Raw genomic sequence first — 57,671 nt, forward strand, 5'->3', positions numbered from 1 at the left:
TGGTGAGGGCGGGTCGACCACGGCAGACCTGCGTGAGCGCCTGGTCGGCATGCAGCGCGGCAGCCAGGCCCCGCTGGTGGATGGCTGGATCCGCCGGGTGATCTAAACCCAGTCCGATCAGGCGGGCATCCGGCTGCGGGTGCCCGCCTTCGGCTTTTCCGGGGCGGCCTGGCCCGGCAGACGCTGGGCCACGGACCGCGCCACCTCCTCCGCATGGATCAGCACCTGAGGCAGGCCCATCAGCTCGCCGAAGGTGGCGCGGGCAAGGGGGCCGGCCACCCACAACGTCTCATCCGGCACGCCGCGCACGTCGATGACGCGGCTCTGCTCATCCACGGCGATGCCCAGGCCCAGCGCGTCGGGATGAAGGCGTCCGGTCGACACCAGGGGGGCCAGGGCGGGAACGGCATCGATCAGATGGTCGTGTGCCGGCCCGGTGGCCACCACCACCGCGTCCACCGTGCGGGTCAGGGCGGGGCCGCCCCGGCGGGGACGCAGGGTGACATGCACGCCAGCGGCATCGGCCCGGATGTCGGCCAGGTTGGCCGCCAGGATTTCAAGCTGCCCCCGCGCTTCCAGCTCATGGATGGTCGCCTCCGGCTGCGGGGCGATGCGGTAGCGGTGCGCGTCCCAGAAGGGGCGCAGGTGACGCAGCATTTTGCGCTTCTGGTCCAGGGGTAGGGCCTGCCAGATGGCGCGGGCGTCCCGGCGCACGGCGTCCAGCACCGTCTGCCACGGCCGGCCCTCCACATCCGCAGCTTTCACCGTGGCGCGGATGCGGCGCAGCAGGGCCAGGGCCGTCACCTCCGGCCGGGTGGCGAAGTCACCCACCAGCTCGCTCGCGTCCAGGGCATGTCCCCGGGGCGTCAGGCCACGACGGGAGAAGACGGTGATTGGCCCCTTGTGCCCCCCGGCCTCCAGCGTGGCCAGGATGTCGGCCATGGTGAGGCCCGAGCCCACCACCAGCACCCGGGCGTTGGTGTCCAGCCCCTCCAGCGCGCCGGGCGCCCAGGGGTTCGCGATCAGGCGCGGGTCGTCGCCCAGCGCCGCTACGAGGTTCCGGGGCGGGGCCGGCGGCGGGTGGCTGGTGGCGATGATCACCACATCGGCCACCAGACGGCCGCCGTTTTCCAGCGCCACGGCATAGCCGAAGGACTGGCCCGGCGGCGCATCACGGGGGATGGGGGTGATGGATGTCGCCCGCTGCTGCACATGACGGATGTGGGCGGGCCCGTCGGAGGCCGCCTGTTCCCGCACCAGCCCGTCGAGATAGCGCCCGAACTCCAGCCGGCTGGAGAAGATGTGCCCGCCCTTGACCAGGGCCTGCGGGTCCGTGGCCAGCACGCCGGAGCGGCGCAGCCAGCGGTCGAAATGGCCCATGTCGGCGGAAAAAGCGCTCATGCGCGCGGCTGGCACGTTGATGCGGTGCTGCGGATCGGGGGTGGAATAGGCGACACCGCCCCCCAGCAGCGGACGCGGCTCCACGATATCGATGTCCACCGGCACCGGCGTGCCCCGGGCCAAGTGCAAGGCGGCCACGGCCCCGCTGAAGCCGCCGCCCAGGATGACGACGCGGGGGGCGGTTCTTTGGTGCGCATCACCCAGGGACATGGGGAACCCGATCAAGTGATACCGGTGCAGCGATGCCGTCTATAGGGCGGCGGCGGTCAGGCTGTCGGGTGCCAGAGTGTCAGGGGCAAGCGATTGGTTCAAGGCGGCACGTAGTTGCCTTTTGTGAACTTCAAAAGTGATCGTTGCGCGTCCAGGGGCACTCTCTTTTAGACGGCGTTGAGGATGCGGCGTTCCAGTTCCGCCAGCCGGGGGGCGCCGGTGGCGCGGGCGCCGCGCGGGATGTCGACGGCGATGTCCTCGGCCACGCGCCCGTCGCGCAGCACCAGCACGCGATCGGCCAGGGCCACGGCCTCGGCCACGTCGTGGGTGATGAGGATGGCGGTGAAGCCGTGCTGGCCCCAAATCCGGGTCAGCAGGCGGTGCATGTCCGCCCGGGTCAGGGCGTCCAGGGCGCCGAAGGGTTCGTCCAGCAGCAGGATGCCGGGCTCCGTCACCAGGGCGCGGGCCAGGGCCACGCGCTGCTTCTGCCCGCCGGACAGGACGTAGGGCCAGTCGCCCGCGCGATCCGCCAGGCCCACCTCGGCCAGCAGCGCCTGGGCGCGTGCCTTCCAGCCGGGCCCCCGGGCGATGCCGACATTGCTCAGCACCCGCTGCCAGGGCAGCAGGCGGGCGTCCTGGAACAGCAGGCGCACGTCGGGCTGCAGGCCCCGGCGGGCCGTGCCGTCGATGCGGATGGTGCCACTGGTTGGGCCGTCCAGCCCGGCGATGAGGCGCATCAGCGTGGTCTTGCCACCGCCCGAGCGGCCGACGACGGCGACGAACTGCCCAGCCGGGATTACCAGGTCCAGGCCCTTCAGCACGCCCACGTCGCCGAAGGCCTTGGTGACGCCGTCGAAGGCCAGTTCCAAGCCCTTGCCGGTAACGGTAGTCTGGTCCTGAACCTCGGGCTGAACCTGGGGTGGGGGCGCCGCGCGCAGGGGGACCATCATGCCGCCTCCAGCCCGGTATGGAAGGACGGGTTCCACTCCAGCGCCCTGCGCTCCAGCCAGCGCGACGCGATGTCGGCCAGCTTTCCCAGCAGGGCGTAGACGATGATGCCCAGGAGCACCATGTCGGTCTGCAGGAACTCCCGCGCGTTCATGGTCATGTAGCCGATGCCGGAGGAGGCGGAGATGGTCTCCGCCACGATCAGGGTCAGCCACATGATGCCCAGGGCGTAGCGCAGGCCCACCAGGATGGCGGGCAAGGCGCCCGGCAGGATGACGCGCAGATAAAGGGCCACGGGCCTCAGGCCATAGACCCGCCCCATCTCCACCAGGCCCCGGTCCACCGAGCGGATGCCGTGGAAGGTGTTGAGGTACATGGGGAACAGAACGCCCACGGCCACCAGGAAGACCTTCGCCTCCTCCCCGATGCCGAACCACAGGATGACCATGGGGATGATGGCCAGGTGCGGCACGTTGCGCAGCATCTGCAAGGAACTGTCCAGGATGTCCTCGGCCAGGGGCAGGGCGCCGTTGATCAGGCCCAGGGCGAAGCCCAGGCCGCCGCCGATGGCCAGGCCCAGCACGGCGCGTTCGGCACTGATGCCGACGTGGTGGGGCAGGCTGCCGTCCTTCAACGTGGTCCAGAAAGCGACGGCGATGTCGCTGGGCGCCGGCAGCACGCGGGCCGACAGCCATCCCGCCTTGGCCGCCACCTCCCACACCGCCAGCAGGGCGATGGGCAGCAGCCAGGGGACCAGCCCCCGGCGCAGCGCGGTAGCCCTGGTCATGATGCCGACGCCTGGCGCAGGGCGGCGGTATCCTTGGGCGCCGGGGGCAGGGTGTTGGCGATGCGCTCGCCGAACGGGCCATGGTTGGTGGCCTCGCCCTTGTCCCGGCCATTGCCGGGCGCCAGCGGCAGCAGGGGGAAGACCAGTTCGGCGAAGCGGTAGGCTTCCTCCAGGTGCGGGTAGCCCGACAGGATGAAGCTGTCGATGCCGACGGCCATGTATTCCTTCATGCGCTGCGCCACCGTCTCCGGATCGCCCACCAGGGCGGTGCCGGCGCCGCCGCGCACCAGGCCCACGCCGGCCCACAGGTTGGGGCTGACCTCCAGCTTGTCGCGCCGGCCGCCGTGCAGCGCCTGCATGCGGGCCTGACCCACGCTGTCCATGCGGGCGAAGGTCTTCTGGGCCTGGGCGATGGTGGCGTCATCCACGTGCTGGATCAGCTCATCGGCGGCACGCCAGGCAGCCTCGTTGGTTTCGCGCACGATGACATGCAGGCGGATGCCGAAGGTCACCTTGCGGCCCTTGGCGGCTGCGGCGGCGCGGACGACGGCCACCTTCTCCGCCACCTGCGCCGGTGGCTCGCCCCAGGTCAGGTATTTGTCGACCGTCTCCGCCGCCACGTCGATGCCGGCGGTCGATGATCCGCCGAAATACAGGGGCGGGTAGGGCCGCTGCAGGGAGGGGAAGAACAGTCGCCCATCCTCGATGCGGATGTGCTTGCCTTCATAATGCACCGTCTCGCCGGCGATCAGGCGGGTCCAGACCGACAAGAATTCCCGCGTCACCTCATAGCGCTCTGTATGCGACAGGAAGATGCCGTCGCCGGCGTTCTCCACCGGGTCGCCGCCGGTTACCACATTGATCAGCAGCCGGCCGTTGGACACCCGGTCCAGTGTGGCCGCCATACGGGCCGAAACGGTGGGCGACTGCAAGCCGGGCCGTACCGCTACCAGATAGCGCAAGCGTTCCGTCAGCGGGGCCAGGGCGGAGGCGATGACCCAGCTGTCCTCGCAACTGCGCCCGGTGGGCAGCAGCACGCCGTAGTAGCCCAGGCTGTCGGCCGCCTGTGCGATCTGCTTCAGGTAATCGAAGCTGACGGCGCGGGCGCCGTGGGTGGTGCCCAGATAGCGGCCGTCGCCATGGGTGGGGATGAACCAGAAGACGTTCGCTTCCGTCACCGGTTCGGCAGGGTGAAGGGGGGTGTCGCTCATGATTTCGATCCGGGAATGGCGTCGGAGACGCGGATGGGCTTGGGGATCAGCCCCAGCTGGTGGAAGGTGTCGGCGATCTTCTGCTGGGCAGCGACCACCTCGGGCGTAATGGGCTGCACGCCGTAGCCCATGCGGGCCAGCGCCGTTTCCAGCACCGGCGCCGGGATGCCCACCTGCGGGCTCAGGCGCTGGGCCACGGCCTTCTGGTCGCCCCTGGACTGGGCGTCGATGTCCTTCAGTGCCGCCAGGATGGTCTGAACCACCTGGGGCCGCGTCTCGTTGAAGCCGCGTTCGGCCAGGTAGAACTGGTGGTTGGCCACCAGATTGCTGCCGTCGGGGCGCACGCCGTCCAACAGCACCCTGGCCTGGGTGGCGGCGGCCGCGGCGGCGTAGTAGGGGTCCCAGATGACCCAGGCATCGACGCTGCCCTGCTCGAACGCCGCGCGGGCGTCGGCCGGCGCCAAGTAGGTGGGCTGGATGTCGCTGTATGCCAGGCCCGCTTCCTCCAGCGCCTTCACCAGCAGGTAGTGGACGTTGGAGCCCTTGTTCAGCGCCACCTTCTTGCCCTTCAGGTCGGCCACGCTTTTCAGCGGGCTATCCTTGGGTACCAGGATGGCCTCGCCCTTGGGTGCCGGCGGTTCCACGCCGACATAGACTAGGGGGGCGCCCGCGGCCTGGGCGAAGATGGGGGGCGCTTCGCCGGTGATGCCGAAGTCCAGCGCGCCGACGTTCAGCGCCTCCAGCAACTGCGGGCCGCCGGGGAATTCCCGCCATTCCACAGCGACGCCTTGGGCTTTCAGCTGTTCGTCCAGCTTGCCGCTTTCCTTCAGCAGAAGCAGGGTTCCGTATTTCTGATAGCCGATGCGCACCGGCTTTTCCGCTGCGGATGCCGCGCCAATACCCAGGGTCAAGGCCGCAGCCAGGGCCAGGCGGCAAAGGGCGGAATAGGCTTTACCCATCATGGTCTCCCGCAAATCAACACTATGGGATATGTTATTTATCAATCGGTGCGCGTTATTCTACGATCTAAGTTGAGGCTAAATTAACGATCTGTTGAGAGTCAATCTATATAATTGACAACAAAATTATGTTAAATAAGGAGGCTATGCGCTGCGGCGGCTTGACAGGACGGCGGCGGGATGATCACCATCCGCCCATGGTCACGACGCTGCCCCTCTGCTGCACGTATTACGCGCCCTCCTGATAGGAGCGGCGTTGTTCGACCATGTTGAAACGATGCCGCCGCCAAGGCGGCAGTCGTTTTCCAGAAAGCGGTCTCCCTCTTGGTGGCGGTCCACCAGACCAGGAACCGCTTCATGGATACCCAGGATTTTTCCCCACAGACACCACGCTCCACCGCCCTGCAGGTGCTTGGCGCGCGCGGCTACATTCACCAGTGCACCAACCTGGATGGGCTGGACGCGGCCTTCGCGGCCGGTGTGGTGCCGGTCTACATCGGCTTCGACGCCACGGCCGACAGCCTGCACGTGGGGCATCTGCTGCCCATCATGACGCTGCGCCGCCTGCAACGGGCGGGGCACAAGCCCATCGTGCTGATCGGCGGCGGCACCACCAGGGTGGGTGACCCCAGCTTTCGCGCCACGGAACGTCCGCTGCTGACCGACGACCAGATCGCCGCCAACATCCAGGGCATCCGCCGGGTTTTCGAACGTTTCCTGACCTTCGGGTCGGGGCCCATCGATGCCGTCATGGTCAACAACGCCGATTGGCTGGACCGCCTGGGTTACATCGACCTGTTGCGCGACATCGGCCGCCATTTCTCCGTCAACCGCATGCTGTCCTTCGACAGCGTGAAGGCGCGGCTGGAGCGGCAGGACCCCATGAGCTTCCTGGAATTCAACTACATGATCCTCCAGGCCTTCGATTTCCTGGAACTGCACCGCCGCGCCGGCTGCCTGGCGCAGATGGGCGGGTCGGACCAATGGGGCAATATCGTCAACGGCATCGACCTGGTGCGCCGGCTTGAGGGGCGGGAGGTCTTCGGCCTGACCACCCCGCTGCTGACCACCGCGTCCGGTGCCAAGATGGGCAAGACCGCCGGCGGTGCCGTCTGGCTGAACGCCGACCGGCTGCCGCCCTACGGCTACTGGCAGTTCTGGCGCAACACGGAGGATGCCGACGTCGGCCGCTTCCTGCGCCTGTTCACCGATCTGCCGCTGGAGCGCATCGCGGAACTGGAGGCGCTGCCGGGGGCGGAGATCAACCAGGCCAAGGAGGTGCTGGCCAACGCCGCGACCGCCCTGGCCCACGGGCCCGAGGCAGCCCAGGCCGCCAATGAGACCGCCCGCCGGGCCTTCACCGGCACCAACGCCGAGGGCCTGCCGGCGGTGGCGCTGACGGTGGAGGAGGTGCCGGACGGCGCCCTGGTGGTCGACCTGCTGGTGCGCGGCGGCCTGGCGGCCTCGAAAGGGGAGGCGCGGCGCCTGATCGCCGGGGGCGGCGTGCGGGTCGATGGGGTGGCAGTGGCGGACCTGGATGCCCGCATCGTGGCGCGGGCCCTGCCGGTGCGCCTGTCGGCGGGGCGCAAGCGCCACGTCCTAGTGCGCGGTGCCTAGGGTGCAAAACGGTGAGTGCCCAGGCGATCCCTTGCGCCCACCGTTGCCCTTAGGCACAGTTCACCCGGGTAAGCACAGGGGCGTTGGGGGCGTCATGGGCAAGCGGGCGGTCATCACCTTTCTGGCGGTCGTGTTGGGAAGCGGCGGGGCGGTGGCCGCAGAGGCGCCCGTGCCCGGTCTCACGCCGGCGGACTGCCAGGCGCCCACCTCAGCCTCCTTCCAGGCGCTGTGCGCCGATCCCGGCCTGCACCAGTTGATCGACAGTGTTCAGGATGTGCCCTATGTCCGCCTGGGCCGTGCCTGGACGGTGGACGAGGCGATGTTCCAGCGCTGCGATGCCACGCTGGACGCCCGCGCCTGCCTGGAACGGGAATACCGGATGAAGATCAAGGCGGTGCAGGCGGAATCGGCCAAGCGCGCCATGGCCTACGCCCCCGATGGCAGCAAGGCCGACGCCAAGATGCTGCTGGCCCGCATCGCCGGCATCTACCGTCACCCGGTCAAGACCGCCGACAGCATCCACGGGGCGGAGGACGTGCTGCAGGTGACGCCGGTGGCGGATGGCGCCGCCTACCTGGACATGCGCCTGTCCTTTTATAACGGGCAGAGTTGCACCCTGACCGGCATCGCGGAATACAAAAAGATCGGCAGCTTCGTCTTCCAGGATCCGGCGCCCACACAGCGCTGCCTGCTGACCATGACCCTTAGCGGGGATGAGGTGGGCTTTAGCGATCCCACCGGCGCCTGCGCCAAGTTCTGTGGGGAGCATGCCAGCCTGACGGCGGAAACCTTTGTGCTGAAGCAGAAAAAGAAGCTCCGCACCCTACCGGCCGCGCAGCAATCTCCGGCGTACCAGGAAGCCATGCAAGCCTACCAGGCGCGCCACGCCACGGCCAAGGCCACCCCCTGACGGCCAGTCCCCGCATAAAACTTGCCGTCACCCGCCCGGCGAGCGGGATAACGCAAAAACATTCCGCCGCCGGCCGGTATTATTTCCCCTGAGAACAGGGCGCCTGCGACAGGGGGACGATGATGACCGGCAAAGCCACCGGACGTAAAGTGGGGGGCCTGATGGCCGCGCTGATGCTGGCCGCATCCATGTCGGCATTCGCGGACGCGCCGGCCGTGACCCATCACACCACCACGCTGAACGGCCATAAGCTGGCCTACACCGCGACGGTGGAAGGGACGGACGTGAATGACGCCGCGGGCAAGCCGGGCGCGCACCTGGTGAGCTTCGCCTACACCGTGGAAGCCAAGGACGCGGCCAAACGGCCGGTGACCTTCGTCTTCAACGGCGGGCCCATCACCGCCTCCCTCTGGCTGCACCTGGGTGTCATGGGGCCGAAACGCGTGGCCGTGCCGGATGACCTGAAGGCTGATCCCTCCACCTTCACGCTGGTGGACAACCCCTATTCGCCGCTGGACGCCACCGACCTGGTGTTCATCGACCCGGCCTCCACCGGTTTCAGCCGAGTGGCCGAGGGCGTCGATCCCAAGAGCTATTTCTCGGTGAAGGCGGACGGGCAGGAGGTCACGGCCTTCATTCAGGCTTGGCTGGCGCAGCATCACCGCGACGTGTCCGCCGTTTACCTGCTGGGTGAAAGCTACGGCACCATGCGTGCGGCCGAGGTGGCCGGCCAACTGGCCGAGCTGCCCAAGCCCATCCCGCTGGCTGGCGTGCTGCTGATGGGCCAGGCGGTCAACATCATCGAATACGTGCAACGGCCGCAGAACATCATGAGTTACGTGGTGTCGCTGCCCACCCTGGCGGCCATTGCCTGGTACCACCAGAAGGTGGACCGCCACGGCCTGTCGCTGGAAGCTTTCGTGGATGAGGCGCGGCGCTACGCCCAGAGCGATTACATGCCCGCCTTGTACCAGGGCGGCGAATTGCCGGCGGCGGACCGCGACCGCGTGGCCCAGCGCCTGCAGGATCTGACCGGCATTCCCGCCGCCTATTACCGCGACCACGCCCTGCGCATCAGCAAGGAGCAGTACCGGGGCGAATTGCTGAAGGATCAGGGCTTGCTGCTGGGTCGCGCCGACGCGCGCTATGCCGCCCCCATCACCGGCAAGGGCATCGGGCCCGATCCGTTCGCCGCGGCCGTCATGCCGGCATTCTCCCGCCTGTTCAAGGACTACCTCCACACCGACCTGAAGGTCGACCGCGCCGAACCCTATGTGGAGATAGCGGAGGTCCAGGGGCTGGACGACTGGGGATGGGGCTTCGCCTCGCCTTTCGCCAACTGGGCCTACAGCGACCGGCTGCTGAAGGCCATGAAGGCCAGTCCCAAGATGCGGCTGTTGATCGGCAACGGCTATTACGACACCCAGACCACGGTGGGGGCGGCGGAGTTGCTGGCCCGCCAGGGCGGCTGGCCCGAGGGCAGCGTGCGGCTGACCTTCTATGAGGGCGGGCACATGGCCTACACGGATGAGGGGGCCGCCCGCAAGTTCGGTGCCGACATCCGCGCCTTCGTCCATCCAGCACCCTGACGCCGGCAATCCCGGAAATCGCACGCCCGCAGGTGCCGCCTGCGGGCGTTTGTTTTTCGGCCTTGCGACAGGTCCTGGCTTATCGCGCGCATTCAGGGAAAATCTATTCCTCCATCCAGGATCAAGGGCATTGGAAATGCCGTCTTATGACAGCCGAGGGGTGTTCGGTTCCGCCTGATGGTCCTTCGCCCACCTGCGCGGAATGCGCTGCCGACCGGTCCCGGCAGAAAATTTCTGCAGCGCTCACTTGGGGAATAAAATTTTCTGCCCACCCGCTTCGGCATACGCAATTTGGAAAGAAAACCCCAGGCGCGGCGGTATCATAAATTATCTTTTTCGACCCCGCCGAATAACAAAATCCCACAAGGATTGGTGGCGGTAGAGGGCGCTCATAAGAACAGGGGGTAGTAATATGCAGGGCACTCGTGGAATCCGGGCGTTACTCGCCACGACTATTCTTACAACTTTTTCTTTCTGGTCGCTGCCGAGTTTCGCCGATGGTGCCGCGGCCGACGACAGCTTGGATGAGCTGCAAGAGATCGTCGTCACGGCGCAGAAGAAGACCGAACGCCTGATGGACGTGCCGGCCTCCATCGCCGTCGTTTCCAGCCAGTCGCTGCTGCAAGCCAACAACACCCAGCTGCGCGACTTCTACACCCAGGTGCCGGGCCTGAACGTCACGTCCAGCGGCAACGGCCGCACCACCATCGCCATCCGTGGCATCACCACGGGTGCCGGCAATAACCCCACCGTGGGCCTGACCATCGATGACGTTCCCATCGGCTCCGCCACCAGCGGCGGCCTGGGTGACGCGGTGGTGCCGGAAATCGATCCGTCCAGCCTGCAGCAAATCGAAGTGCTGCGCGGGCCCCAGGGCAGCCTGTATGGCGCCAGCTCCATGGGCGGCCTGATCCGCTACGTGACGGCGGCGCCCAGCCTGACCGAGACCTTCGGCCAAGTGGCCGTGTCCGGTTCCAGCGTCGCCCATGGCGGCGAGGGCGGCGGCGGCCGCGCCTACATCAACGTGCCCATCGTCGAGGACAAGCTGGGCCTGCGGGTCAGCGCCTTCGCCCGCATGGACCCGGGCTACATGACCAACGCCAACAGCGGCCAGACGGAAATCAACGTCAACCGCACGGAAGGCGGCCGCGCCAGCCTGCTATGGCAGATCACGCCCAGCGTCAGCTACCAGGCATCCGCCACCTACCAGCACATGACGGCCGGCGGCTCGGCCAACGAGTACGTCTCGGTGGATCGCGTGCCCACCTATGGCGACTATACCCAGGCGCCCATCGCCGGCCTGAACACCGGCTATCTCGACATGGGCATCTACAACGGCAACCTGAAGGCCGACCTGGGCTTCGCCAACCTGGTGGCCGTCACCTCCTATAGCCACACGGTGTTCAACGGCCCGCAGGACACCACCGGCACCTTCGGCCGCTATCTGGGCTTCTTCTTCCCGTCTTCGGCCCTGCCGGGCCTGGGCACCGGCATCTACAACTATTACCAGACGAACAAGCTCAGCCAGGAAATCCGCCTGGAATCCCAGCCGGGCGGCATGATCGATTGGATGGTCGGCGGCTTCGCCACCAATGAGGACAACCTGAACCGCCAGAACGTCTACGTCGCCAACAAGGCCAACGGCGAAAACGTTGGCTTCCCAGACCTCTACACCGTCTTCGGACCGTCGCATTACCGGGAGTATGCCGGCTTCGGTTCCGCCACCTATCACTTCGATGACAAGCTGGATTTCACCTTCGGCGGCCGCTTCAGCCGGCAGTTCCAAGAAAGCTACCAGGATGTCGGCGGCGTGCTGCAGGGTGACAACGAAATCACCGACATCCATTCCGGCACCAGCGTCTTCACCTATTCGCTGGGCCCGCAGTACCACATCAACAAGGACATGATGGTCTATGGCCGCGTGTCCACGGGCTTCCGTCCGGGCGGTCCCAATGCCGCCCCAGGTGAGCCCGCCGCCTACAACTCCGACACCACCACCAACTACGAGGTGGGCTTCAAGGGCGTCGTGGTTGATCGCCTGCTGACGGTGGACGCCGCCCTGTTCGACATCGAGTGGGATGACATCCAGCTGCAGGCGGCGTCGCCCACCGGCTTCTCCTACGTGCAGAACGGCGGCACGGCCCGGTCGCGCGGTGGCGAGTTGACGCTGACCCTGACGCCCTCGGAAGGGCTGAGCGTCGTGGCCAACCTGGGCTACACCGACGCGACGCTGACCGAAAACATCAAGACCTCGGGCCTGTACGGCCTGAAGGGCCAGCGCCTGCCGTACTCCGCCAAGTTCAGCGGCAGCCTGTCCGCGGACCAGAAGTTCCGCATCATCGACGGCTTCAACGGCTTCGTCGGCGCCACCGTGTCCTACATCGGCGACCGCTACAGCGTGTTCCCGACCAAGTCCACAGGCCAGCGTTTCTTCATGCCGTCCTACACCACCGTGGACCTGCGCGCCGGCGTCACCCACGACGACTGGAACCTGTCCGTTTACGCCAAGAACCTGGGCAACGAGATCGCCTTCGTCTCCGGCGGCCCGCTGGATACCATCACCCGCACGGGCATCTACTCGGCGGCCATCATCCAGCCGCGCACCTTCGGCATGACCATCAGCAAAGACTTCTGATGGCCAAGCCTTGATGGACGCGTGAGTGACGGGGCCGGTCCGGCAGCACCGGGTCGGCCCCCTGTTTTCTGGGGTCGGTAGAAGCAGGCGGGGGCGCGGGCAATGCGGTATTTCAAGACGAGTGGCTTGGCGGCCCTGCTGGCGCTGTCCGCCGCACCGGCGGCCTTGGCGGCAGCGCCCCAGCTGGCCGTGACGTTGAAGCCGGCGGCGGCGGACGGGGCGGGGCCCAATGGGGAAGGAATCGTGCCTTTTGTCGATGTCACGGTTGAGATCCCGGACGTGGCGGTGGAGGCGGGGGCGCCGCTGCTGCGCCTGCCGCTGGTGGCCAATAACGTCAAGAGTGTCGCCGACACGCTGACGAACCTGACGGCCAGCGACGCCGCCGGTTCCGTAGCACTGACGGCCAAGGACGATGCCGACAGGCCGGCCATGGCCTACCGCCACTGGACGGCGGCGCGGGTGGTCAAGGGCGCGCTGACGGTCCGTTATCGCGCCCCGATCACCACCCTGGCCAACCCGCGCGGCGCCGCCCCGCCGCTGGAACTGCGCACCGACGGCGGCGGCTTTTCCGGTGCGGCCGAGACCTTTTTGATCCTGCCGGAGGCGGATGCCAAGTATGGCCTGGCGCTGCGTTGGGACCTGTCGGCGGCCGGCCCAGGCGCCGCCGGCGTTTCCAACTTCGGCACGGGTGACGTGACCTCCAGCGGTCCCTTGAGTGCGGACGACCTTGGCGCCACCTATGTCATGGGTGGGGCCATCCACCGCTATCCCGAGGTTCCACCCAAGCAAGGCTTCTTCTCCGCCTGGCAAGGCAGCCCGCCCTTCGACGGCACGGAACTGATGCGGTGGACGGAATCGCTGTATCATCATTACCTGGGCTATTTCGAGGCGGTGGGCATGCCGCCCTACGGCGTTTTCCTGCGGCCCAACCTGGTGAACGCCGGCGGCGGTGTGGAACTGAACGGCGCCTTCATCGGCACCTTCGACCAGAAGACCGACGTGAAGGACTTCAAGTTCACCCTGGCGCACGAAATGGTTCACACCTTCGTGCGGTCGCTGGACGCTTCAAAGGCGGACGGGCCGCAGGGCCTGACCTCATCCTGGTTCAGCGAGGGCATCGCGGTCTATTACCAGAACCGCCTGCCGCTGCGCGCCGGCATGATCACGGGTGATGAGTTCCTGAAGGATCTCAACACCACCGCCGCCCGCTACTACACCAACGCCCTGAATGGAACGCCCAACAGCGCCATCCCGGACCGCTTCTGGGCCGACACCCGCATCCGTGTGCTGCCCTACGACCGGGGCGCCCTCTACTTCGCCCTGGTGGATGGCGAGGTGCGCAAGGCCAGCCAAGGCAAGCGCTCCCTGGATGATCTGATCCTGGCCATGCTGGACCGCCGCCGCCACGGCCGACCCATGGACCACGCCGCCTGGGTGGCGATCATCACCAAGGAGTTGGGCCCGCGCGGCAAGGTGGAACTGGACGCCATGCTGAACGGCGCCCTGGTCCTGCCGGACGACGATGCCTTCGGCCCCTGCTTCACCCGCACCACGGCCCCCTTGCGCCGCTATCAGCTGGGCTTCGATCCTGAGGTGTTGATCCAGCCCAAACGCATCGTGCACGGCCTGATCCCCGGCTCGGCCGCGGCGGACGCCGGCCTGCGCGAGGGGGATGAGATCGTGAAGCCCGTGCCGCAGGACATGATCCAGGGAAACCAGCAGGCCACGCTGACCCTGCAGATACGCCGCGACGGCCAGGTCTTCCCCATCACCTACCTGCCCCGGGGCGAAACGGTGCAAGCCTATCAATGGGCCCGGCGCCTGGACGCGCCGGCCAATTGCCGATAGGGCGGGAACCGGTGCGGTCAGCTTATGCGCGACTCCGGCGGGATGCCGCATAAACCGACCGCCACCACCCTGCCGGACCCGGGCATACGCAAAAAAGCACCCGCCAAGTCGAATAGAATTTAGGCATTGCCGGCTTCGGTGGCCCTTCGCGCCCGAACGCCTCGTCCGAATAGGAAGTACGCCTTGAAATCTGCCGGTAAATCCGTCGGTCCCGCGTCCAACGTCCCGTCCGGGACCTCGTCCGGCGGCGACTTCTTCGCGGCCACCCAATATTCCGACTGGGTGCGGGGGTCCATACGCGCGCTCGCCGGCCGGCCCAACGCCATCGCCCTGTACGACAGCACCATCAGCGAACCTTCGGATCTGCTGGCGGGACTGGTGGCCAAGTCGCTGGTCACCGTGGATGACGACGGCGCGCCACGGCTCAGCAACCGCTACGTCAGTGTCTTCGCCAACGGCAACCGCTTCCTGGTCGACGCGCTGTGCGCGCGCTATGACGAGACGCCGGAGCGGTTGCAGACCGTCACCGGCGTCACCGGCGCCCTGCAACTGATCCTGCGCGCCCTGGTGAAGCCGGGCGAACGGGTGCTGATCGAAAACCCGGGGTTCAAGCTTCTCACCAACCTGGCCTTGGAGGCGGGCGCCGCAGTGGATGAGCTGGACCGGCCGGCGCCGCATTTCGGCATCGACCCGGCCCAGGTGGCGGCCAGGCTGACGCCCGATACCCGCCTGGTCATCCTGACCAACCCGCACAACCCCACCGGCGTGTTCCTGGACCACGCCACCCTGAAGGCCGTGGCGCAGGCGGCGGCCACCGTCGGCGCGCTGCTGGTGGTGGATGAGGTCTACGGCGATTTCGCCCGGCGCCCCTCGGCCGGGCTGGCGGCCAGGCTGGCGCCCAACATCATCAGCTTGGCCAGCCTGACCAAGGTGTTCGGCCTGTTCGCGCTCAAGTGCGGCTGGATGGTGGCGGCACCCGAGGTGCTGGGCCGCATCCGTGCCGGCCAGCCGGAGGGGGATGTCGGCCTGTCCAAGCTGTCGCACGCCGTGGCTGCCCATGTGATGGAGAATGCCGACACCTTCGACCGGCACTGGCAGGCGGTCATGACCGCCACCACGCCGGTGCTGCACCGCCACGCCGCCGCCATGCGGGACGAGGGCTTGATCGAGGGCGCGGTGCCGGCGGCCGGTTGCCTTTATTTCCCGCGCATCGTCGGGGTGGCGGACACACTGGCGCTGACCCGTCACCTGTGGAATCAGGTCGATCTGCTGGTGGCGCCCGGCGAGTATTTCGGCCTGGCCGGCCATGTCCGTCTGGGCTACGCCGGTGATGCCGAGACATTGGACCGGGGATTGAGCCGGTTGCACGCCGGCCTGCGGGCCTGGCGGGATCGCTGAGGGAAACGCGGCAACGGGGGAGTGGGGCATGCGGGCGGCAATACGGAACGGCATCAGCGCGGTGGCCCTGGCCTTGGCGGGCTGCGCGGCCCATGACCCGGCGATGGCACCCCCTTCCGGAGTCGCCCAGCAGATTACCCTGGCGGGCAAGCCACTGCGCTACGTGGCCGAGGCCGCGACCCTGGACCTGACCGATGCGCAGGGTGTGGTGCGGGGCCACATCTTCTACGTCGCCTATCGTGTTCCCGGGCAAGGTGGGCGGCCGGTCACCTTCCTGTGGAACGGCGGGCCTGGTGCCAATTCCACGTTGCTGCATTTCGAGGCCTTCGGGCCGAAGCGGCTGGAGGGCGGCGCCCTGGTGGACAACGCCCAGACCCTGCTGGCCGACAGCGACCTGGTGTTCGTCGATCCCGTGGGCACGGGCTTCAGCCGCCCGGCGACGGCGCAGGATGGGTCGCGTTTTTTCAGCACTCTGGGCGACCAGTCCTCCATCACCGACTTCGTGCAGGTCTGGACCCAGCGCCATGCCGATGCCCGCACACCGGTCTACCTCATCGGTGAAAGCTTCGGCGTCTGGCGCGCCGCCGGCGTGGCGGAGGCACTGGAGAAGCGCGGCCGGCCGGTGGCGGGCGTCGTCCTCATCTCCGGCGGCATTCCCGTGGGGCCGGTGCTGCCCAAGGAGCTGGTGACCGCGCTGAGGCTGCCAGGCCGTGCCGCCGCCGCCCAGGTGCACGGCCGGTTGCCGGCCAGCTTGGCGGGAACCAGCCCATCGGCCACGGCTGAGGCCACCCGCGTCTGGGCGGAACAGGTTTACGCCCCGGCCCTGGCCCATCTGGGCGATCTCAGCGCCCAGCAAAAGGCCGCCCTGGTCCAGGATGTGGCCCACCATATGGGCGTGGACCCGTCCCTGGTTGACAGGACCAGCCTGGTGGTCTCGTCCCGCCAGTTCCTGAACAATCTTCTGCCCGGCCGTCGGCTGGATACCTTCGACATGCGTATCAGCACGACGGCGGGACAGGCGGAGGCGGCGGAGCCGGGTGGCCCGGTCATGGTGCGTTACCTGCGCGAGACCCTGGGCTACCACACCGATCTGCCCTATCTGGGGCTGGAGAAGGACACCGACCCGGCGGCCAAGCCGGTGGGCGAGCAGTGGGACTACAATTCCGGGGATACCTCACCGGCCGCCTTCGCCGCCGCCATCGCTGCCGCGCGCGCGGGTGAGGGGCCGCCCGGTGCGGAACCCTGGATCCGCAGGGCCATGGAGATGGACGGCAAGCTGCGCGTCTTTGCCGCCGCCGGGCTGTACGACAGCCTGAACAGCTGCGCCGCCAACGAGATTCTGAAGGCCAAGCTGGAGCCGGGCCTGTCCGCCCGGCTGTCGGTGAACTGCTACGGCGGCGGGCACATGATGTACCGCGACGCCGAGGCGCGGGTGCGCCTGAGCGCCGACCTCGGCCGCTTCATCACCCGCCAGCCCTGACTGGGCCCGGTGGGTAATTTTATTCACTGGAACTGGCGTGGTTTCAGCGGCACGGCGGTGGTGTGCTTGGCCTCCGACAGGGTCACGATGGAGCGGATGTCCTGCACGCCTGGCAGCTTCATCAGGCTGCTGAAAATGAACTGCTGATACCATTTGACGTCCGGCGCCACGACCTTCATCAGGATGTCCATCTCCCCGAATACGGTATAGCATTCAAGGATCTCTGGAATGTTCTCCACGCCCCGGAAAAAGGTCTGGCGTTCCTCGTCCGACAGCCGGGCCATCTTCACCTGGGCGAAGATCTGCATGTGGAAGCCCAGCTTCTCCCGGTCGACGATGACCACCTGGCCCTTGATATAGCCCTCGCCCTGCAGGCGCTGGATGCGGCGCCAGCAGGGGGATTGGGAAATCCCCACCTTTTCAGCCAGTTCCGCCGTGGTTAGTGACGCGTCTTTCTGCATCAGCGTCAGGATTTTCATGTCTATGGCGTCGAGTTCCGCAGCCGGCATATCCTATGTGATCCCCCTGTTCATTCTGGTATCGCCCATGGGGTCTTCCGCCCCTGTCCGGCATAAATCTACCTTCTTCGGGCAGCCCTCGATAGTGCCGGTTTCAGGGAACGACGGGCCGGCGGCGGTCATGAAAAAGGGCCGGGAAAGACCCGGCCCCCATGTGTCGACCCAGCCGGTCAAAGATGGCAGGCCCTGTCCTCCACCCCCGGCACGCGTTCCCAATGCCAGCTAGTCACGGCCTGGCCGCGTGGCAGATAGGTGAAGCTCTGCTCCTTGCCGTCGCGCTTGACGGTGATCTCCATCTGCTTGGCCGGGTCGTCCATCAGCGCCTGCTTGGGACTGGACCTCACGATCAGGTCGCCTTCCTTCACGCCGGCCTGGGCGGCCGGACTGTCGGCGCGCAGATCGGCCACCACACCCAGGCGCATCTCGTCATAGCCCAGGTCGAAGGGTCGCTCCGCCGCCTTCACGGCGCGGTAGCAGGGGGTGAAGCCGGTGGGGGCGGGCTCGATCAGCTTACCGGCCACCATGTCCTCGTACTCCTGCCGCGCGGGTTCGCCCAACTCGCGCACCACCATCGCCACCCATTGCTCCAGGCCCACCTTCTCGCCTTCGCGCTGGCGCTCCAGCACCTCCAGCACCAAGTCGTCCAGGCTGCGCGTGCCGCTGGATTTGGCGCGGATTTCGGCGTCGACGCGGGCCAGGTACATGAAGCCCCGGCCGTAGGGCACGCGTTGGGCGCGGGCGTCGCTCCAGAACTTGGCACCGGCCTGGGTGTTGGTCAGGGCCACGTAGGGGTTGGTGTAGTAGCCGGAGGCATGGTCGTTGACCACGCGCAGGAACTTGGCCTGGTCGATCACGCCGGCGCGCAGCGCCAGCACGACGGAATAATATTCGGCCATGCCCTCGGTGTACCAGGCGGTGGCGGCATGCTCTCCGCCATCCAGCCTGGGCCAGTTGTGGGTCATCTCATGCGCCAGCAGCATCTGGGTGTCGCTGGCGGCGGTGGTGCCGTCCACGCCATAGCCAAACATGAAGGACTTGGCCAGGGCCGTGCCCCCGCCGGCCGGGTAGGGATTGGCGCGGATGAAGACGCGGTAGGGCGCGCCGTCAGCCTTGAAGAAATGGGCCATGTAGCCGTAGAGGCGCTGGATGCCCGTGGCCAGGTCGTTCACGTCGAACGGCGGCTGGGTCAGCCAGTACAGGCCGAAATTGCCCTTCCCCTCCGCCGGCACGCTCTTCACCGAGCCGGTGGCGTAGAAGGAGAAGGCCAGCAGTTCCGCCGGGGCGACCGTGGATTGGTCGCCTTCGCCCAAGCTCCATATCCCCCGGGCGCCCTTGGGCATGCCTGACAGGTCCCACTTCAGGCTGATGCGGTAGGGCTGCTCCCCCGCCGGCAGGGCCAGGAAGTAGACGCCCGCACCCATCAGGCCGTCTGCCTGCTGACGCAGATCGAACAGCGGGCCGTTGCGCGTGGCGACGCTGACGGCGCGGGGCGGGGTGCCATACCGCACCACCACGTCGCCCACCGTGGCCCGGCCCGCGTCATAGTGGCGGTAGCTGCCGGTGGGCGTCGGCGCCTCATCCGCCATGGTCAGCGGCAGGGGGCCCTTGTCGTCTCGCGCCACGATGGCGCTGGCGTCATAGCCCGCCGTGGGGGTGGAGACGATGGTGGTGGGCATGCGCAGCAAGGGCTGGCCGGCGGCCACGCCGGGATGCGCGATGCGCAGTTCCACGTCCATGCGATCGGCCACGCCGCCGCTGGCGTGCGGACGCAGCACGACGTCCAGGGGGGCTGGCGCCTCGGCGGCGGCGGCGCTAAATGTCAGCATGGAGGTGGCCAGCAGGCCCAAGGTCAGTTTTCTCATGGATGGTCCCCACCTGTTCTGTCCGGCCGTTTCCAGCCGCTCATACACCCCCGCGTTCCCGCATGATGGCGGACGGCGGCAGGTTTATGTTTTCCCAGTGCCGGCCCCGCGCTGGGTCCCGGGCATAGGCTATGCATCGCGGGGATGCTTATTGGAATGTGCGCGGTTTCAGCGGGATGGCCGTGGTGCTCTTGGCCTCCGACAGGGTGACGATGGAACGGATGTCCTCCACCCCCGGCAGCTTCATCAGGGTGTTGAAGATGAACTCCTGGTACCACTTCACGTCCGGCGCCACGATCTTCAGCAGGGCGTCCATTTCACCGAAAACGGTGTAGCACTCCAGCACCTCGGGGATGTTCTGGATGCCCCGGAAAAAGGTCTCGCGCTCCTCCTCCGACAGCCGGGCGATCTTCACCTGGGCGAAGATGTGCATGTCGAAGCCCAGTTTCTGCCGATCGACCAGCACCACCTGGGACTTGATGTAGCCCTCATCATGCAGGCGCTGCACGCGGCGCCAGCAAGGGGATTGCGAGATGCCCACCCGCTCCGCCAGCTCCGCCGTGGTCAGCGAGGCGTCGCGCTGCATATGGGTCAGGATTTTCATGTCGATGGCGTCGAGTTCCGCGTTCGCCATGGCCTCAATCCTTCTTCAGCAGAGGCCAGGCGGCGGCCAGGTCCTGGACCACATGGCCCAGCGACTTGTAGAGCGTGACCTGCTCCGCCGACTGGCGGCCCTCGGCGTGGCCCGCCAGCACCTCCCCGATCTCCGCCACCACGTGAGCGTCGCCGATCAGGCCGGCGGCCTTGGCCCGCAGGAATTCCGCCCCCTGGCGCAGCACATGCTCCCGGCAATCGGCGATGAAACGGGACCGGATGACCAGGTCGTGGTCCACCTCCACCGGGCCGGCGATGCTGGAGCCCACGACGTTCACGTGCGCCCCCGGCGCCACCCAGGCGCCGTGCAGGATGGGTTCCCTCGCGGCCGTCACGGTGCAGACGATGTCGGCGTCCACCACCGCCTCCTGCGCGCTGGCGGCGGCGCGGACGGGCAGGCCCAGTTCCTCCGCCAGCCGCGCGGCGAAGGCGGCGGCGCGGCCGGGGGAACGGCCCCAGACGGTGACGCGGTTCAGGCGGCGCACCCGGGCGATGGCATGGGCATGGGTCAGGGCCTGCTCGCCATAGCCCAGCAGGGCCAGGGTCTTGGCCTCGGGCCGGGCCAGGGCGTCGGTGGCCACGGCGCTGGCCGCCGCCGTGCGGATGGCCGTGACCTCCCCGCCGTCGACCACGCCCACAGGCTTGCCGCTGTCACGGTCGAACAGGACGATGACGCCCTGGTGCGAGGGCAGGCCCTTGTCGAAATTGTCCGGGAACACGGCCACCAGCTTGGCGCCGAAGGGCCCGCCGCCAAAGGGCCCACCGTTGAGCGCGCCGGGCATGACGCCGAACATATGGCCGTGGTCCAGGGGCAGCACGCCGCGTGGCAGCTGCTGCGTCTCCCCCTTGGACAGCGCCGTCATGGCTTGGCGTACGATGGGAATGCAGGTGTCATAGTCCAGGCTGTCGGCCACGGCATGTCCGTCGACGATGGGCAGGGGCGACGTGGCGGGATGGCGGGCGTTTTCATACAGCCAGGCCGTGGCGGCCACATCCTGCACGGCATGGCCCAGGGACTTGTAAACGGTGATCTGCGCCGCCGACTGCCGGCCTGGCGCCCGGCCCGCCAGCACCTCCCCGATCTCCGCCGCGATGTGGTCGTCACCGAGGGTGCCGGCCGCCTTGGCGCGCAGGAACTCCCCGCCATGGACCAGCACATGCTCCCGGTGGTCGACGATGAAGCGGCTGGCCGCCACCAGGTCGGTGTCGATCTCCGCCTGGGCCGGGCCGCTGGAGCCAACGACGTTCACATGGGTGCCGGGGGCGATCCAGTCGCCGCGCAGGATGGGATCGGCGGCGGCGGTGATGGTGCAGACGATGGCGGCACCGGCCACGGCCCGCTGCACGCTGTCATGGGCTTGGGTGTCGATGCCGGTGGCGGCCTGCACCTGGGCGGCGAAGGCCTGGGTCTTGGCGGGATCGCGGCCCCAGACGCGAATGTGGCGCACAGTGCGCACGCCGGCCAGTGCCAGGGCATGGGCCAGGGCCTGGCGCCCGGTGCCCACCAGGGCCAGGGTGTCGGCATCCGGCCGGGCCAGGGCTTCGGTGGCGACGGCGCTGGCCGCGGCGGTGCGGATGGCCGTGACCTCGGCCGCATCGGCCAGGCAGACGGGGCGGCCGCTGGCGCCGTCAAACAGCACCACCAGCCCCTCGTGCGCCTTGCGGCCCTGGCCATCGTTATAAACGCTGACCAGCTTGGCGCCGAAATAGCCGGGCCGGTCCGCACCGACGAAGGCCGCCGGCATGATGGCGAAGGTGCGGCCGGCGCCCAGGCTGATGAAGCTGCGCAGCTGCTGGCGCACCCGTCCGGTGCTCAAGTCCACCATGGCCTGGCGGACGGCGGAAATGGCCGCCCCATGACCCAGGCCCGCACGGACGGCGGCGGCATCGAAAACGGCAAGGCCGGACGGCGCGAAACCCATGGGTGTCTTCCCTGTCATCCTGTTCCCGAACCACCTTAGGGCAGGGGATGGGGTTTTTCTTTCCGGAGTTCCCGGCAAAGCCACCATCCATCCGGTAGAATTTCCACCATTCCGACCAGCGTGGGCAGGTTTTATGCATGGATGCCGCCAAAGCGGGTGAGAAGCACCGCCGCGCCATCCTCAACGGGGTGGAATGATAATTCCGGGAATGGCCCCTCAGGGCACGTCCATGCGCGGTCGATCCGACGAACGGATAAAATTTCCCGGGCGCCGCCCAAATGCCTGCAACTTCGCCAAAAATGCCCCCGGGGTTTCCGCTAGCATGGTTTCAGCCAGGGAGCCTCTTGGCCAACGGGCGCCTTTTCCAAACCCACGAGTACACGGATGAGAATGACGCGCAGGGACGTGATGCTGGCCGCCGGCACTCTCACCATGGCCGAAGTCGTGCCGGCCGCCGTAGGCGCCCAGACGGCCCCGGCCGTTGCGCCCAAGCCGACCCTGCCTACGCACTTTCCGGACAAGGCGTCCTTTTTCCCCCACGACCTGGTTTATCTCGACAGCGGGTCCCAGCACCCCGTCAGCACGGGCGCCAAGGCCGCCGTCGACACCTATCTGTCCAAGCGCATGCTGGACCCGGCGGCGGCGCGCTATGATCTGCCCGACGACGGCGTGCGGGAGAAATTTGCCCGTCTGGTGAATGCCGATGCCGACGACATCGCCTATGTGCAGAGCACCACGGCGGGGGAGCAGATGGTGCTGCGCGGCCTGGGGCTTCCCAAATCGGGTGGCCACATCATCACCGACACGCTGCACTTCTTCGGGTCCCTGCCGCTGTATGAGGAGATGCAGCGCCATGGGGTGGAGGTCACCTGGGTGGAGCCCAAGGAGGGCCGCATCCTGCTCTCCGACCTGACGCAGGCCATCCGCAAGGACACCAAGCTGGTGGCCCTGTCGCTGGTCTCCACCATCAACGGCTTCGAGCATGATTTGAAGGCGGTGTGCGACCTGGCGCATGCGAACGGCGCCCTGGTCTACGCCGACATCATCCATGCCGCCGGCTGCGTGCCCGTCGATTTGAAGGGCAGCGGTGTCGATTTCGCCGCCTGCGCCAGCTACAAGTGGCTGATGGGCGATTTCGGTCTGGGCTTCGTCTATGGGGCCAAGGCCGCCCGCGCCCAGCTGGCACGCACCGAGTACGGCTATTACGGCATGAGCGCGTTCAAGCCGCATATCTATCCCTTTGACCCGCCGGGCGGGATGATCGCCGACTATGCCTACGCCGACACGGCGGAGGGCACCTTCGCCCACGGAACCCACGCCCATATGGTGATCGCGCAGCTGGACCATTCCCTGGATTACATCCTGGGCGTGGGCGTGCCGGCCATCCAGGCGCATGCCCAGGACCTGATCGGCCGGCTGAAGCGGGAATTGCCAAAGCTGGGCTACAGCCTGATGACCCCGCCCGAGGCCACCACGCCCCTGGTCACCTGCGCCTATGAGAACGCGCGGGAGAAGCTGGGGCCCAAGCTGGCGGCGGCCAAGATCAAGATGACGGTCAGCGCCAACCGCTTCCGCGTCACCCCTTCGGTGTTCAACGACCACACCGATATCGACCGGCTGCTCGCCGCACTCGGTCATGCCTAAGGTCGTGCGTTCAGGTTGTCTGTTAAAAAGAGAGTTTTGGCAGTTGGGTTCATTCAGAAAAATGCCGGGCAGGGTGGGGCGGTGACAAACCGTCCCACGCGCCGGAACGGGGACATGTTTCCATGCGCATCATCAGTTTGGCTTTGCTGGGCTGTCTGCTGGCCGGCCCGGCCCTGGCCCTGACGGCCGCCCCGCCCGGCGGCCCGGATGAGGGGGGCGGCGCCACCAATGGCACCATCGCGGCACCGCCGGCCGGCGTGCAATTCTATCGCCCGGAAACGACCAGGGTGCCCTATTCCCAAGTCGTGCGCGTGGGCGACATCCTCTACGTTTCCGGCCAGCTGGGTGTGAACCAGGACGGCAAGGTGGTGGGCGACATGGGCGTCCAGGCCAAGGCGGCCATGGACAACATCAGCGCCGCCCTGGGCCGCGTGGGCAGCGGCATGGGCGCCGTCTTCAAATGCACTGTCATGCTGACCGACATGACGCAGTGGGCGGCCTTCAATCAGGTCTATGTCAGCTATTTCAAACCGGATCGGCTGCCGGCCCGCAGCGCCATGGGCGTCGGCGCCCTGCCGCTGGGCGCGGGTGTCGAAGTCGAGTGCTGGGCCTACGCGCCCAAATAACGCCAGCGGCTCGTGCCGCTGTAGGCCCTGACTGGGGCCGCCAGAGTTTTGCGGGGAGCATCAGCGGACTGCAAAACGAGGAAGCCAAGGGCGCGGATGCGCCCGTCCGGCGACTGAGGGAACAAATAATGGGGATACTATGATGGGCAAACGGGCGCGCGGCCTGGTTCTAAGCCTGATGATGACGGCCGCCGCGGGGACGGCGCTCGCTCAAGGTGCGCCGGTGCCCGAGATCGCGGGCCCCATCCTGGGGCCGGTGACCACGCCGCACAGCATCACGCTGAGTGGCAAGACCGTGCGCTACACCGCCACCTTCGCGGAGACGGTGTTGAAGGACGCGGCCGGCAAGCCCTTGGCCTCGATCTCTGCCACGTCCTATGTGGCGAGCCCGATGGTGAAGACCCGGCCGGTGCTGTTCGTCTTCAACGGCGGGCCCGGCGCCTCATCCTCCCCCTTGCATTTCGGCGCCTTCGGGCCGCGCAGCATCGTGAAGGGGGCGGACGGCAACCGCGTGCTGGCCGACAACCCGAACAGCCTGCTGGCCGATGCCGACCTGGTGTTCATCGACCCTGTAAGTACCGGCTTCAGCCGGGTGCTGCCCGGCGGCGACGGCCATCCCTACTGGAACGCCGATGGTGATGCGCAGGCGGTGCTGGGCCTGATCCGGGATTGGCTGCGCGACCAGGGGCGCACCGGTTCCCCCGTCTACATCGCCGGTGAGAGCTATGGCGGCTTTCGCCTTGCCACCATGATGAAGTTCGTGGGCGACCTGCCCATCGCTGGCCTGATCCTCATCTCCCCTGCGTTGGACTTCACGGCGGTGGCGGAAAACCCCGGCAACGACCTGCCGCACATCTTCGAACTGCCGGCCATGGCGGTGACGGCCTGGAAGCATGGCCGCGCCAACATCGACGCGCAGACACCGGACCAGGTGTTCCAGGTGGCCGCCGACTATGCCGAGGGCCCCTACGCCCTGGCCCTACTGAAGGGCGGCCGGCTACCGGCGGCGGAGCGCGACGCCGTGGCCGCCCGCCTGGGCGACCTGATCGGCCTGCCGGCCAAGACCATCGCCGACGCCAACCTGCGCATCGGCACGCAGAAGTTCCTGGAGACGCTGCTGGCCGACCAGGGCCTGGTGGTAGGCCGCCTGGACGGCCGCGTCACCGGGCCGGCGCCCAAGGACGCGCCCGCCGACCGTCCGGCCGCCGCCAAGGATCCGGCGCTAGGGCTGGGGCGCACCAACGTCATCACCTCCAGCGTCGCCACCGATTATTTCAAGCATGAGCTGAACGTGCCGGTGGACCGCGACTATGTGTCCCTGACCCTGGACGTGAACTTTGGCTGGAACTTCCAGCCGGCCAGGCGCGAGGACGGGTTCTACCTCAATGCCGCACCCGATATCGCGCCGGTGATGAAAGCGCAGGCCAGGACCCGCCTGCTGCTGGTCGGCGGCTATTACGACATGACCGTGCCGCTGCTTTCCGCCCGCTATGCCATCGACCGGGCCGGCATTCCTCTTGACCGCGTGACCGTTGCCGCCTTCGATGCGGGCCACAGCCCCTTCGACGGGGAGGCGGGGCAGGTTCGGATGCAGGAGATGATGCATGGCTTCTTGGTGGGGCGCTGATCGCGGGTTTGTTGGGGCAACGGCGATCGGCCTGGTGCTGGCGGTGTCTGGGGTGGCCGGGGGCGCGCAGGCTGCCAGTTCGCACCAGTATACCGGCCTCAGCCTGTCGGGCGACGGCAAGCGCCTGGTGGCGGTCGAGGCCGACAAGGACGAGGGGGCGGGCAGCGCCGGCCATGGCACCGTGGTGGTGCGCGGCACGGATGGCGCTGTCGCCCTGACGCTGGATCCGTGCGCCGCCTGCCGCTATGCCGGGCCCGCTTGGTCACCGGACAACAAGGTCCTGGCCTTCGTCGGCACCTCCGGCGGGCAGGCCATCCTCTATCTGGCAGAGGGCGGGACGGTGCGTCCGCTGACCGCCGTCCAGGGTCTGGCCAGCACGCCGCGCTGGTCGCCCGACGGCACGGAAATCGCCCTGCTGGTGACGGAGAACGCCAAAAAGGAGGCGGGTGCCACCCATGCCGGTGCCCGCCAGGTGGGGGAGCAGGGCGAGGGCGACGACGTCCAGCGCATCGCCATCGTCACCGTTGCCAGCGGTGCCGTGCGCCTAGTCAGCCCGGACAAGACCTACGTCTATGACTATGACTGGATGCCGGACGGCAAGAGCTTCGTCGCCACCGCCGCTGAGGGCAACGGCGACAACAACTGGTGGATCGCCAGCCTGCGCGCCTTCGGCCGCGATGGATCGGCCCGGATTATCGCCAGCCCCCAAACCCAAGTCGCTTTCCCCCGCGTGTCGCCCGACGGCAAGACCGTGGCCTTCATCGGCGGGCTGATGAGCGATTTCGGCTCCTTCGGTGGCGACGTCTACACCGTGCCCGTCAAGGGCGGGGTGCCCAAGGACGTGACCGCCGGCTATGCCGGCACGCTGACCTCGCTCGCGTGGCGGGGCAACCGCTTGGTGGCCGGCGTCACCCTGGGCGGGGAGACGGGCAGCGCCGTGGTCGATCCCGCCAAGGGCACTGTGACGGAGGTCAAGACCGCCGCCGCCACCCGCACCGCCGGCGACGGCCGCGTGGCGCTGGACCACGCCGGCACCCACGCCGCCTGGGTGGCGGAGGGCTTCGATTTCGGCCCCCGCATCGAGTATGGGCGCCTGGGCGACCTGGCGGCCATAACCCACGACAACGATGGTCTGGCGCCGCTGGTCACTGTCACCAGCCTGAGCTGGAAGAACGACGGCATGACTGTCCAGGGCTGGCTGGTGACACCCAGGGCGCCGGTGGCCAATGACGCCAAGCGGCCCATGGTGGTGAACATCCACGGCGGCCCCTCGGCCGCGCACACGCCGCGCTTCGTCTGGGGCGACATCATGGCCGCCTTCGCCAAGGCGGGCTATGCCGTGTTCCTGCCCAACCCGCGCGGCAGCTTCGGCCAGGGGGAGGCGTTCACCCGCGCCAACATCCGCGACTTCGGCGGCGGCGACCTGCGCGACATCATGGCCGGCATCGACGCGGCGGAGGCGCAAGCGCCCATCGATGACAACCGCCTGATGATCTTCGGCCGCAGCTATGGCGGCTTCATGAGCATGTGGGCCATCACCCAGACCCAGCGCTTCAAGGCTGCCGCCATCGGCGCCGGGCTGTCGGACTGGTATTCCTACTACGGCCAGAACGGCATCGACCGCTGGATGATCCCCTTCTTCGGCAAGTCGGCGTACGAGGATCCGGAGATTTACGACCGGCTGTCGCCCATCCGCTACATCCGCAATGTGAAGACGCCCACCCTGCTGCATGTGGGGGAACGCGACATCGAAACCCCGGTGATGCAGACGCGCGAGTATTGGCACGCCCTGCGCGCCATGGGCGTGGAGACCAGCTTCATCGTCTACGCCGATGAGGGCCACGTCATGCAGAAGGCGGAAAACATCGAGGATTTGAACCGCCGCATCATCGCCTGGTTCGACCGGCACATCGGCGGCGCCGGTACGCCCGGTGGCGCCGAGCACTAAGGGGCGCGCGGGTGCCGGCGGTGCCGGCACCCTTATGCCGGCACCAGGGCCCAGGCGGCATAGTTTATGCGACGCTGCAGTGGTTCTCCCCATATCGGCATAATCTATCCCCCCAGCCCGCGATAGGCTTTCCCCAATACAGGGATCCTGGCCCGGCCGTGCCATCGGTGCGCCGGACAGGCTGGGCCGGCAACCGGCCTGATGGGAAGAAGCAGGAGCACCGGGCATGAACACGCGCGTTTCCCCCCGCCATCTGGCGACCATCCTCTGGCTGACCGGCACGACCGCGCTGGCCCTGACCGCCGGGACGGCGCAGGCCGCCGCCGTCACCGAAAAGCTGGTCATCGTTCAGAATGGGGAGAACATCGGCACCGTCACCGGCACGACCGACGGCGCGTCGGTCAGCGTTGACTATTACGTCGACGACAACGGCCGGGGCCCGAAGCACAAGGAAAATCTCACCATCGGTGCCGGCGGCATTCCCACCAGCTGGACGGTGGGCGGCACCTCGCTGATGGGGGGCAGCGTCAACGAAAGCTTCAAGTGGGAAGGCGGCCAGGCTAGCTGGACCAGCCAGGCGGACAAGGGGGCGGTGCCGGTGGCCAAGGCGCCGCTGTACGTCGTCAACGACGACAGTCCCTGGGCCCTGGGCGTCTATGCCCGCGCCCTGTTGAAGGCGCCGGGCAACAGCCTGCCGCTGCTGCCTGCCGGCACCATGCGCCTGGTGAAGGTCAAGGCCACCACGCTGGGTGCTGGCAAGGACGCCGTGCCCCTGACGCTCTATCGCATTGAGGGCGTGAACCTGCAGCCGGACTATGTGCTGCTGGACAAGGCGGGCCGCCTGTTTGCCACCTTCGGCGGCCACTACCTGACCATCCGTCAGGGGCATGAGAAAGAGGCGCACGCCATCCAGGCCCTGGGCGCGGAGGCGGAGCGCACGCTGGCACGGGACCGGCAGAAGGCGCTGGCCCATCGCTACACCCAACCGGTTCGCATCCGGAACGTTCATGTGTTCGATCCGCGCACCGGCACGCTGGGCGGCCTGTCCACCGTCATCGTGCTGCGCGACCGCATCACCGCCGTCATGCCGTCGGACCAGGACCCATCTGGTGGGGATGGACCCCAACCTGACGACCAGGTGATCGTGGACGGGCAGGGCGGCACGCTGATGCCGGGCCTGCACGACATGCATTCCCACACCACGCTTGATTCCGGGCTGTTCTACCTGGCGGCCGGCATCACCGAGACGCGGGACATGGGCAACGACAACGCCTTCCTCCAAGACCTGATGCCCCGCATCGAGGCGGGGGAATTGGCGGGGCCGCGCATCACGCCCAATGGTTTCCTGGAAGGCCGCAGCCCCTATTCCGCCCGCTTCGGCATCATTCCGGAAACGGTGGCCGACGCGGTCAAGGCCGTGGACTGGTATGCCGACCGCGGATATTTCCAGATCAAGATCTACAATTCCATGACGCCGGACTGGGTGCGTCCCATTGCGGACGAGGCGCACAAGCGCGGCATGACCGTCACCGGCCACGTGCCGGCCTTCGACACGCCCGACCGCTGCATCAGGGATGGCTACAGCGAGATCACCCACATCAACCAGCTGATGCTGGGCTGGCTGCTGAAGCCGGAAGAGGATACCCGCACGCCCCTGCGCCTGACCGCCATGGCGCGCGCCGCCGATCTGGATCTGAACTCTGCGCCCGTGCAGGCGACGGTGAAGCTGATGGTGGATGGGCACATCGCCCACGACCCTACTGCCGTCATCCTGGAACGCCTGATGCTGAGCCGCGCCGGTGTGACCCCGCCGGGCGATGTCGACTACCTCGACAACATGCCCATCGGCTATCAGCGCTATCGCAAGCGCACCTTCGTGCCGCTGAAGTCGCCTGCCGACGACCAGGCCTACGTGAAAGCGTTTGGTAAAGTGCTGGAGACGCTGAAGCTGTTGCACGATAAGGGCATACGCCTGCTGCCGGGCACGGACGACGTCACCGGCTTCACCGTGCACCGGGAGATGGAGCTGTACACCATGGCCGGCATCAGCCCGGCGGAGGTGCTGCGGCTGTCCACCCTGTCGCCCGAGGAGTACATGGGCCACAGCGATCTGGGCACCGTGGAGCGCGGCAAGCTGGCCGACCTGGTGCTGATCGCCGGCGACCCCACCCAGGACATACGCGCGGTGAAGAAGCCGCGCCTGGTGATGAAGGGGGGGGCCCTCTACTACCCGAGCGAAATCTACCAGTCGCTGAGCATCAAGCCGTTCGCTGACGCCCCGCCGGTGACAGTGCCCAAGGTGGTGGAGGGGCCCGGTGACAGCCTGGGCGCGCCCGGCCTGTTCGGCGGCGGCCATGACGACGACCTGGGCGACTGAGCAACGACTAAGAATCCTGGGGGCGCATCATGGGTAAATGGAAGACGGCGTTGATGACGGGGGGGGTGCTTGCGGGTCTGATGGCCGGCCAAGCCCCGGGCGCGGAGGCGGGCGGGGGGCCCGCCGCTATCCCTGCGCCGCGCGTGTTCACCTCCGAGCACAGCGGCACCTTTAACGGGCAGAAGCTGCGCTATACGGCGACGGTGGCGGAAACCATCCTGACCAATCCCGCCGGGCAGAAGACGGCCAGCGTTTTCACCACCAGCTACATCCGCACCGACGTGCCCAAGGGCAGCGTGCGGCCCGTGGTGTTCGTCTTCAACGGCGGACCGGGCTCCGCCAGCCTGTGGCTGCACATGGGCTTCGTCGGCCCCAAGCGGGTGGACTTCGCCGACCCGGTGCACCCGCCGACCACGCCGCCCTTCCACACGGTGGACAACCCCGACAGCCCGCTGGACGTGGCCGACATCGTTCTGATCGATCCGCCCGGCACCGGCTACAGCCGCATCCTGCCCGATGGCAAGCCGGAGCAGTTCTACGGCACGGCCCAGGATGCGCAGATGACGGTGGACGTCATCGAGCGCTGGACGCGGGAGCATGACCGCTGGAACGCGCCCAAGTACCTGATGTCGGAAAGCTACGGCACCGTCCGGGCGGCCGTGGTGGCCCGCCTGCTGGCCGGGGGGCCCATGGCCACGGGCACCATGGACGGCATGACCCTGAACGGCATCATCCTGCTGGGACAGTCCATGGACATGTCGGGCACGGCGGGGGATGACGTGCGTGTCCTGACGGCGCTGCCCACCCTGGCGGCGACCGCCTGCTATCACCACCAGGGCCCGGCCGGCTGCACGGCCGAGGGCCAGGTGGGCGCGGCCAAGGCCTTCGCGGCCGACCGTTACCTCAAGGCGCTCTATGCCGGCAACACGCTGCCGGAGGCGGAGCGCGAGGCGGTGACGGCGGAGCTGTCGTCCCTGACTGGCCTGTCGCCCGCGGTCATCAAGGCCAACGACCTGCGCATCAGCACCGGGGTTTTCGCCCGTGAACTGCTGCAGGGCCAGGAGATTGGCGCTTATGATGGCCGCTACACCCTGCCGCTGGCCGGCAGCGCCGAGGACCCGGTGGCCGACGACCCGGCCATGGGCCAGTACGTGCCGGGCTTCGTCGGCGCCTTCAATGACTACATCCGTCATGACCTGGGCGTGACGGTGGCGGAGCCCTACGAAGCCATCTCCTTCCGGACGGTCAACGCCCGCTGGGATTACGGCAAGGCTTCGGGCGCCGAGACCAACCATGCCAAGGATCTCGCCACCGCCATGCGCCGCAATCCGCGCCTGCGGGTCATGGTGGGGGCCGGCTACTATGACCTCGTGACGACCCTGGGCTCCGCCGCCTACACCATCGCCCACGCCGGTATTCCCCAGGACCGCACGGAAACCCATCTCTACCCCTCGGGCCATATGCCCTATATGGGCAATGAGGCACGCACTGCGTTGGCGCGCGACGTGCGGACTTTCCTGAGCCGGTAGTGTTCCCTCAATCGCCGGGCGCCCGCGTCCTACAACGGCACGGCAATGCCGTTGACCGAGCATATTTAGGATTGGTTCATTCCTCATGAGTGACAGCACGGCCGGCCTGAAGCCTGGTGGCTTGAAACAAGGCGTCACCCTGATCGACCTGGTGATGCTGGGGGCGGGCACCGCCATTGGGGCCGCCATCTTCTCCGTGCTCGGCCCCGCCACCCAGGTGGGGGGCGCCGGCATCCTGGTGGCGGCCGGGTTGGCGGCCCTGCCCATGGTGCTGTTCGCCCTGGTCTATGCCTACATGGCCTCGGCCGTGCCGCGCACCGCGGCCTCCTATGAGTGGCAGCGGCAGTTCAGCCACCCGGTCATCGCCTTTTCCATCGTCTGGCTGCGGGTGTTGAGCAACGCCGTGGTCATGATCGTTTTGGGCCGGGTGCTGATGAACTACCTGGGCATGGTGCTGCCCCTGCCGGCGGCGCCGGTCATCCTGGGCCTGTTCACCCTGATCTTCGCCCTCAACTACCTGGGCGTGGCCGTGGCGGCGCGGGCCCAGACGGTGCTGATGATCATGCTGCTGGGCCTGTTCGCCGTACTGGTCGTCAGCGGTGCCCCGCAGATGAAGCCGGAACTGTTCGTGCAGGCGGTGACCGGCGGCTGGACACCCATCCTGGCGGCCCTGCCGCTGATGATCCAGCTGTTCCTGGGCATCGAAACGGCGACCGAGGTGGGGGAGGAAGTCAAGAACGCCAAGGCGGTGGTGCCTTGGGGGATCGCGCTGGGCCTGCTGCTGACCGTGGTCGTCTACGTCGCCGTCTCCTTCACCGCACTCAGCGTCGTAGGGCCCGGGGAACTGGGCCAGGCCAAGGCGCCCCTGCTGATGGTGGCGCAGGCCACGCTGGGCCGCTGGGCCACGCCCCTGATCGTCACGGCGGCGGCGGCGGCGCTGATCAAGTCGATGAACGCCATCTTCCTGGTCTACGCCCGCTTCCTCTATGCCATGGGTGCCAGCGGCGTGCTGCCGGCGCCGCTGGGCCGCATCCACCCCCGCTTCGGCACGCCGCACGTGGCCACCGCCGTGGCTTTCCTCGCGTCGTGCGTCGGCCTGTTCCTGCCGGACAGCCTGCTGTTCCTGCTGCTGTCCATCAACGTGCCGACGATGATGAAATACTTCGGCTCCTGCCTTGCCGCCTACAACGTGGCGGACAAGCACCCGGAAGTGCGGGCCCAGGCCCGGCTGCGCTTCAGCCCGGGCCTGGTGAAGGCGCTGTCGGCCCTGGGCATGGTGGCCGCCCTGGTCATCGCCGCCCTGGGCTTCGGCACCGACTGGCGCCCCTACGCCTTGCTGGCCGTCTGGCTGGCGCTGGGCCTGGCCTATTATGCCCGAACCCGGCGCCAGCGGTTGGCTGCCGCCTAGCCATTCAGCGCCGCATTCTCCTCATCCGTGAACAGCCGCGACCGGGTGAGGAAGCGCAGGCCCTCCGGCCCTTCCAGGGAGAACATGCCGCCCCGGCCGGGCACCACGTCGATGGTCAGGCGGGTGTGCTTCCAATACTCGAACTGGGCTTTGCCCATGTAGAAGGGCTGGCCGCCGATCTCCCCCAGCAGGACGTCGCCGTCGCCGGTCATGAACTCCCCGCGCGGGTAGCACATGGGCGCGCTGCCGTCGCAGCAGCCGCCGGACTGGTGGAACAGCAGGGGGCCGTGGCGGGCCTCCAGCCTCTGGATCAGCGCCAGCGCCTCCGGCGTCGCATCGACCCTCAGCACGGCGGCCCGGACCACCGATTCCGATGGTCCGGATTCCGTGGAGGCCTGGCTGTCCGGCTTTGGCATGGCCAAGCCCGCCATCAGAAGAAGCCCAGGGCGTTGGGGCTGTAGCTGACCAGCTGGTTCTTGGTCTGCTGGTAATGGTCCAGCATCATGGCGTGGTTTTCCCGCCCGATGCCGGATTGCTTGTAGCCGCCGAAGGCCGCGTGCGCCGGGTACAGGTGGTAGCAGTTGGTCCACACCCGGCCCGCCTGGATTTCCCGGCCGAAGCGGTAGGCGCGGTTGATGTCGCGCGTCCACACGCCCGCACCCAGGCCGTACAGCGTGTCGTTGGCGACGTGCAGGGCCTCTTCCTCGTCCTTAAAGGTGGTGACGGCCACGACCGGCCCGAAAATCTCCTCCTGGAAGATGCGCATGCGGTTGTTGCCCTGGAACACCGTGGGCTGGACGTAGAAGCCGCCGGCCAGGTCGCCCGACAGTTCCGCCCGGTTGCCGCCGGCCAGCACCTTGGCGCCTTCCTTTCTGCCGATATCGAGGTAGGAGAGGATCTTCTCCAGCTGCTCGCTGCTGGCCTGGGCGCCGATCATGGTGTCGCCGTCCAGCGGGTTGCCCTGCTTGATGGCCTGCACGCGGGCCAGCGCCTTGTCCATGAAGCGGCCGTACAGGCTTTCCTGGATCAGGGCGCGGGAGGGGCAGGTGCAGACTTCGCCCTGGTTCAGGGCGAACATGACGAAGCCCTCGATGGCCTTGTCCAGGAAGGCGTCGTCCTGGGCCGCCACGTCATCGAAGAAGATGTTGGGCGACTTGCCGCCCAACTCCAGCGTCACCGGGATCAGGTTCTGCGAGGCGTACTGCATGATCAGCCGGCCGGTGGTGGTTTCCCCGGTGAAGGCGATCTTGGCGATGCGGGAACTGCTAGCCAGGGGCTTGCCGGCCTCGACACCGAAGCCGTTGACGACGTTGACCACGCCCTTGGGCAACAGGTCCTGGATCAGTTCCATCAGCACCAGGATGCTGACCGGCGTCTGTTCCGCCGGCTTCAGCACCACGCAGTTGCCGGCGGCCAGGGCCGGGGCCAGCTTCCACGTCGCCATCAGGATGGGGAAGTTCCAGGGGATGATCTGGCCCACCACGCCCAGGGGCTCATGATAATGGTACGCGATGGTGTTGTGGTCGATCTCCGAGATGCCGCCCTCTTGCGCGCGAATGGCGGCGGCGAAATAGCGGAAATGGTCGGCTGCCAGGGGAATGTCGGCGGCGCGCGTCTCGCGGATGGGCTTGCCGTTGTCCCAGGTTTCCACTGTCGCCAGGGTTTCCAGGTTGTCGTCGATGCGCTGGGCGATCTTTTCCAGGATGCGGGCGCGGTCGGCGGCCGAGGTGCGGCCCCAGTCACGTTTGGCGGCGTGCGCCGCGTCCAGCGCGCGCTCGATATCCTCCGCGTTCGACCGTGGTATCTCGCAAATGACCTGGCCTGTGATGGGGGTGGTGTTCTGGAAATAGTCGCCGGACGCCGGCGGCACCCACTCGCCGCCGATGAAATTGCCATAGCGGCTCTTGAACGAGACCGGGCTGCCATACTGTCCGGGAGCGATCTTGGCCATGTAACGTGTCCTCCAGCTTGTTTTGCGCCTCAGGCGGGCGGTTTGCGCTGGCTTTCCAATGGCAAGGGCCGTGCCAACGGCGTCGGCAATTTCAGGAATCCCGCCAGATCAAGCCCTTAATCCATGCCACTTAGGTCGGGTTGCGGGGGCCGCCGATCTGCCCCATGCTTTCCCGCAAAGAGGGGCGCCGGATCTGTCGCAATGCGCGACATGTCCGCGACACCTGTCGCGACTATCGGGAGGATCAGCATGGTGAACGCCCCGCAAAGTCAGGCGGCTGTCCTGGCCATGGCGCGCGAGCAGCTGGGCGAGTTGGCCGGCCTGGAGGGTGCCCCCATCCCGCCCATCATCGCGCGGTCCTGGCGCCGCTGCGCCGACCGCGGTCTGCGCGCCGACCGCCCCGCACGCCAGGATCCGCTGTCGCGCGCCGATCTGGCGGTACTGCGCGAGCGCCACCATACCCTGATGCATCTCGCGACACCCGAGTTGGACACCCTGCACCAGGCCATGCGCGACCTGGGCGGCATGGTGCTGCTGACCAATGACCGGGGCCTGATCCTGGACGCGCGGGGCGACGCCGGTTTCGTCCGCCGCGCCCGCCGCGTTTCCCTCCAACCCGGCGCCGGCTGGGGGGAGGATGACGAGGGCACCAACGCCGTGGGTACCGCCTTGGCGGAACGCGCCCTGGTGCAGGTGCGAGGGGCGGAGCATTACCTGACCGACAACGCCTTTCTCATCTGCACCGCCATGCCGGTGATGGACCCCTATGGCGCGCTGGCCGGTGTCATCGACCTGTCGGGCGACACGCGCGCGGCCCGGTCGGATAGCCAGGGCACCAGCGCCAGAAGCCTGGCCAGCCTGGCGGTGGCCCACCTGGAACATCGCTGGGCGGCGCAAGCGGCGGAGGGGCACGAGCTAGTGGTGCGCCTGCATGCCCATCCCGGCTGGCTGGGCTCGCCGCAGGAAGGCCTGCTGGCGGTGGACGATGGCGTGGTGTGCGCGGCCAACCCGGCGGCGCTGGCCCTTCTGGGCCTGAACGCCGCCGCCATCGGCCGCGTGCGGCTGGAGAGCGTGCTAGATGGCGGCCTGGCGCGGGGCGACCGTATCCTGCGCACTGCCGACAGCGGCCGCCCGCTGCATGCCCGCATCACCACGCCGGGCAAGAGCCGCCCCGCGATACGCCGCCCGGCCCATGCCAAGGACCTGTCCCCGCCGGCGGCCGCCCCGGACGGCATGCTGTGGGATGCCGGCACCCGGCCGCTGCTGGAGCGCGCCATCCGGGCGCTGGACGCGGGTATCCCCGTGCTGTTGCAGGGGGAGACGGGAACGGGCAAGGAGGTGTTCGTGCGCGCGGCCCACGCCGCCTGCGGGCGGGCGCAGGCGCCCCTGGTGGCGGTCAACTGCGCCGCCATTCCGGAAGGCCTGCTGGAATCCGAGTTGTTCGGGTACGAGGATGGCGCCTTCACCGGCGCCCGGCGGGGCGGCCATCGCGGCCAGATCCGCCAGGCCGACGGCGGCATCCTGTTCCTGGATGAGATCGGCGACATGCCGCCGGCCCTGCAGGCCCGCCTGCTGCGCGTGCTGCAGGACGGAGAGGTGACGCCCGTGGGCGGCCGGCCGGTGAAGGTGGATTTCCTGCTGGTCACCGCCACCCATCGCGACCTGGCGGCCTGCGTTGCCGAGGGCACCTTCCGCGCCGACCTCTATTACCGGCTGAAGCACCTGGTTGTGACCCTGCCGCCCCTGCGCGAGCGGTCGTTGGATGGCATCATCGATGCGCTGATGGCCAGCTTCGGCGCAGCAGAGCGGGGCATCCGCTTGGCCCCCGCCGCCCGCGACCGCCTACGCCGCCATGACTGGCCGGGCAACCTACGCGAACTGGCCAACCTGCTGCGCACCTTGGTGGCCCTGTCGCCGCCAGGGACACTGATCACCCCGGCCGAGCTGCCGCCGGATCTGGCGCCCGTGGTACCGACCGGCGCACCAGCGCCCAGCCTGAAAACGCGGGAGGAGGACGCCATCCGCCAAGCCCTGGCCCGGCATCAGGGCAACATCAGCGCCGCCGCCCGGGAACTGGGTGTGCACCGCAGCACCCTGCACCGGCGAATGCGGGCGGAGTGATCCTGGGGTCTATCAGCGGGCGATGACCGCCAGCGCCGCCTCCGCCATGGCGCGGTAGCCGGCATCGGAGGGGTGCAGGTGGTCACCGCAATCGTAGTCGGCCCGGATACGGTCGGGGTGGGCGGGGTCGCGGACGGCGGCATCGAAATCGATCACATCGTCGAACGCGCCGCCGGTGCGGATCCAGGCGTTGATCTTCTGCCGGACCGCCTCCTTTTCCGGGGTGGCGTAGCCGGGGAAGGTGGCGCCCATGGCGGGCGTGAGGGTGGCGCCGTGCACCTTCAGATGCCGCGCCCGCGCCCGGTCGATCAGCTGGCGATAGCCGGCGATGATGTCCTCCGCCGTCACCACGGGGTGGGTGGCGCTGGTCCGCAGGGTCGGCAGGCCGCTCAGGCCCAGATCGTTGATGCCCTCCAGCAGGATGACATCGGTGACGCCCGGGACCGCCAGCGCGTCGCGGTCGAACCGGGCCAGGGCTGAGGGGCCGACCTCGCCGCGCAGGATGCGGTTGCCGCCGATGCCGGCGTTGGCGATGCCGATATCGCGCCGGCCCTTGGCCCGCAGCAAGGCGGCCAGCTGGTCCGGCCAGCCCCGCATCAGCCTGTCCTTGGCGCCGAAGCCGTCGGTGATGGAATCGCCGAAGGCGACGATGGTGCGGCCTTGTGCGCCGGCATGGACCAACAGGGCGGACACGATTTCCCGCGCGTCCTCGGTCCGCGCGCCGTTCAGCGCGACGGCTTCGGTCCGGTCATCGCCGGGCAGGATGTCGGTGTGATGGTTGTTGTCCGCCTGCGGCACCGTCACCGGCTGGGGCAGATGCAGGCTCACCACCAGCACCGCGCCGGCCTCGACCGGCAGGTCCAGCGGATCGCTGACCAGCGGCGCGCCCGCCGGCACGCGGGCCGTGCGGGCGCCATCGAAGGTCAGGGTGCGAAAGGCGCCCGGCGCCACATGCCCTTGGGCATCGGCCACCGCGACCGTGGCGTGGTCGACCAGCAGGTCCTGCGGCAGGGTCTCGGCCGACAGCCGGACGCGCACCTGGTCACCCCCGGCGCTGATCCGCAGAGTATAGCGCACCGTGCCTTGCACCTCCGGCGCCGGCTTCCAGAACGGCAGGGGCAGCTTCTCGATGGGTAGGGAGGGGCTGGACGCCCAGGTGGTTATCCAGCCAGCGGTCTCGTCTTTGGCCCAGGCCACCGAGCACAGGCCCGCGATGACGCCGGCCGCGATCAGCGCGGTCAGAAATAGGGGGTGCCGCATGGATTAGTCCCTCCCGTATCGTTTGTGTTCGCGGCCGGCGCGATCAGCCCCCGACAGCCACGCAACAATTATATTTGATAACCTTTATAACAACACGCGGGATGCGACAACCCCTCATTGCAATCGGTTGCAGCCACTCCGATATCCTATCGATGTCCGCCCGCTTGACCTAACGCCCGTAGCTGATCCCGGATAGGGTGGATGCACTCTTAATATAGGCGGGTTTCAGCACACGAGCCAACCGAGCGTGGCTACTTTAGGGGTATGCTTCAAAATTAAAGTCTCTGCGTCAGAGATTATCGTCCAGATTGATTTAGGGTGACGTCGGAGAACAGGAGGTGAAATATGACCTTTATTGCGGAAATAGATGACAAAATCGAACCGATCATCCGAATGATCGCAGAAGACCGTTGCAAGGGGATAGAAGAGCTTACGGAGCTGGCGGAGTCAGGAGACCGATCAGCAATCGTATTCTTGGGCCTGTATCTATCTGAAGAAAAAGAGACCACCGATATGGCGATGAAGTGGTTACTCCTGGCTGATGGGTTTGGGAACCCCGATGCAGCCTGGAATATAGCCATGATTGCTCGAGAAAATAGCAATTTCGAAGAAATGAAGCGATGGATCGACCGCGCATCCGACCTCGGAGAAGAAGATGCAAAAATAGTAAAGGAAAATGGCTACGAGATGGAATCCCTCCTATCTTTACGACCCCAGCTATAAAGATGGCCCCATAGCATCCCTATACTTAAAAATAACCGAAATTTATCCCTTCCCTTCAAACCCGCAACTGATCCCGGATGGGCAGGCTGCGGATGCGCTTGCCGGTGGCGGCGAACACGGCGTTCAGCAGGGCGGGGGCGATGGGGGGGACGCCGGGTTCGCCCACGCCCCCCAGGGGCGCGTCGTACTTGGCCGCCGGCATCAGGTGGATGCGGATGTCCTTGGGCGCTGCCTCGATGCGAGTGACCTGATAGCTGTCGAAGTTGTTCTGCTGCACCTGGCCGGCCTTGAAGCTGATCTCGCCCAGCGTGGCCAGGCTGACGCCCTGGGTCACCGCCCCCTCCAGCTGCGCCCGCACCCGGTCGGGGTTGATGACGGGGCCGCAATCGAAGGCGATATCGACGCGGGGGATGGTCAGCTTGCCCTGGGCGTCGACATCCACCTGCACGACGGCGGCGGCGTAGCTGGCGAAGCTGCGGTGGGCGGCGATGCCCCGGCCCTGGCCCTTGGGCAGGGGCTTGCCCCAGCCGGCCTCCTTGGCCGCCCGCTCCACCACGCCGCGCAGGCGGCCGGTGTCATAGGCGTAGGCCACCGGGTCCTCGTTGTAGTTCCAGCTGTCCGACAGGTCGGCCGGGTTGATCTGCCGGGCCGGCCCGATCAGTTCCAGCAGGAAATCCTTGGGGTCGCGCCCCGCGGCCTCCGCCAGTTCGGCGACGAAGCTCTGCACCGCGAAGGCGTGCGGGATGTTGGAGACGCTGCGGAACCAGCCGATGCGGGTGTGGCTCTCGGCCTCCGGGTTCTCCACCCGCAGGTTGGGCACGATCCAGGGCGTGTTGACGGCGCCCATGCCCAGTTCCGAGGCGCCCTCATGCTTCACGCCGGCGGTGAAGGTGGCGCCGATGGACGGGGCCACGGTGCGGTGCAGCCAGGCCACCGGCTTACCCTTGGCGTCCAGCCCGCCCTCCAGCCGCTCCACCGACACGGTGTGCAGGAAGCCGTGGTGCAGGTCATCGGTGCGGGTGTAGGTCAGCTTAACCGGCCGGCCATCCATGGCGCGGGACAGCAGGGCCGCCTCCGCGATGTAGTCCGGCTTGGATTTGCGGCCAAAGCCGCCGCCCACCAGGGTCTGGTGGACGGTCACATTCTCCGGCGGGATGCTCAACACCTTGGCCACCGTCTCGCGCGTCGTCTGCGGCGCCTGAGTGCTGCCCCAGATCTCGCACTTGTCGCCCGTCACCTGGGCGGCGGCGGCCGGCGGTTCCATGGGCGCTTGGGCCAGGTGGGGAATGTAGTATTCCGCCGTGACATGCTTAGCCGCCGACTTGAGCGCGCCGTCCACGTCACCCACGTTCCGCACCACCTGGCCGGGGGCGCGGGCCGCCGCCTCCAGCTCCGCCCGGTAGGCGGCGCTGTCATAGCTGGCGTTGGGCCCATCCTCCCAGGTGACCTTCAGCTTCTCCCGCCCCTTGAGCGCGGCCCAGGTGTTTTCCGCCACCACGGCAAGGCCGCCCTTGGGCAGGAAGCCGGAGGGCAGGGGCGCGCTGTTCAGCACCACCACCTTCAGCACGCCCGGCACCTGCAACGCCTCATCCACGTTGTAGTGGCCCAGCTTGCCGCCATGCACCGGCGGGCGGGCGACCACGGCGTACAGCATGTTGTCCCGCCGCACGTCGATGCCGTAGGTGGCACGGCCGGTGGTGATGTCGAAGCCGTCGACCAGGCCGATATCGCCCCGGCCGATATAGCGAAACTTGGCTGGGTCCTTGAACACCAGCGTTTCGCGCGCCGGCACGGGCAGGGCGGCGGCGGCCGTCGCCACCTCGCCGAAGCCCAGGCGCCGGCCGCTGGCGGCATGCACCAGGCTGTGGTGGTCCACCGTCACCTCCGCCACCGGCACGCCCCACTGCGTGGCGGCCGCCTGGGCCAGCATCTGGCGCGCGGCAGCGCCGATACGGCGCAGGGCCTGGAAATGGTGGCGCATGCTGCGCGAGCCGTCGGTGTTCTGGTTGCCGTAGCGCGCCTCGTCACCCAGCGCCTGGTCCACCTTCACCTTCGCCCAGTCGGCGTCCATCTCGTCGGCGATGACCATGGCCCAGCTGGTGCGCACGCCCTGGCCCATCTCCGCCCGGTGGCAGAGGATGGTGAGGGTGCCGTCGGCGGCCACGGCGACGAACAGGCGCGGGTCGTCCTTCACCCCGCCGGGCATGGCTTCGCCGCCATACTTCTTGGGCGCATCCTCCGCCAGGGCGCCGGTGGCGGCCGCAAGGCCGAGCCCGCCGGCCAGGATGAAGGTGCCGGTGCCCAGGCCCATCAGGACGGCGCGGCGGCTGAGGTTGGTGATGCCGTTCATCACTTCGCACTCCCGCTGCTGGCCGTCTTGCGCTGCACTTCGCCGGCCGCGCGCTTGATGGCGGCGCGGATGCGGGGGTAGGTCGCGCAGCGGCAGATGTTGCCGCTCATGGCATCGTCGATGGCTTCGTCGCTGGGGTGGGGCGTGTCCTTCAGCAAGGCCGCCGCCGACATGATCTGCCCGGCCTGGCAATAGCCGCACTGGGCCACGTTCAGTTCCCGCCATGCCACCTGCACCGGGTGCATGCCGTCGGGCGACAGGCCCTCGATGGTGGTGACGGCCACGCCGGACAGGTCGCCCAGCGTCGTCTGGCAACTGCGGATGGGCGCGCCGTCGGCGTGCACGGTGCAGGCGCCGCACAACGCCTCGCCACAGCCGAACTTGGTGCCGGTTAGGCCCTGGACATCGCGCAGATACCACAGCAGGGGCATTTCGGGATCGCCCTCGAAACGCTGCGCCTGCCCGTTCAGCGTGAACGTGATCATGTCAATCGCCCATCCATTGTCGTGCCGGGCCTTCACCGTTGCGGCGGTGAACAGCCGGCGGCCATTCTGCCACCGGCTCCGAAAGAGGGGAACTGGTCTCGAGTGCTGCGGTGGCCCGGGCCAGTGGGCCTATCGGCGAAACCGGAATACGCAACAAGATCAATGTCGTCATCAAGGTTTCCCCCGGGCGGCATACAGCTTCGGCGCGCATGAGTTGGGGCGGCGATCCGGCTAGGGTGTGGCCTCCCGCGGGCCTCCAAGCCCGTCTCCGACAGGGTTTGCCCATGCCGCTCATCTCCCAGTGCACCTTCGCCAATCCCCAAGGCGCCCAGATCCCGGCGGAGCCGGTGCCGACCGCTGCACCACCCCTGGCCCCCATGCAGGGTGACCACGTTTTCGGTGATGTCGTCGGTGTCGTTCGCAACGCCTTGTCTGACATCTTCGGCGGCGGCGCCGTCTGGCCCACCCGCATGGCCAACTACAACGGCATGCTGGCCGAGGTGTGGAACGGCCTGTCGTCCATCGACCTCGGCCATGCCAACACCGGGGCCCCGGTTGTCACCCGGACCGGCCTGCCGGAACAGGACCAGCACGCCCACATGTTCGGCGGCTACGCCAGCCGGCTGCGCTGGCACCTGGCGGAGGTGGTGTGCGCCGGTCACGCCCATGGAGGGGAGGAACGGCGTATCGGCGGCGTTACCACCCGCTGGCGGGGGGAGGTGCTGCATGCCCTGGATGACGTGCTGCGGCATCTGGTGGACGAAACGGCGCTGCTGGCCTACATCCGGGCCCCGAACGCCAGCCGCCAGGCCGCCCCCGGCATCGTCGTCCACCGCGCCATCCCGCTGGACCAGGCGATCACCCTGGCGGGTCAGACCGCCGGCCCGGGCCAGGCGCAGGTGCAGGCCATCCTCAACCGTTATCAAAGCCTGCCCGGCCTGCTGGACGGTCTGCTGCGCCGTTTCGAGGGGCCGGTGAAACGCCTGGATCCCAAGACCAACGGCTGGACGGTGCTGCCGACATCCTGATCGTGCGACAGGTCGAAAGGGCGCGACAGGTCAGGCGCCCTGCATGATCTGTTTGAACGTCAGCTCGATGAACTCCGCCGGATGGACCAGTTGCAGGGTCACGGAAACGATCATGTAGCCGTTCAGGATGTCCTGCGCGGTCATGGTCGTTCCCAGCCCGCATTGGACGCTGAAGGCGTCGCTGGCCTTGTCGCCCATCAGGCCGCCCTGGCTCCACAGCCCCGTCAGGAACTTGGAGATCATGGCCGTGACGGTGACCCAGGTTTGGCCGTCATTCGGCGCGAAAACAAACTGTTGCAGGGCGGTCTTGATGGATTGCTCGACGTAAATCAGGGTACGGCGCACCTGGATGTAGCGATAGTCGTTGCTGTTGCCGTCCAGGGTGCGGGCGCCCCATGGCACCGTGCCGCGATTGACGAAGGCGCGCAGGATATTGATGGCGTTGCCGTTGAGCGGGACGTTGTAGTCCCCCTGCTGCGCGTCGTTCAGGATCACCGTGGGCGCCGTCACGCCGGCCAGGGCCATATTGGCGGGGGCGAGCCACACGCCATGATTGGTGTCGCTTGCCGTCCAGATGCCGGCCATGATGCCGCTGGGCGGCGCCACGTTCAGCTTTTGCGCCACGATGCCTTCGATCGTGCCCAGCAGGGGCAGGGCACTCAGCAGGGCCTGGTTGGTGGCGCTGATCTGGCTGGCGCTGGGTGCCGTGGCCGGGGGCGTTTCGGGGAAGGCCGCCGCCAGCTGTGCCTGGACCTCGGCCAGTTTGGCGCCGGTGTAGAGGGTCGACGCCTCTTGGTTCAGCAGACCCAGCACCACGGCGGCGCTGCCCTGCAGGCAGGTGTAGTCGACGTCACCCGCCGTGACCAGGCTGGTCCGCAGCGCCGGGGCGTAGGCGGCGCCATAGCTGAAGGCATCCGAGGCGGGGGCGATGGCGGAGTAGAAGGCGTCGCGCTGGGCGGCCAGGCCGTCGGCGGTCCAGCTTGCCGGATCGACGGCGCCCGGTAGATCCAGCATGGCCATGCGGTCCTGCAGGGTGGCCGCCTGCGTCAGCATGGCCGTCACCACCGCTCCATAGTCGGCGCCGGCCAGCAGGCAGGCATCCGGCACCACGGTCATGGTCGGCCCCACCTGTGTGTCGGTGGCCTGCAAGCCAGCCAGCAGGGCGTCCTTGGAGACCCCGCCTTGGCTGTAATCCGCGACCGACACGACGTAGCAATTGGCGCCGCCATTGGCATAGAAGGCCTGGATGGCCAGGTAGAGGTTGAAACGGGGGCCGCTGGGGCTGACCGCGTAGTAAGCGGTTCCCTGACCATTTGGAGGGGGCGCCTGGAAATCGGCCGTGCCCGCGGGTGACGGCGCCACGTCAAAGGGCTGGAGATAGGCGCCACCGAAATAGGTGGTGTAGTCCCCGAGGGATCCGACCGCGACCGCCTGGCCATGCAGGGCCTTCTGGGTTGCGGGGTCGTGGGCGGACTCCGTGTAGCCGATGAAGATGGGGATGGCCGTTTGCACCCCGACGATGCTGGGTGGAAAGGCCGAACGTTCCGTTACGTAGACGCCGGGTGTGGGGTGGTTGATCGGCTTGGGCACGGACGATATCCCCTTCATGAGCACGCTGCCGGCAGTATGCCTGCCGGCCAACACACGCCCAAGGCGAATATCATCTTAGGGTGGCGGTACCAGTTCGCGCTTGGCCGTGGTCGCCACCCGCCGGCTGAGGTCGGAAAGCTGGTCGGCGGCCAGGCGGCTCACCTGCCAGAACAGGGGCACGTCCAGGATGGCGCCGGGGACCAGTTCCACCAGCCGGCCTGCGTCCAGATGTCCACGTACCAGCTGGGCGGGGTTCATGCCCCAGCCTATCCCAGCCAGCGCGCCGTCGACGAAACCCTGGGTCGACGGCAGCCAGTGGGTGGGCAAGTGGGTAGGATGCCCGACATTCCGGCCCAGCGTCCGCCGAATCCAGTCATGCTGCAGCCGGTCCTTCTGGTTGAAGGTCAGCGCCGGAGCCTGGGCCAGCGCCTCTGGTGTCACCCCGTCCGGGAAATGGCGCGCCATGAAGTCCGGGCTGGCCGTGGCGTGATAGCGCAACGCGCCCAGGGCGGTGACGCGGCAGCCTTGGATGGGCTTTTCCAGCGAGGTCACCGCCGCCAGCACCCGGCCGCGCCGCAGCCAGTCGGCGGTGTGATCCTGGTCGTCGATGACGATATTCAGCAGATGGTCGCAGCCTTGGGTGAAGGCGGCGGCTGCCGCCAGGAACCAGGTGCCCAGGCTGTCGGCGTTGGCGGCGATGGCCAGGGTTACACGCGGCACCGGCGCCGCCGGGTCGACCAGGCCCGGCAGGTGGGCCGTCAGCTCCCGCTCCAGCAAGCCGACGTGGTCCATGTGGCGGCATAGCCATTCGCCCTTTTCGGTGGCGGTGCAGGGACTACCCCGCTCGACCAGCACGGCGCCCAGCCGCTCCTCCAACTGCTTCACGCGCTGGGACACGGCGGAGGGGGTGACGTTCAGCGCGGCGGCGGCCTTTTCAAAGCTGCCGGTCTGCACCACCAACGCCACGGCGCGCGCCGCCGGGTAATCGATCATGGCTAAGTTTCGCTAAATTCGGATTAGATAATTTAATTAGCCTAATCCCGGCGCGGCACTTACCACAAGGGCCAGCCACCTCTGGGATTTCGCCCTACCACCATGAATGTCTCGGTTTACATCGCGGGCCTGAGCATGGGGCTCAGCCTCATCGTCGCCATCGGCGCGCAGAACGCCTTCCTGTTGCGGCAGGGCCTGCGCGGCCAGCACGTCTTCGCCGTGTGCCTGGCCTGCGCCCTGTCCGATGCCATCCTCATCGGCGTTGGCGTGACCGGCTTCGGCACCGCCGCCGCCTGGCTGCCCTGGCTGGATCCGGTCATGCGCTATGCCGGCGCCACCTTCCTGGCCTGGTACGGGGCCAAAAGCCTGTGGTCGGCCTGGCGCTCCACCGGCGCGCTGACGGCAGGCCCCGGGACGGAGGGACGGGGCCTGGGCAAGACCGTGCTGGCCTGCCTGGCCATCACCTGGCTGAATCCGCATGTCTACCTGGACACGGTGGTCCTGCTGGGCACCGTGTCCACGCAGTTCGACGGCTTCCAGGCGTCCTTCGCCGCCGGGGCCATCACCGGTTCCTTCCTGTTCTTCTTTTCGCTGGGCTTCGGCGCCACCCAGCTGCGCCCCATCTTTGCCCGCCCCGCCGCCTGGCGGGTGCTGGAGGGCGTCATCGCGCTGGTGATGTGGGGCATCGCGTTCAGGCTGGTCACGGGCGGGTAACGCCAGGCGGGAACCCTACCGCCGCTGCCTCGTTGTATGTTCCACCAGATGGAGGAGGCCACCCTTGCGTACCCTGACACCGATCGATGTGTGGGAAGCCCCTTCCGTCCGCCGGACCATTACAACGGTGGACGAGGCTTCCAACTGGCTGATCTACCGTTGGCCCGAAGCCCATCTCAACGATCCCGCCCGCCAAGCCGCCACCGCCGCGTGCCTGGCCGCCCTGGACGGGTCGGGCGAGGCGGAGGCCGCCCGCGCGGCCTTCGTCACCGCAGCTGAGACCGCCCACATCCTAGCGGAATGATCTCAAACTGGTTCCAACGGCCCGGGCGGCCGCTGGAACCGGCCCGCCCCTACTTGGCGTGCAGCGCCTTGACCGCGTCCAGCATCAGCTGGACATGCTGGTCGGGATTGTAGTCCGTGTAGCTGGCGACGACCTTGCCGTCCTGGCCGATGACGTAGGACGTGCGGTTGGAGACGGCGGAATTGCCCTGGCTCTTGGCGTCATACTCGGCGGCGATCTTGGCGTCCGGGTCGGCTGCCACCATGAATTTGTCCCGGCACTCCACCGAGGAGAACTCGGCCACGCGGTCGATGTTGCCGGCCGTGATGCCCACCACGGTGGCGCCGTATTGCTTGAACGTCTCCGTCGCCTCGGCGAATTCATGCGCCTCCACGGTGCAGCCCTTGGTGAAGGCGGCGGGGAAGAAGTAAAGCACCACCGGCCCCTTCTTCAGCGCGTCGGTCAGCGAGAAGGTCGACGTCTTGCCGCCCAGGGCGCCCTGGGCGGTGAAGGCCGGGGCCGGCGCGCCGTTGGGAAGGGCCGCCCAGGCCGGCGCCGAGGTGGCGGCCAAGAGGGCGGCGGCGAGAACGATCTTGCGCATGTCATCTCCACAGAGTTTGTCGGGTGCATCGGCCCCCGGTTTGTGGCCTGGACCCTACGTCATTGTGGGCCTGGGTGAGGGGCGGTCTTTTGCCTCAGGCGGGCTTTGTCGCTCACGCGATCCCCGCCAGCCCCCGCGCGGCGGCGACGAAGGCGTCCACGTGCGCCGGGTCGGTATTCCAGGCAGTCACCAGGCGAATACAGGCGCCATCCCAGCGATAGAAGTGGAAGCCGGCGGCCTCCAGCCCCGCGATCATCGGCTCCGGCATCACGGCGAAGACCTCGTTGGCCTGCACCGGGCTGCGCAGGCCGACGCCGGGCAGGGCGTCCAGGCCCTGGGCCAGGCGCGTCGCCATGGCGTTGGCGTGGGTGGCCAGGCGCAGCCACAGGCCGTCCGTCAGATAGGCGTCCAACTGCGCCGACAGGAAGCGCATCTTGGAGAACAGATGGCCGGCCCGCTTGCGGCGATAGGCGAAGCTGTCGGCCAGGGCCTTGTCGAAGAAGATCACGGCCTCCGCCGCCAGGGCGCCGTTCTTGGTCGCGCCGAAGGACAGGACGTCCACGCCCGCGCGCCAGGTGATATCGGCCGGGGCGCAGGCCAGGCTGGCCACTGCATTGGCGAAGCGGGCCCCGTCCATGTGGACGCGCAGCTTGTGCGCGCGCGCCACCTCCGTCAGGGCCATCACCTCGTCGGGGGTGTAGACGGTGCCGGACTCCGTCGCCTGGGTCAGGGTCAACGCGGCCGGTTGCACATGATGGACGACGCCAGCGCCGCCCTTGTCCAAGGCGGCCTTCAGTGCCGTGGCGTCCAGCTTGCCATGGGGGCCCGACAAGGGGACCAGCTTGGCGCCGCCGGACATCAGCTCCGGCGCGCCGCACTCATCCACCTGAACGTGGGCCTCATCATGGCAATAGACGGCGCCGTAGGGCGGGGTCAGCACCGACAGGGCCAGCGCGTTGGCGGCGGTGCCGGTGGCGACGGGGAAAACGGTCACGTCGCACTCGAACAACTCGGCCAGGTCCCGGGTCACCCGCGCCGTCAGCGGGTCGCCGCCGTAGGAGGGCTGCGCGCCCTCATTGGCCGCGGCCAGGGCCGCCAGGATCTCCGGGGCCGCGCCCACCACATTGTCGCTCATGAAGTTCATGGGGGACCGTCTCGCCTATTGCTGGATGTCGGGTGATGATCGGGGCCGGCGTTCACGAAGAGGAAGCGAAAAAATGTGGAGAAGCCCAATGCTGCCGTAGATCGCTGAAATATTGGGCAGTCGCCCCCAGCCCCCATTCCAGCGCCGGCTTCCTGACAGGGGCCATTAAATCTCTGTCATGTAGGGTGATTACGCTGGTGGGCGGCCTGTCGGTGTGACCGTAATCACGGCGTCCGGGGAACCTGCGGGCGCATCGTCTGGTTGGGTTCAGGCGCCCCACCTGTGGAAGTCCCAACTGGGGAAGATGGGGTGGCCGATGAAGTGGTTCCAGTAACGACCGCGATCTGGACCTTTCCGGTACTGGGCTCCAGCAGGACGATCTGCTGGGCACCACCGGGAAGGGTGACCTGGACGGCCAGGCGGCTGCCCACGCTGGTCATGGCTTCGATGCGGCTGCCTTCCGGCAGTTTCAGCAGCGGGGTCAGGGCCTCGGGCGGCAGGGCCGAAGTGGTGGTTGTGCCCGCAGTGGTTGCGCCCAGGGTCGCCGTATCAGCATGGCGGCCGAAGGCGCGGGGGTGGTTTGGGTCGGTGGCACGCCGCCAGATTTCCACCCCGATGAAGGCGAAACCGGCGACGATCAGTACGCCCATGATGACGAGGAAGGTCTTTATTGTCCGCACTTGCTTCAACCATCTGTGCCGCTCCGGGCCAGCCTGCCGACCCCGCCGTCGCGCGTTTCAGCGCCATGACGGGTGAGGGCGGGGCTGACCGCCTGGACCTTGGCGCCCCGGTGGTGGATAGCGCGGAGGATGAGGATCTGGACGGCGAGGAGGCGGGTTCCGCCTTGATCGCCGTCACCATCCCCGACACCGCGGCCCGCGACCGGTTGGACAAGGCCCTGGCCCAGCTGGTGCCGGAGGCCGCCGGCCTCACCCGCTCGCGCTTGCAAGCGCTGATTGGGGAAGGGCGCGTGGCCTTGGGTCAGCCGGGTGGCCAGACCATAGACGACGCCTCATACCGGGTCAAACCCGGCCAGGTGTTCCAGATTGCCGTGCCCGCGCCGGAGCCGGCCGTGCCGGTGGCGCAGGACATCCCGCTGACCATCGTTTTCGAGGATGATGACCTGCTGGTGATCGACAAGCCCGCCGGGATGGTGGTGCATCCCGCCGCCGGCAACCCGGACGGCACGCTGGTGAACGCCCTGCTGTTTCACTGTGGGGAACGGCTGTCCGGCATCGGTGGCGTGCGCCGGCCGGGCATCGTCCACCGGCTGGACAAGGATACCAGCGGCTTGATGGTGGTGGCCAAGACTGACCGGGCCCATGCCGGCCTGTCCGCTCAGTTCGCCGACCGCACCCTGTCGCGCACCTACCACGCCGTCGTCTGGGGTTCACCGGCGGCGGGCGAGGGGGAAATCGAAGGCAACATCGGCCGCCATCCGACGGATCGCAAGCGCATGGCCGTGGTAAGCAAAGGCGGCAAGCCGGCGCTGACCCGCTGGCGCACGCTGGCCCGCTACGGCCTGCTGGCCGCCCATGTGGAATGCAAGCTGGCCACCGGCCGTACCCACCAGATCCGGGTGCACATGGCCCAGATCGGCCATCCGTTGGTGGGCGATCCGCTGTATGGCAAGGCTCGCCCCACCGGTGCCCTGAGCGCCCGGCTGAAGGAGGCGACGCCGGACGCGCAGGCCCAACTTCTCGGTTTTCGTCGCCAAGCGTTGCATGCGAAGGACATCGCCTTCCGTCATCCGGTCAGCGGTGACATGGTGGCCTTCACCAGCGACCTGCCCGCCGATCTTGCAGGGCTGATCTTTAGTTTAGAATGATTTTAAAGTGTGGTCGGATACGAGTCAGAGGCGTATACTGATCAATGTGTCACCCCAACCCCGTCCGGGGGGCTCCATTTGAGCATCCGGTACGGGGGGACCGCCCGATCCCCGGGGGTCCTTAACCGTGAAAGGTTGTTGACCATGGCCACCTTGCCCGCCATCCCCGCCGTCAGTTCGGAATCGAGCCTGTCGCGGTATCTTCAGGAAATCCGCCGCTTCCCCATGCTGGAGCCGGAGAAGGAATTCATGCTGGCCAAGCGCTGGCAGGAACATGAGGACGGCATTGCCGCCCACCAGCTGGTGACCAGCCATTTGCGCCTGGTGGCCAAGATCGCCATGGGCTACCGCGGCTACGGCCTGCCGCTGTCCGAGCTGATCTCCGAAGGCAACGTCGGCATGATGCAGGCGGTGAAGCGCTTCGATCCCGATCGTGGCTTCCGCCTCGCCACGTACGCCATGTGGTGGATCCGCGCCGCCATCCAGGAATACATCCTGCACAGCTGGAGCCTGGTGAAGATGGGCACGACGGCGGCGCAGAAGAAGCTGTTTTTCAACCTGCGCAAGCTGAAGGGCCAGATGCAGGCTATCGAGGACGGCGACTTGTCGCCGGAGACGGTGACCGCCATCGCCACCAAGCTGGACGTGCCGGAACAGGACGTCGTGTCCATGAACCGCCGTCTGGGCAGCCCCGACCATAGCCTGAACGCGCCCCTGCGCGTGGATGGCGAGGGCGAGTGGCAGGATTGGCTGGTGGATGAGACGGAAAGCCAAGAAATCCGCCTGGCCGACCGTGAAGAGCTGGGCAAACGCAAGGCCCTGCTGGCTGGCGCCATGAAGGGCCTGAACGACCGTGAGCGCCGTATCCTGGCGGAGCGTCGCCTGCGCGACGACCCGACGACGCTGGAAGACCTGTCCCAGGAGTTCGGCATCAGCCGCGAACGTGTGCGCCAGATCGAGGTGCGGGCGTTCGAAAAGCTTCAGAAGGCCGTGAAGAACGCGGCGCTGGAGACCCATTTGGCCTAATTCTGAACCCTGATTCTGGATGTGTGGGCGCCTGACCGGACGACAACGCCACGGCGGGCGCCTCACGGACAAGAAGACGGTTCAAGAGCAAGTGGCAGTTGGACGGAACGGCGGGACCCTCGGGTTCCGCCGTTGCCTTTTGCGACACAGGTCAGGACAGTTCTCTTTAAAAGAGATGAGCTCTCGTCACAATCCATCAGAAAGCAACGCTCCAAATGTTCTTTTGATTTTCCGCTGATTTTTTAGGCCCCTGCCGGGGAAACTTTATCTTGATGACCTTTTATTAACGAAGGGCCGCTATCACATAGGCTCCCGCGGTGATGAACCTTAAAGCCTGAGACCCATATGAGCCCCAGGGCCGACGTTGACAGCCTCGATATCGGTTACCGGCGCCTCTCGGCCGCGGAGATCGAGCAAGCCCTGACCCTGCATCTGCGCTACCTCCAGGGTCAACGGGGCGGGGCGCGGGCCAGCCTCAAGTTCTGCGACCTGTCCAACGCCGTGCTGCGCGGGCGGATGTTGGCCGGCGCCGACCTGACCGGCGCGCGGCTCAGCGATGCCGACCTGTCGGAGGCCGATTTGCGCTCCGCCTGCCTGTTCGGCGCGGACCTGCGCCGCGCCACGCTGGAGCGCGCCAACCTGGCACGGGCCGATTTGCGCGGCGCCGCCTTCCGTGGCGCCCGCATGCAGCGGGTGGTGATGGCGGAGGCGGATCTGCGCGACGGCCATCTCATGCGCAGCAAGAACGGTGAACTGACGCCCAACGTCCAGGGCAATCCCTCGGCCGAGCTGGCGGAGGCGTCCATGACCAAGGCCGATCTCAGCCACGCCAAGCTGTCCAACGCCTTCGTCGTGCAGACCGATTTGCGCGACACCGACCTGCGCGGCGCCATCTTCGTGAAGGCGGATCTCAGCGGCTCCGATCTCACCGGCTGCAACCTGGAGGGGGCGGACCTGTCGGAGGCCAACCTCAGTGGCACCAAGCTGGATGGCGCCGTGCTGACCCGCGCCCTGTTGCGCAGCGCCAACCTGTCCAAGGCCAGTCTGCTGGGCGCCCTGCTGGACGATGTTGATCTCTCCATGGCCAATCTGACGGGCGCCGACCTGGTGCGCCGCCTGGACGATATCGAGGGCACCATCGGCGAGACATTGCGTCAGCACCGCCTGTGGATATTGAGCAACGGCGGCAAGGGCAGGCGCGCGGACCTGTCGGCCACCGATCTTAGCGGCCAAGATCTGTCCAATCTGAACCTGTCGGCCGCCATCCTCAGGCAGACGACGCTGAAGGGCGCCAATCTCAGCGGCACGGTGCTGGCCATGGCCGATCTGTCCATGGCCGACCTGCGCGGCGCGGAACTTGCCGGCGCCGATCTGCGCGGCGCCTGCCTGGAGCGGGCGACGCTGAACGAGGCCAATCTGGCCAATGCCGTGGCCTGCCCCATGGATTTGCGCAACGGCCACGAATGGCCCACCAATTTCAGCAAGGCGCGCATGGTGCGGGTGAACCTGGCGGGCGCCGACCTGACCATGGCTCGCCTGGAAGATGGTGACCTGACCCAGGGAAACCTGCGCAACGCCGTCCTGGCCGGCGCCTGCCTGACCGACGCGACCCTGACCATGGCGGACCTGCGCGGGGCCGACATTCGCAACGCCGACTTCCGCGGCGCCAAAAACTTTTCCGCTGAAGCCTTGGCCGTCTGATCCGGGTAGAATGGCGCCCATGACGGACGAGCCTCCCCCCTCCGCAGTCGATCGCCGGCGAGCCGCGCGCCTGTCCGGCGACGCGTACCCGCTGCGGGTGGGCCGCCACCAGGCCCGCCTGGTCGATTGGTCGGCCAAGGGGATCGGCCTGCAGTTGCACGGCGGGGTGGAGGATATCGCCCCGGGTCAGACCCTGACCGTCAGCATCCATAGCGAGGTGACCAACGGCGTCGCCCTGTTCCCCATCATTGTGCGGCGGGTGGATGGGGGGCGGCGAATCATCGGCGCGGACTTCCTGGCCGACGCCGAGGACGCGTCCGACTTCCTGGCCTCTTTGCTGGCGGCGTCGGCCGCCCCCGATCAGACGGCCTGACCACTTTCCGGCCCGGTTCGTGCTGGCGTCGCCCTCCGGTCGGCAGACCAATTCCTTGTGTCGAGGACGCGGTGCGCCGCTGGTGGTCCTGAAATTTCAGATGGCCGACGCCATTCAGGCGTCGCGCAGAGCCATCATCAGCCGAACATCCCAGGGGAATCATACAGCCAGTTCCAGCGTTTTGGCAGAGCGAAGCAGGGCCGCGAAGCGCTGTCCAGGTGAACTTACTGACAGGTCAGATGGCGTGGCAGGCCTTTACGCGCCATCACTTGGCCGCTAGGATGGCGCCCATGGTACCGCCATTGCCATCGGGATCGGTCGTTTCGGGCCAAAGCGCCCCTCAGCGATGTACTTTGGCCGGCCAAGCAGGAAAGAGGAATGTCAAATGAGGCCCGCCGTTCCACACGTCGCCGCCGGCCATGATCTGACTGTCGAGGGCACCCCGCACCATGGTCTGGACTTGCCCGTGATCATCCAATGATGGCGCCAATCTTCACCTTTCGGCAGGGGACGGCACCGCTGCTGATCTCTTTCCCCCATGTCGGTATCCAGGTGCCGGCGGACATTTCGTCCCGCCTGGCGCCTGAGGCCCACGGCCTGCTCGACACCGACTGGCATGTTGATTTGCTGTATGACTTCGCGGACGCGATCGGCGCCTCCACCCTGGTGGCGGGCTACAGCCGTTATGTCGTGGATCTGAACCGCCCGGCGGATGACGCTAACCTCTATCCCGGCCAAGCCGGCACCGGCCTGATCCCGGAGGTGATGTTCGATGGCACGCCCTTGTATCTGCCGGCGCAGGGGCCGGACGATGCCGAAAAGGCCGCCCGCGTCGCCACCTACTGGCAGCCCTATCATGCCCAACTGTCGACGGAGTTGGCCCGGCTGAAGGCGCGGCACGGCTACGCCCTGCTGTGGGACGCGCATTCCATCGCGGCGGAGGTGCCGCGCCTGTTCGATGGCCGGCTGCCCGACCTGAACCTGGGCAGCAACGCCGGCGCCTCCTGCGCTCCGGCCTTCGCCGACGCGGTGTTCCAGGTAACCCAGACCAGCGGCTATAGCGCGGTGCTGAACGGCAGGTTCAAGGGCGGGCACGTCACCCGCCACTACGGCCGGCCGGCGGAGCATGTCCACGCCCTGCAGTTGGAACTGTCGCAGGATACCCACCTGGCCCCCGGCCTGGTGCCGGCGCTGGATGAGGGGCGCTGTTCCCGCCTGCGTCCGGTGCTGCGCCAGATGATCGCAACCTTCCTGTCCTCAGCGGCGGCGTATTACGCCGCCGCCTGAAGATTGGCCTATAGTCTATTGATTTATCTCGGGAGTCCCCGTGCCATGCACACCTTCACCCTGGTCCCCGGCCGCCTGACCCTGGCCGACCTGCGCGCCACCCTGGCGGGCCCTGTCCACCTGGTGGTCGATGACGCCACCCTGGCGACTGCGGAAAAGTCCGCCGCCACGGTCGATGCCGTCATGGCCGCCGGTCGCACCGCCTATGGCATCAACACCGGCTTCGGCTTGCTGGCCAAGACCCGCATCGGCAATGACCAGCTGTCTCAGCTTCAGCGCAACCTGGTGCTGAGCCACGCGGTGGGCACCGGCCCGCTGCTGGACGACGCCATCGTGCGCCTGATCCTGGTGCTCAAGATTTCCAGCCTCGCGCGCGGCTATTCCGGCGTGCGCGGCAGCGTCATCCGGGCGCTGGTGGCGCTGGCCAATCATGGCGTCTATCCCTGCATCCCGTCCAAGGGCTCCGTCGGCGCCTCGGGCGACCTGGCCCCGCTGGCCCACCTGGTGGCGCCGCTGCTGGGTGTGGGCGAGGTGCGGGTGGATGGCCAGATCCTGCCCGCCACCGAAGGCATCCGCAAAGCGGGGCTGGAGCCCACGGATCTGGGGCCCAAGGAGGGCTTGGCCCTGCTGAACGGCACCCAGGTATCGACCGCGCTGGCGCTGAACGGCCTGTTCGCGGCCGAGCGGGTGTTCCAGGCCGCCCTGACCGCCGGCGCCCTGTCGGTGGACGCCGCCCGCGGCTCCGACACCCCCTTCGACGCCCGCATCCATGAGCTGCGCGGCCAGAAGGGCCAGATCGACACCGCCGCCGCCTATCGCCGCCTGCTGGACGGCAGCGCCGTGCGCGCCAGCCACCTGGATTGCGAGCGGGTGCAGGACCCGTACTGCCTGCGCTGCCAGCCGCAGGTCATGGGCGCCTGCCTGGACCAGTTGCGCATGGCGGCCGGAACGTTGCTGATCGAGGCCAACGCCGTCACCGACAACCCCCTGGTCTTCCCCGACACCGGCGACATCCTGTCCGGCGGCAACTTCCATGCCGAGCCGGTGGCCTTCGCCGCCGACCAGATCGCCCTGGCGCTCGCCGAGATCGGCAACCTGTCGGAGCGCCGCATCGCCATGCTGGTGGATCCGCACCACAACGGCGGCCTGCCGGCCTTCCTGGTGAAGGACGGTGGCATCAATTCCGGTTTCATGATCGCCCATGTCACCGCGGCGGCGCTCGCCAGCGAGAACAAGGGCCTAGCCCATCCCGCCTCCGTCGACAGCATCCCCACCTCCGCCAACCAGGAGGATCACGTCTCCATGGCGACCTGGGCGGCCCGCCGCCTGATCGACATGGCCGACAACGCCGCCGGCATCGTCGGCATCGAGGCGCTGGCCGCCATCCAAGGCCTGGAATTCCACCTGCCGCTGCGGACCTCCGAAGCGTTGGAGGCGGCCCGGGCCAAATTGCGCGCCGTGGTGCCGGCCTATGACCAGGACCGCTACTTCGCCCCCGACATCGCCGCCGCTAAGGCCCTGGTGGTGAACGGTGACCTGGGCGCGGGGCTGGAGTTCTAGTAAGAGGGCGGCATTGAGCGGGAGGGAAGCGGGTCTTGAGCACCACTGAGGAACGCCTGAGCGAACGGGCCTACCAGGCCCTGCGCGCCGACATCATGCTCTGCCGCCTGACGCCCGGGCAGCGGGTCAGCGAGGCCCTGCTGGCGGAGCGGCTGGGGTTTGGCAAGGCGCCGGTGCGGACCGCCCTGGCCCGGCTGTGTCAGGAAGGGCTGATGGCGGCGCGGGCGCGCAGCGGTTTCACCGTGGCGCCCATCACGCCGGAAGATATCATGCACTGCTTCCAGCTCCGCCTGGCCCTTGAGCCCATGGCTGGGCGGCTGGCCGCCGGGCGGCTGACCACCGCGCAGGTCCGCCGCCTGGTGCGGGCCACCACCATCACGGTGGAGCCCGACGACCCTGACCAGCATCGCAAGATCCTGGAGGCCGACCAGGATTTCCACGAGACCATCGCTGAGGCCTCGGGCAATCCGCGCCTGCAGCAGATCCTGCAGAACCTGTACGAGCGTGGGCAGCGCCCCCTGTTCATGGGCATTCCCCAGTCCGAAGGGGCGGCGGCCTACCGGGCCGGCAGCCAGCCGGTGCTGGCCGCCCTGATCGCCGGCGATGGCGAGAAGGCGGCCCAGCTGTTGTATGAGCATGTCTATACCGGCCAGAATTTCGTCATCGAGGCGGTGCTGCGCCGATATCCGTCACCGGAGGATGAAGGCGTGGATTAAAAATTTGATCGCGTTCACGGGCCCAGGCTGGGACGGGCGCGCCGGAACGTGCTAGGACGGGAATAACGGATAGGACAGGGCCCCGGACGTGCGGCCCACCTGATGGCGCGAACGGGGAAAGGGACGGGTATGGGGTTATGGACGGTCAAGCCGGTCGATGCGCTCATCGCGGCCGGTGAGGGGAAGCACGGGGCCGCGAAGCTGACGCGTGGCCTGGGTACGTTGGACCTGATCCTGGCGGGCGTGGGCTGCACGGTGGGGGCCGGCATCTTCGTCATGACCGGATCGCAGGCCGCCACCCATGCGGGGCCGGCGGTCGCCATCTCCTTCGCCTTCGCCGCACTGGCCTGCCTGTTCGCCGGGCTGTGCTTCGCTGAGCTGGCCACCGTCATTCCCGTGGCGGGCAGCGCCTACAGCTACACCTACGCCACGCTGGGTGAAATCGTGGCCTGGCTGGTGGGCTGGAACCTGGTGCTGGAATACATGATCAGCGGGTCGGCCGTGGCCGTGGGCTTCTCCGGCTACCTCAACGCCTTCCTCGGGCAATGGGGGGTGCACCTGCCCACCAACCTGGCATCGGCCCCCTTGTCCTACTCGGATGAGAAGGGCTTCGAATGGACCGGGGCCTTCATCAATGGGCCGGCCGTGTTCATCATCGCCCTGTGCGGCGTCATCCTCAGCCTGGGCATCAAGGAAACCGCGCGCTTCAACAACATCTCCGTCGCCATCAAGGTGGGCGCCATGGTGCTGTTCGCGGTGGTGGGCATCTTCTACGTCGATACCGCCAACTGGCATCCCTTCATTCCCGAAAGCACGGGCGATGGGGCCT

47 protein-coding genes (1 of these 47 cut by a window edge) are annotated in these 57,671 nt (G+C 67.7%); 27 read left to right on the forward strand and 20 right to left on the reverse strand.

Annotated features, from left to right (window positions below; translation table 11 throughout):
• Window positions 1–117: 117 nt before the first annotated feature.
• From P5F91_RS02175 to P5F91_RS02195, 5 genes are all read right to left on the reverse strand, one after another.
• A complete protein-coding gene (locus tag P5F91_RS02175; protein WP_145612664.1) occupies window positions 118–1,611 on the reverse strand; it encodes an FAD/NAD(P)-binding protein in 1,494 nt (497 codons plus the stop codon).
• Window positions 1,612–1,778: 167 nt separating this feature from the next.
• Window positions 1,779–2,561 carry an ATP-binding cassette domain-containing protein gene (locus P5F91_RS02180; RefSeq protein ID WP_277906348.1) on the reverse strand — a complete coding sequence of 261 codons (783 nt, stop codon included), beginning with the start codon at window positions 2,559–2,561 and terminating at the stop codon, window positions 1,779–1,781.
• Window positions 2,558–3,346 (reverse strand): aliphatic sulfonate ABC transporter permease SsuC, encoded by a 789-nt coding sequence (gene ssuC / locus P5F91_RS02185; protein ID WP_277906349.1) that lies wholly within the window; start codon window positions 3,344–3,346, stop codon window positions 2,558–2,560. Before ssuC ends, P5F91_RS02180 begins: the two co-directional genes overlap by 4 nt.
• Complete coding sequence (ssuD, locus tag P5F91_RS02190) at window positions 3,343–4,557, reverse strand: FMNH2-dependent alkanesulfonate monooxygenase (protein ID WP_145612662.1); 1,215 nt, start codon at window positions 4,555–4,557, stop codon at window positions 3,343–3,345. The genes ssuC and ssuD overlap by 4 nt, the downstream gene beginning before the upstream one ends.
• Complete coding sequence (locus P5F91_RS02195) at window positions 4,554–5,519, reverse strand: sulfonate ABC transporter substrate-binding protein (RefSeq protein WP_145612661.1); 966 nt, start codon at window positions 5,517–5,519, stop codon at window positions 4,554–4,556. Before P5F91_RS02195 ends, ssuD begins: the two co-directional genes overlap by 4 nt.
• A gap of 354 nt (window positions 5,520–5,873) precedes the next feature.
• On the opposite strand from P5F91_RS02195, the gene tyrS reads away from it, so the two are divergent.
• The 7 genes from tyrS to P5F91_RS02230 all read left to right on the forward strand — a co-directional run bounded on the left by tyrS (window position 5,874) and on the right by P5F91_RS02230 (window position 16,993).
• Window positions 5,874–7,133, forward strand: coding sequence for a tyrosine--tRNA ligase (tyrS, locus tag P5F91_RS02200; protein WP_277906350.1), 1,260 nt, complete (start codon window positions 5,874–5,876; stop codon window positions 7,131–7,133).
• 94 nt (window positions 7,134–7,227) lie between these two features.
• Window positions 7,228–8,043 (forward strand): hypothetical protein, encoded by an 816-nt coding sequence (locus P5F91_RS02205; protein ID WP_145612659.1) that lies wholly within the window; start codon window positions 7,228–7,230, stop codon window positions 8,041–8,043.
• Between the two features lie 161 nt (window positions 8,044–8,204).
• Window positions 8,205–9,632 (forward strand): S10 family peptidase, encoded by a 1,428-nt coding sequence (locus P5F91_RS02210; protein ID WP_277906351.1) that lies wholly within the window; start codon window positions 8,205–8,207, stop codon window positions 9,630–9,632.
• A 520-nt stretch (window positions 9,633–10,152) separates the two neighbouring features.
• On the forward strand, window positions 10,153–12,267 hold the full coding sequence (locus P5F91_RS02215) for a TonB-dependent receptor (protein ID WP_277906352.1): 2,115 nt from the start codon (window positions 10,153–10,155) through the stop codon (window positions 12,265–12,267).
• A 102-nt stretch (window positions 12,268–12,369) separates the two neighbouring features.
• The gene (locus P5F91_RS02220; protein ID WP_277906353.1) at window positions 12,370–14,115 is read left to right on the forward strand and encodes a M61 family metallopeptidase; all 1,746 of its coding nucleotides are present in this window, start codon (window positions 12,370–12,372) and stop codon (window positions 14,113–14,115) included.
• Window positions 14,116–14,298: 183 nt separating this feature from the next.
• Window positions 14,299–15,513, forward strand: coding sequence for a pyridoxal phosphate-dependent aminotransferase (locus P5F91_RS02225; RefSeq protein ID WP_186454897.1), 1,215 nt, complete (start codon window positions 14,299–14,301; stop codon window positions 15,511–15,513).
• Between the two features lie 28 nt (window positions 15,514–15,541).
• Complete coding sequence (locus tag P5F91_RS02230; RefSeq protein WP_277906354.1) at window positions 15,542–16,993, forward strand: S10 family serine carboxypeptidase-like protein; 1,452 nt, start codon at window positions 15,542–15,544, stop codon at window positions 16,991–16,993.
• Between the two features lie 23 nt (window positions 16,994–17,016).
• Here the strand turns inward: P5F91_RS02230 and P5F91_RS02235 are convergent, their stop codons facing one another.
• From P5F91_RS02235 to P5F91_RS02250, 4 genes are all read right to left on the reverse strand, one after another.
• Window positions 17,017–17,502, reverse strand: coding sequence for an Lrp/AsnC family transcriptional regulator (locus P5F91_RS02235; RefSeq protein ID WP_088874737.1), 486 nt, complete (start codon window positions 17,500–17,502; stop codon window positions 17,017–17,019).
• Window positions 17,503–17,681: 179 nt separating this feature from the next.
• Window positions 17,682–19,373 (reverse strand): M61 family metallopeptidase, encoded by a 1,692-nt coding sequence (locus P5F91_RS02240; RefSeq protein ID WP_277906355.1) that lies wholly within the window; start codon window positions 19,371–19,373, stop codon window positions 17,682–17,684.
• A 148-nt stretch (window positions 19,374–19,521) separates the two neighbouring features.
• Window positions 19,522–20,007 carry an Lrp/AsnC family transcriptional regulator gene (locus tag P5F91_RS02245; protein WP_145612652.1) on the reverse strand — a complete coding sequence of 162 codons (486 nt, stop codon included), beginning with the start codon at window positions 20,005–20,007 and terminating at the stop codon, window positions 19,522–19,524.
• Window positions 20,008–20,011: 4 nt separating this feature from the next.
• Window positions 20,012–21,949 carry an ornithine cyclodeaminase family protein gene (locus P5F91_RS02250; protein WP_211107047.1) on the reverse strand — a complete coding sequence of 646 codons (1,938 nt, stop codon included), beginning with the start codon at window positions 21,947–21,949 and terminating at the stop codon, window positions 20,012–20,014.
• 390 nt (window positions 21,950–22,339) lie between these two features.
• Between P5F91_RS02250 and P5F91_RS02255 the strand changes: the two genes are divergently transcribed.
• From P5F91_RS02255 to P5F91_RS02285, 7 genes are all read left to right on the forward strand, one after another.
• The gene (locus P5F91_RS02255; protein ID WP_277906356.1) at window positions 22,340–23,593 is read left to right on the forward strand and encodes an aminotransferase class V-fold PLP-dependent enzyme; all 1,254 of its coding nucleotides are present in this window, start codon (window positions 22,340–22,342) and stop codon (window positions 23,591–23,593) included.
• A gap of 122 nt (window positions 23,594–23,715) precedes the next feature.
• Complete coding sequence (locus P5F91_RS02260; RefSeq protein WP_277906357.1) at window positions 23,716–24,219, forward strand: RidA family protein; 504 nt, start codon at window positions 23,716–23,718, stop codon at window positions 24,217–24,219.
• 178 nt (window positions 24,220–24,397) lie between these two features.
• On the forward strand, window positions 24,398–25,846 hold the full coding sequence (locus P5F91_RS02265; protein ID WP_277906358.1) for a S10 family peptidase: 1,449 nt from the start codon (window positions 24,398–24,400) through the stop codon (window positions 25,844–25,846).
• Window positions 25,824–27,794 carry an alpha/beta hydrolase family protein gene (locus P5F91_RS02270; protein WP_277906359.1) on the forward strand — a complete coding sequence of 657 codons (1,971 nt, stop codon included), beginning with the start codon at window positions 25,824–25,826 and terminating at the stop codon, window positions 27,792–27,794. Before P5F91_RS02265 ends, P5F91_RS02270 begins: the two co-directional genes overlap by 23 nt.
• Window positions 27,795–28,020: 226 nt before the next feature.
• The gene (locus tag P5F91_RS02275; protein ID WP_277906360.1) at window positions 28,021–30,171 is read left to right on the forward strand and encodes an amidohydrolase family protein; all 2,151 of its coding nucleotides are present in this window, start codon (window positions 28,021–28,023) and stop codon (window positions 30,169–30,171) included.
• Window positions 30,172–30,200: 29 nt separating this feature from the next.
• Entirely contained in the window at window positions 30,201–31,700 is a 1,500-nt protein-coding gene (locus P5F91_RS02280) for a S10 family peptidase (RefSeq protein WP_145612648.1), read from the forward strand.
• Between the two features lie 85 nt (window positions 31,701–31,785).
• Window positions 31,786–33,108, forward strand: a complete 1,323-nt coding sequence (locus P5F91_RS02285) for an APC family permease (RefSeq protein WP_277906361.1) — start codon at window positions 31,786–31,788, stop codon at window positions 33,106–33,108.
• Here the strand turns inward: P5F91_RS02285 and P5F91_RS02290 are convergent.
• Together P5F91_RS02290 and adh are read right to left on the reverse strand one after the other, a co-directional pair.
• The gene (locus P5F91_RS02290) at window positions 33,105–33,524 is read right to left on the reverse strand and encodes a DUF779 domain-containing protein (protein WP_145612646.1); all 420 of its coding nucleotides are present in this window, start codon (window positions 33,522–33,524) and stop codon (window positions 33,105–33,107) included. The genes P5F91_RS02285 and P5F91_RS02290 overlap by 4 nt on opposite strands.
• A 14-nt stretch (window positions 33,525–33,538) precedes the next feature.
• Window positions 33,539–35,059, reverse strand: coding sequence for an aldehyde dehydrogenase (adh, locus tag P5F91_RS02295; RefSeq protein ID WP_145612645.1), 1,521 nt, complete (start codon window positions 35,057–35,059; stop codon window positions 33,539–33,541).
• A 249-nt stretch (window positions 35,060–35,308) separates the two neighbouring features.
• On the opposite strand from adh, the gene P5F91_RS02300 reads away from it, so the two are divergent.
• The gene (locus tag P5F91_RS02300) at window positions 35,309–37,180 is read left to right on the forward strand and encodes a sigma-54-dependent Fis family transcriptional regulator (RefSeq protein WP_277906362.1); all 1,872 of its coding nucleotides are present in this window, start codon (window positions 35,309–35,311) and stop codon (window positions 37,178–37,180) included.
• A gap of 12 nt (window positions 37,181–37,192) precedes the next feature.
• Here P5F91_RS02300 and P5F91_RS02305 read toward each other — a convergent pair whose 3' ends face one another.
• Entirely contained in the window at window positions 37,193–38,440 is a 1,248-nt protein-coding gene (locus tag P5F91_RS02305; protein WP_277906363.1) for an SGNH/GDSL hydrolase family protein, read from the reverse strand.
• 345 nt (window positions 38,441–38,785) lie between these two features.
• Between P5F91_RS02305 and P5F91_RS02310 the strand changes: the two genes are divergently transcribed.
• On the forward strand, window positions 38,786–39,163 hold the full coding sequence (locus tag P5F91_RS02310) for an SEL1-like repeat protein (RefSeq protein ID WP_277906364.1): 378 nt from the start codon (window positions 38,786–38,788) through the stop codon (window positions 39,161–39,163).
• Between the two features lie 55 nt (window positions 39,164–39,218).
• On the opposite strand, the gene P5F91_RS02315 is transcribed toward P5F91_RS02310, so the two are convergent.
• Genes P5F91_RS02315 through P5F91_RS02325 form a run of 3 tightly spaced genes read right to left on the reverse strand, consistent with a single transcriptional unit; the run spans window position 39,219 to window position 42,170 of the window.
• Window positions 39,219–41,513, reverse strand: coding sequence for a xanthine dehydrogenase family protein molybdopterin-binding subunit (locus tag P5F91_RS02315; RefSeq protein WP_277906365.1), 2,295 nt, complete (start codon window positions 41,511–41,513; stop codon window positions 39,219–39,221).
• Window positions 41,513–41,998 carry a (2Fe-2S)-binding protein gene (locus tag P5F91_RS02320; RefSeq protein ID WP_277906366.1) on the reverse strand — a complete coding sequence of 162 codons (486 nt, stop codon included), beginning with the start codon at window positions 41,996–41,998 and terminating at the stop codon, window positions 41,513–41,515. Before P5F91_RS02320 ends, P5F91_RS02315 begins: the two co-directional genes overlap by 1 nt.
• Before the next feature lies 1 nt (window position 41,999).
• Window positions 42,000–42,170, reverse strand: a complete 171-nt coding sequence (locus P5F91_RS02325; RefSeq protein ID WP_277906367.1) for a hypothetical protein — start codon at window positions 42,168–42,170, stop codon at window positions 42,000–42,002.
• Between the two features lie 112 nt (window positions 42,171–42,282).
• Between P5F91_RS02325 and P5F91_RS02330 the strand changes: the two genes are divergently transcribed.
• Window positions 42,283–43,026: a hypothetical protein gene (locus P5F91_RS02330; RefSeq protein ID WP_145612641.1), complete on the forward strand. Its 744-nt coding sequence runs from the start codon at window positions 42,283–42,285 to the stop codon at window positions 43,024–43,026.
• 30 nt (window positions 43,027–43,056) lie between these two features.
• Here P5F91_RS02330 and P5F91_RS02335 read toward each other — a convergent pair whose 3' ends face one another.
• Window positions 43,057–44,616 carry a phage tail sheath family protein gene (locus P5F91_RS02335; protein ID WP_145612640.1) on the reverse strand — a complete coding sequence of 520 codons (1,560 nt, stop codon included), beginning with the start codon at window positions 44,614–44,616 and terminating at the stop codon, window positions 43,057–43,059.
• Between the two features lie 75 nt (window positions 44,617–44,691).
• Window positions 44,692–45,609, reverse strand: a complete 918-nt coding sequence (locus tag P5F91_RS02340) for a LysR family transcriptional regulator ArgP (protein ID WP_277906368.1) — start codon at window positions 45,607–45,609, stop codon at window positions 44,692–44,694.
• Between the two features lie 102 nt (window positions 45,610–45,711).
• Between P5F91_RS02340 and P5F91_RS02345 the strand changes: the two genes are divergently transcribed.
• Together P5F91_RS02345 and P5F91_RS02350 are read left to right on the forward strand one after the other, a co-directional pair.
• On the forward strand, window positions 45,712–46,323 hold the full coding sequence (locus tag P5F91_RS02345; protein WP_145612638.1) for a LysE/ArgO family amino acid transporter: 612 nt from the start codon (window positions 45,712–45,714) through the stop codon (window positions 46,321–46,323).
• A gap of 64 nt (window positions 46,324–46,387) precedes the next feature.
• A complete protein-coding gene (locus P5F91_RS02350) occupies window positions 46,388–46,627 on the forward strand; it encodes a DUF982 domain-containing protein (protein WP_145612637.1) in 240 nt (79 codons plus the stop codon).
• A gap of 49 nt (window positions 46,628–46,676) precedes the next feature.
• Here P5F91_RS02350 and P5F91_RS02355 read toward each other — a convergent pair whose 3' ends face one another.
• The 3 genes from P5F91_RS02355 to P5F91_RS02365 all read right to left on the reverse strand — a co-directional run bounded on the left by P5F91_RS02355 (window position 46,677) and on the right by P5F91_RS02365 (window position 49,031).
• On the reverse strand, window positions 46,677–47,207 hold the full coding sequence (locus P5F91_RS02355; protein ID WP_145612636.1) for a peroxiredoxin: 531 nt from the start codon (window positions 47,205–47,207) through the stop codon (window positions 46,677–46,679).
• A gap of 112 nt (window positions 47,208–47,319) precedes the next feature.
• A complete protein-coding gene (locus P5F91_RS02360; RefSeq protein ID WP_277906369.1) occupies window positions 47,320–48,351 on the reverse strand; it encodes a threonine aldolase family protein in 1,032 nt (343 codons plus the stop codon).
• A gap of 224 nt (window positions 48,352–48,575) precedes the next feature.
• Entirely contained in the window at window positions 48,576–49,031 is a 456-nt protein-coding gene (locus tag P5F91_RS02365) for a hypothetical protein (RefSeq protein ID WP_277906370.1), read from the reverse strand.
• A 65-nt stretch (window positions 49,032–49,096) separates the two neighbouring features.
• Here P5F91_RS02365 and P5F91_RS02370 point away from each other — a divergent pair, with 65 nt between their 5' ends.
• The 8 genes from P5F91_RS02370 to P5F91_RS02405 form a co-directional block, all read left to right on the forward strand.
• Window positions 49,097–50,179 carry an RluA family pseudouridine synthase gene (locus P5F91_RS02370; protein WP_422394452.1) on the forward strand — a complete coding sequence of 361 codons (1,083 nt, stop codon included), beginning with the start codon at window positions 49,097–49,099 and terminating at the stop codon, window positions 50,177–50,179.
• Window positions 50,180–50,323: 144 nt separating this feature from the next.
• Window positions 50,324–51,205, forward strand: coding sequence for an RNA polymerase sigma factor RpoH (rpoH, locus tag P5F91_RS02375; RefSeq protein WP_004272279.1), 882 nt, complete (start codon window positions 50,324–50,326; stop codon window positions 51,203–51,205).
• Window positions 51,206–51,550: 345 nt separating this feature from the next.
• Window positions 51,551–52,906, forward strand: a complete 1,356-nt coding sequence (locus P5F91_RS02380; protein ID WP_145612633.1) for a pentapeptide repeat-containing protein — start codon at window positions 51,551–51,553, stop codon at window positions 52,904–52,906.
• A gap of 19 nt (window positions 52,907–52,925) precedes the next feature.
• The gene (locus tag P5F91_RS02385; protein ID WP_145612632.1) at window positions 52,926–53,279 is read left to right on the forward strand and encodes a PilZ domain-containing protein; all 354 of its coding nucleotides are present in this window, start codon (window positions 52,926–52,928) and stop codon (window positions 53,277–53,279) included.
• A gap of 477 nt (window positions 53,280–53,756) precedes the next feature.
• Window positions 53,757–54,566 (forward strand): N-formylglutamate deformylase, encoded by an 810-nt coding sequence (hutG, locus tag P5F91_RS02390; RefSeq protein ID WP_145612631.1) that lies wholly within the window; start codon window positions 53,757–53,759, stop codon window positions 54,564–54,566.
• Between the two features lie 45 nt (window positions 54,567–54,611).
• The gene (gene hutH, locus P5F91_RS02395) at window positions 54,612–56,126 is read left to right on the forward strand and encodes a histidine ammonia-lyase (protein ID WP_277906372.1); all 1,515 of its coding nucleotides are present in this window, start codon (window positions 54,612–54,614) and stop codon (window positions 56,124–56,126) included.
• A 35-nt stretch (window positions 56,127–56,161) separates the two neighbouring features.
• Complete coding sequence (locus P5F91_RS02400; protein WP_145612629.1) at window positions 56,162–56,842, forward strand: GntR family transcriptional regulator; 681 nt, start codon at window positions 56,162–56,164, stop codon at window positions 56,840–56,842.
• Window positions 56,843–56,971: 129 nt separating this feature from the next.
• Window positions 56,972–57,671, forward strand: partial view of an APC family permease gene (locus P5F91_RS02405; protein WP_277906373.1) — the 5' end (the start) only. It continues 764 nt past the right edge of the window; 700 of the gene's 1,464 nt are visible here — the first part of the coding sequence; its start codon is at window positions 56,972–56,974; the stop codon falls past the right edge of the window.

Origin of the sequence: Nitrospirillum amazonense (assembly GCF_029594735.1) — a bacterium.
GTDB lineage: Bacteria > Pseudomonadota > Alphaproteobacteria > Azospirillales > Azospirillaceae > Nitrospirillum > Nitrospirillum amazonense.

Coding starts and splice junctions, on each gene's coding strand:
- P5F91_RS02175 (WP_145612664.1), bottom strand. CDS start 1,611: ATGTCCCTGGGTGATGCGCACCAAAGAACCGCCCCCCGCGTCGTCATC.
- P5F91_RS02180 (WP_277906348.1), bottom strand. CDS start 2,561: ATGATGGTCCCCCTGCGCGCGGCGCCCCCACCCCAGGTTCAGCCCGAG.
- ssuC (WP_277906349.1), bottom strand. CDS start 3,346: ATGACCAGGGCTACCGCGCTGCGCCGGGGGCTGGTCCCCTGGCTGCTG.
- ssuD (WP_145612662.1), bottom strand. CDS start 4,557: ATGAGCGACACCCCCCTTCACCCTGCCGAACCGGTGACGGAAGCGAAC.
- P5F91_RS02195 (WP_145612661.1), bottom strand. CDS start 5,519: ATGATGGGTAAAGCCTATTCCGCCCTTTGCCGCCTGGCCCTGGCTGCG.
- tyrS (WP_277906350.1), top strand. CDS start 5,874: ATGGATACCCAGGATTTTTCCCCACAGACACCACGCTCCACCGCCCTG.
- P5F91_RS02205 (WP_145612659.1), top strand. CDS start 7,228: ATGGGCAAGCGGGCGGTCATCACCTTTCTGGCGGTCGTGTTGGGAAGC.
- P5F91_RS02210 (WP_277906351.1), top strand. CDS start 8,205: ATGGCCGCGCTGATGCTGGCCGCATCCATGTCGGCATTCGCGGACGCG.
- P5F91_RS02220 (WP_277906353.1), top strand. CDS start 12,370: ATGCGGTATTTCAAGACGAGTGGCTTGGCGGCCCTGCTGGCGCTGTCC.
- P5F91_RS02230 (WP_277906354.1), top strand. CDS start 15,542: ATGCGGGCGGCAATACGGAACGGCATCAGCGCGGTGGCCCTGGCCTTG.
- P5F91_RS02235 (WP_088874737.1), bottom strand. CDS start 17,502: ATGCCGGCTGCGGAACTCGACGCCATAGACATGAAAATCCTGACGCTG.
- P5F91_RS02240 (WP_277906355.1), bottom strand. CDS start 19,373: ATGAGAAAACTGACCTTGGGCCTGCTGGCCACCTCCATGCTGACATTT.
- P5F91_RS02245 (WP_145612652.1), bottom strand. CDS start 20,007: ATGGCGAACGCGGAACTCGACGCCATCGACATGAAAATCCTGACCCAT.
- P5F91_RS02250 (WP_211107047.1), bottom strand. CDS start 21,949: ATGGGTTTCGCGCCGTCCGGCCTTGCCGTTTTCGATGCCGCCGCCGTC.
- P5F91_RS02255 (WP_277906356.1), top strand. CDS start 22,340: ATGACGCGCAGGGACGTGATGCTGGCCGCCGGCACTCTCACCATGGCC.
- P5F91_RS02260 (WP_277906357.1), top strand. CDS start 23,716: ATGCGCATCATCAGTTTGGCTTTGCTGGGCTGTCTGCTGGCCGGCCCG.
- P5F91_RS02265 (WP_277906358.1), top strand. CDS start 24,398: ATGATGACGGCCGCCGCGGGGACGGCGCTCGCTCAAGGTGCGCCGGTG.
- P5F91_RS02270 (WP_277906359.1), top strand. CDS start 25,824: ATGGCTTCTTGGTGGGGCGCTGATCGCGGGTTTGTTGGGGCAACGGCG.
- P5F91_RS02275 (WP_277906360.1), top strand. CDS start 28,021: ATGAACACGCGCGTTTCCCCCCGCCATCTGGCGACCATCCTCTGGCTG.
- P5F91_RS02280 (WP_145612648.1), top strand. CDS start 30,201: ATGGGTAAATGGAAGACGGCGTTGATGACGGGGGGGGTGCTTGCGGGT.
- P5F91_RS02285 (WP_277906361.1), top strand. CDS start 31,786: ATGAGTGACAGCACGGCCGGCCTGAAGCCTGGTGGCTTGAAACAAGGC.
- P5F91_RS02290 (WP_145612646.1), bottom strand. CDS start 33,524: ATGCCAAAGCCGGACAGCCAGGCCTCCACGGAATCCGGACCATCGGAA.
- adh (WP_145612645.1), bottom strand. CDS start 35,059: ATGGCCAAGATCGCTCCCGGACAGTATGGCAGCCCGGTCTCGTTCAAG.
- P5F91_RS02300 (WP_277906362.1), top strand. CDS start 35,309: ATGGTGAACGCCCCGCAAAGTCAGGCGGCTGTCCTGGCCATGGCGCGC.
- P5F91_RS02305 (WP_277906363.1), bottom strand. CDS start 38,440: ATGCGGCACCCCCTATTTCTGACCGCGCTGATCGCGGCCGGCGTCATC.
- P5F91_RS02310 (WP_277906364.1), top strand. CDS start 38,786: ATGACCTTTATTGCGGAAATAGATGACAAAATCGAACCGATCATCCGA.
- P5F91_RS02315 (WP_277906365.1), bottom strand. CDS start 41,513: ATGAACGGCATCACCAACCTCAGCCGCCGCGCCGTCCTGATGGGCCTG.
- P5F91_RS02320 (WP_277906366.1), bottom strand. CDS start 41,998: ATGATCACGTTCACGCTGAACGGGCAGGCGCAGCGTTTCGAGGGCGAT.
- P5F91_RS02325 (WP_277906367.1), bottom strand. CDS start 42,170: ATGACGACATTGATCTTGTTGCGTATTCCGGTTTCGCCGATAGGCCCA.
- P5F91_RS02330 (WP_145612641.1), top strand. CDS start 42,283: ATGCCGCTCATCTCCCAGTGCACCTTCGCCAATCCCCAAGGCGCCCAG.
- P5F91_RS02340 (WP_277906368.1), bottom strand. CDS start 45,609: ATGATCGATTACCCGGCGGCGCGCGCCGTGGCGTTGGTGGTGCAGACC.
- P5F91_RS02345 (WP_145612638.1), top strand. CDS start 45,712: ATGAATGTCTCGGTTTACATCGCGGGCCTGAGCATGGGGCTCAGCCTC.
- P5F91_RS02355 (WP_145612636.1), bottom strand. CDS start 47,207: ATGCGCAAGATCGTTCTCGCCGCCGCCCTCTTGGCCGCCACCTCGGCG.
- P5F91_RS02360 (WP_277906369.1), bottom strand. CDS start 48,351: ATGAACTTCATGAGCGACAATGTGGTGGGCGCGGCCCCGGAGATCCTG.
- P5F91_RS02370 (WP_422394452.1), top strand. CDS start 49,097: ATGACGGGTGAGGGCGGGGCTGACCGCCTGGACCTTGGCGCCCCGGTG.
- rpoH (WP_004272279.1), top strand. CDS start 50,324: ATGGCCACCTTGCCCGCCATCCCCGCCGTCAGTTCGGAATCGAGCCTG.
- P5F91_RS02380 (WP_145612633.1), top strand. CDS start 51,551: ATGAGCCCCAGGGCCGACGTTGACAGCCTCGATATCGGTTACCGGCGC.
- P5F91_RS02385 (WP_145612632.1), top strand. CDS start 52,926: ATGACGGACGAGCCTCCCCCCTCCGCAGTCGATCGCCGGCGAGCCGCG.
- hutG (WP_145612631.1), top strand. CDS start 53,757: ATGATGGCGCCAATCTTCACCTTTCGGCAGGGGACGGCACCGCTGCTG.
- hutH (WP_277906372.1), top strand. CDS start 54,612: ATGCACACCTTCACCCTGGTCCCCGGCCGCCTGACCCTGGCCGACCTG.